This window comes from Streptomyces sp. SudanB25_2051, assembly GCF_964272635.1.
Classification (GTDB): Bacteria; Actinomycetota; Actinomycetes; order Streptomycetales; family Streptomycetaceae; genus Streptomyces.
This window is the reverse complement of sequence record NZ_OZ186787.1, coordinates 736819-793415: the sequence shown is the minus strand read 5'-3', so window position 1 is coordinate 793415 and position 56597 is coordinate 736819. Positions and strand designations below refer to the sequence as shown.

Here is a 56597-nt window from a genome sequence, read left to right as displayed (position 1 = left end):
AGGAATATTGAGAAGGGCTGTCCCTAGTACGAGAGGACCGGGACGGACGAACCTCTGGTGTGCCAGTTGTTCTGCCAAGGGCATGGCTGGTTGGCTACGTTCGGGAGGGATAACCGCTGAAAGCATCTAAGCGGGAAGCCTGCTTCGAGATGAGTATTCCCACCTCCTTGAGAGGGTAAGGCTCCCAGTAGACGACTGGGTTGATAGGCCGGATATGGAAGCCCAGTGATGGGTGGAGTTGACCGGTACTAATAGGCCGAGGGCTTGTCCTCAGTTGCTCGCGTCCACTGTGTTAGTTCTGAAGTAACGAACTCCCATTTGGCTGGTTGAGTTCATATCTTCATAGTGTTTCGGTGGTCATAGCGTTAGGGAAACGCCCGGTTACATTCCGAACCCGGAAGCTAAGCCTTTCAGCGCCGATGGTACTGCAGGGGGGACCCTGTGGGAGAGTAGGACGCCGCCGAACAATTTTTGACGGGGAGCCCCGTGTCTGATGGCACGGGGCTTTCCGCATTTCCGAAGCCATATTCCGCCGAGGCCGGCCCCGGCGGCGCCCACCCCGTGCGAGGGCCGGCGGCCGCTGACGGTAAGGTCAGGGGGCAGTATTGGCACGTTCCCACAGGAGGCCCCCGGGTGGAGGTACAGGAGACTCGCGTTCAGACGGACCGGGTCCTCACCATCCCCAACATCCTGAGCATGGCCAGGCTCATCGGTGTACCGCTCTTCCTGTGGCTCATTCTCCGCCCCGTGTTCGGCGGGCCGAACAGCGACGGCTGGGCCTTCCTGGTCCTGGCCCTCAGCGGCGTCAGCGACTACCTCGACGGCAAGCTCGCGCGACGCTGGAACCAGATCAGCAGCCTCGGGCGACTTCTCGACCCCGCGGCCGACCGCCTCTACATCCTGTCCACGCTCATCGGCCTGACCTGGCGGGAGATCCTGCCGCTCTGGCTCACCGCAGCTCTCCTCGCACGCGAGGCCATGCTGCTGGTGATGGTGGGAATCCTCCGCCGCCACGGCTATCCGCCGCCCCAGGTCAACTTCCTCGGCAAGGCGGCCACCTTCAACCTGATGTACGCCTTCCCGTTGCTGCTGCTCAGCGACGGTGACACGTGGCTTGCGTCACTCGCTGAAGTTTTCGGGTGGGCCTTCGCCGGATGGGGTACAAGTCTGTACTGGTGGGCAGGGATTCTCTACGTGGTCCAGGTCCGCCGACTCGTCAAGGCGGAAACCGCAGCCGAATGACCCTGTCTTTTCTTGCCGCAGCGTAAAACCGCTCCGGTGTGTTGTCAGAAGGCCACAGCAAAGACGGGTGAACTCGGCCAGATCGTCGTCGCTGCAAGGAGGACGCTTCCGACATGAAGGCCGTCGTGATGGCCGGAGGCGAAGGCACCAGACTTCGCCCCATGACCTCGAGCATGCCCAAGCCGCTCCTGCCGGTCGCCAACCGACCGATCATGGAGCATGTGCTGCGCCTGCTCAAAAGGCATGGACTCACCGAGACCGTCGTAACCGTGCAGTTCCTCGCGTCGCTCGTCAAGAACTACTTCGGGGACGGCGAAGAGCTCGGAATGGAGCTCACCTACGCCCATGAGGAGAAGCCACTCGGCACCGCCGGCAGCGTCAAGAACGCCGAAGAGGCACTGAAGGACGACGCGTTCCTCGTCATCTCCGGGGACGCCCTCACCGACTTCGACCTGACCGACCTCATCGCCTTCCACAAAGAGAAGGGCGCCCTGGTCACCGTCTGCCTCACGCGCGTACCGAACCCCCTCGAATTCGGCATCACCATCGTCAACGAGGAGGGCCGCGTCGAACGGTTCCTGGAGAAGCCCACCTGGGGCCAGGTCTTCTCCGACACCGTCAACACGGGCATCTACGTCATGGAGCCCGAGGTCTTCGACTACGTCCAGGCCGACACGTCGGTGGACTGGTCGGGCGACGTCTTCCCGCAGCTGATGAAGGAAGGCAAGCCGATCTACGGCTACGTCGCCGAGGGCTACTGGGAGGACGTCGGCACCCACGAGAGCTACGTCAAGGCCCAGGCCGACGTCCTCGAAGGCAAGGTCGACGTCGAACTCGACGGCTTCGAGATCTCCCCCGGCGTCTGGGTCGCCGAAGGCGCCGAGGTCCACCCCGACGCCGTCCTGCGCGGACCCGTCTACATCGGCGACTACGCCAAGGTCGAAGCCGACGTCGAGATCCGCGAGCACACCGTCATCGGATCGAACGTGGTCGTCAAGAGCGGCGCCTTCCTCCACAAGGCCGTCGTCCACGACAACGTCTACATCGGCCCCCACAGCAACCTGCGGGGCTGCGTCATCGGCAAGAACACCGACATCATGCGGGCCGCCCGCATCGAGGACGGCGCCGTCATCGGCGACGAATGCCTCGTCGGTGAGGAATCGATCGTCCAGGGCAACGTCCGCGTCTACCCCTTCAAGACGATCGAGGCCGGCGCGTTCGTCAACACCTCCGTCATCTGGGAGTCCCGCGGCCAGGCCCACCTCTTCGGGGCGCGCGGCGTCTCCGGCATCCTCAACGTCGAGATCACCCCCGAGCTCGCCGTCCGGCTCGCCGGCGCCTACGCCACCACCCTGAAGAAGGGCGCCACCGTCACCACCGCCCGCGACCACTCCCGAGGCGCACGCGCCCTCAAGCGGGCCGTGATCTCCGCCCTGCAGGCCAGCGCCATCGACGTACGGGACCTGGAGAACGTCCCCCTGCCCGTGGCGCGCCAGCAGACCGCCCGCGGCAGCGCCGGCGGCATCATGATCCGCACCACGCCCGGCGTGCCGGACTCCGTCGACATCATGTTCTTCGACGAGCGCGGCGCCGACCTCTCCCAGGGCGGGCAGCGGAAGCTCGACCGCGTCTACGCGCGTCAGGAATACCGCAGGGCGTTCCCCGGCGAGATCGGCGACCTCAGCTTCCCGTCGAGCGTCTTCGACCAGTACACCGGCGCCCTGCTGCGCAGCGTCGACACCAGCGGTGTCGCGGAAGCCGGACTGAAGGTCGTCGTCGACGCGTCCAACGGCAGCGCCGGCCTCGTCCTGCCGAGCCTCCTCGGCCGGCTCGGCGTCGACTCGCTGACGATCAACCCCGGTCTCGACGAGTCGAGGCCCACCGAGTCCGCCGACTCCCGCCGTGCCGGGCTCGTCCGGCTCGGCGAGATCGTCGCGTCCGCCCGGGCCGCGTTCGGCGTGCGCTTCGACACCGTCGGCGAACGGCTGTCGCTCGTGGACGAACGCGGACGCATCATCGAGGACGACCGGGCACTGCTCGTCATGCTGGACCTGGTCGCCGCCGAGCGCCGCAGCGGCCGCGTCGCCCTGCCGGTCACGACGACCCGGATCGCCGAACAGGTCGCCGCGTACCACGGCACGCAGGTCGACTGGACGACCACGTCGCCGGACGACCTGACCCGTGTCGGGCGCGAGGAATCCACCATCTTCGGTGGAGACGGCCTCGGCGGGTTTATCGTTCCCGAGTTCAGCAGCGTCTTCGACGGCACCGCCGCGTTCGTGCGGCTCATCGGGCTCGTCGCGCGGACCCAGCTCACGCTCAGCCAGATCGACGCGCGCATCCCGCGCGCCCATGTGCTGCGGCGCGACCTGGCCACGCCGTGGGCCGTCAAGGGACTCGTCATGCGGCGGGTCGTCGAGGCGGCCGGCGACCGGCACGTCGACACCACCGACGGAGTGCGGGTCGTGGAAGCGGACGGGCGGTGGGTGCTCGTCCTGCCCGACCCGGCCGAGGCCGTCACCCACCTGTGGGCCGAAGGCCCCGACGACGAGTCCGCGCAGGCGTTGCTCGACGAGTGGGCGGCCGTCGTGGACAGCGCCGGGCGCTGACCGCCAGGGAGTGATCGCACACCGATGTGCCGGACCGATCGTCAGACCGGGTCCGGCACATCGGTGGGGCCATTCGGCGGTAGCCGCTCCGACATGCGACGATGTGCGGCATGTCGCAGCAGCCCCCCGTTCGGAGCACCGGCTCCCCGCCTCCGCGTCCCGACGCGTCGATGTCGCTGCTGACCAACGTCATGGACCACGCGCTCGACGACGGGTACGCGGAGGCGACCGCCCGCCGCGCCGCCGAGGGCGGCGGACTGCCCCGTACGCTCCGGGCCAAGCTCGGGCTCGCCGCGGGACTCGTCCTCGCCGCGGCGGTCGTCACGCTGGGCGCCGCGCAGGCGCAGATATCGGCGCCGGTCGTGGCGAAGGAGCGCGAAGAGCTCATCGACCGCATCCAGGCGGAGACGACGGCCGTCGAAGGCCTCGAAGAGGACATCGAGAAGCTGCGCCGTGAAGTGGGGGAGCGGCAGCGCGCCGCCCTCCAGGAGCACGGCAGCGAGCGCGGCGAGCTAGTGGCGCTGCTGTCCGGCGCGACCGAGGTGACCGGTCCCGGCGTGAAGCTCGTCATCGACGACGCGAAGGACGCGGAGGAGGGCGGTGGCGGCCCGCGCGAGGGCAGCGGCTTCTCCGACACCGGCCGGGTACGCGACCGCGACATGCAGCGGGTCGTCAACGGCCTGTGGCAGTCCGGGGCGGAGGCCATCGCGATCAACGGGCAGCGGCTGACCGCCCTGTCCGCGATCAGGGCGGCCGGTGACGCCATACTGGTCGACAACAGGCCGCTCGTACCGCCGTACACGGTGCTCGCGGTGGGGGACGGCAAACGGCTCGGCAGCCGGTTCCAGGACAGCGCGGACGGCCGCTACCTGCGCGCGCTGGAGGGGAACTTCGGCATCCGCAGCGGGATCTCCCCGCAGGACCGGGTCACTCTGCCGGCGGCACCGAGCCTGATCGTACGCACAGCACAGCCGAGGACCTCCGGAGCCGGCACCGGCGAAGGACAGGGCACGGCCGACACAGGGAAGGGCACATCGTGATCGCCGTACTGGGCCTCGTCGCGGGAGTGGTGGTCGGACTGTTGATCCGGCCCGAGGTGCCGGCGGTGGTCGAGCCCTATCTGCCGATCGCCGTCGTCGCCGCGCTCGACGCGGTCTTCGGGGGGCTGCGGGCCATGCTCGACGGGATCTTCGTCGACAAGGTCTTCGTCGTGTCGTTCCTGTCGAACGTCGTCGTGGCCGCCCTGATCGTGTTCCTCGGCGACAAGCTCGGCGTGGGCGCTCAGCTGTCCACGGGCGTCGTGGTCGTCCTCGGCATCCGGATCTTCTCCAACGCCGCCGCCATCCGGCGGCATGTGTTCCGGGCGTGAGGCCGATGAGCAACGAAGAGCACACCCCCAGCACCCCCGGCACCCCCGGCACCCCGGACGCCGCGAAGGCCCCCGGCACGCCGGGCGCCCCGCGTGAGCCGCAGCGGCCCCGGGGCGCGACGGCGGCCGCGCAGCCGGCCGAGATGACCGGTCGCCAGCGGCTGGTCGCCGGGCTGTGGCCGCCGCGCGTCACACGGGCGCAACTCGTCGTCGCGCTGCTGCTGTTCGGCCTCGGGCTCGGCCTGGCCATCCAGGTCCGCTCCACCGGCGACGACGGCACGCTGCGCGGCGCCCGCCAGGAGGACCTGGTGCGCATCCTGGCCGAGCTGGACGACCGCAGTCAGCGCCTGGAGGACGAGAAGACGCGGCTCGACGCCCAGCGCAGGGAGCTGGAGAACAGCTCCAACCAGGCCGAAGAGGCGCGCAAGCAGACTCAGGAGAGGGAACGTCAGCTGGGCGTCCTCGCCGGTACGGTGGCCGCCGAGGGCCCCGGCATCACCTTCACCATCGAGGACCCGCTGACGGCGGTGGAGCCCGACAAGCTCCTCGACACGATCCAGGAGCTGCGGGCCGCCGGTGCCGAGGCCATCCAGGTCAACGATGTGCGGGTGGTCGCCGACTCCTACTTCTCCGGGGAGGCCGGGGCCGTCGAGGTGGACGGGCGGAAGATCAGCGCGCCGTACCGCTTCCAGGTGATCGGCAAGCCGCAGGATCTGGAGCCCGCGCTCAACATTCCGGGCGGGATCGTGCAGACGCTGGAGAAGGAGCAGGCCACGGCCACGGTGACCCGCTCGGAGAAGATCGTTGTTGACGCCTTGCGACCGGCGGAGCGGCCTGACTACGCTCGGTCGTCACCGCAGTGAGGTCCGGGCCCATGGGACCGCGCCGCGGACATGCCCGACGGACCGGGCCTGACAGGGGAGGCGAGACAGTGGGGGCAGCTCCCGTGACGGCGGGACCGGCGGCCGGTCGGCGGATCGGCAACGCCGGCCGGGAGGTTGCGGGGGGTCGCCGTTTCAAGAGCGTGGTGTGTGGTGGAAACTGTCCGGAGGATACGGACGTTGTGAGAGTGTCCGGGTCGGCAGGAGTGTTCATTCAGGGTTCGTCCTGCCCCACGGGCGGGTCTGTTTCGTTCAAGGGGAATCGCCCGTGAAGTTGTTTGCGAAGTTGTTCGGCAAGAGCGCACGCGAGGACGGCGGCAACGCCAGGCACCGCGCGCCGCAGCACGGTCAGAGCCAGGAGGGGCAGGGCGCGGAGCGTCCCCTCTTCCGCGACGAGGTCGCTGGTCCGGGTGGTGACATTACGGGCGGCCAGGGCGCGTCTTCTGTTGACCCTGCCGGTCCCGCCCGCATAGGTTCCGATCCGTACGCGACCAGCGTCCACGCGGCCGGGCCGCGGCAGGAGGATGGGTCCATGCCGGTGTGTACGCGGTGCGGACACCGCAATGCCGAGGCGAGTCGGTTCTGCTCCAACTGCGGCGCGCCGCTGCGTGGGGGCGCCCCCGCGGAGCGCGCGTCGGAGACGACGTCGACGATCTCCATCTCGGGGCTCGAGGCGTACGACAGCGAGACCACCGGCCAGACGGCGCTGCCGTCGCTGTCGCCCGAGGCGCAGGCCGCGGTGGACGCCCTGCCGCTGGGCTCGGCGCTGCTGGTGGTGCGGCGCGGGCCGAACTCCGGCAGCCGCTTCCTGCTCGACAGCGACCTGACGACCGCCGGCCGTCATCCGCAGAGCGACATCTTCCTGGACGACGTGACGGTGTCGCGTCGCCATGTGGAGTTCCGCCGGGCGGCCGACGGCAGCTTCACCGTCGCGGACGTCGGCAGCCTCAACGGCACGTACGTCAACCGTGAGCCGATCGACGCCGTCCAGCTCACCAACGGTGACGAGGTGCAGATCGGCAAGTACCGACTGGTCTTCTACACGGGCCAGCGGGGCGTCTGACCTCCCCGGACCGCCGTCCGGGGTCACCCGTCGCCCCGGACGCGTCCGGGGCACCCGAGGGAAGGTCCATGCTGCGAACACCGACAGGCGGTGCCGGTCACGGCACCGCCGACGCGGGTGACCGGCTGGTGAGCATCGGCACGGTCCTCAACCAGCTGCGGGAGGAGTTTCCCGAGGTCACCATCTCCAAGATCCGGTTTCTGGAGGCGGAGGGGCTGGTCGAGCCGCGGCGGACGGCGTCCGGGTACCGCAAGTTCAGCCCGGACGACGTGGAGCGGCTGGCGCTCATCCTGCGGATGCAGCGGGACCACTACCTGCCGCTGAAGGTCATCCGGGAGCATCTCGACGCCCTGGCGCGCGGTGAGCAGATCCAGCTGCCCGCCCAGGGCGGACGCGTGGACGCGTCGGACGGCGGGAGCCCGTGGGAGCCGGACGAGGACCGGGTCACCGCCGCCCGGGTGGGGCGCGCCGAGCTGCTCGCCGCCGCCGAGGCGAGCGAGGAGCAGCTCGCCGAGTGGGAGGCGTACGGGCTGGTCACGCCCGGCGCGGACGGCGGCTACGACGCGGAGGCGGTGACGGTCGCCAAGCTCGTCGCCGAGCTGGGGCGCTTCGGGCTGGAGCCCCGGCACCTGCGGGCCGTGAAGGCCGCCGCCGAGCGGGAGGCGGGCCTGGTGGAGCAGGTCGTCGCGCCGCTGCGCCGGCACCGCAATCCGCAGACCCGGGCCCATGCCGAGGCCACCGCCAAGGAGCTGGCCGCGCTGTCCGTGCGGCTGCACGCGGCCCTGGTGCGGTCGGCCCTCGGAGTGCGCTTCCCCTGACCTCGGGGGAACCCGACTATCCAAACCGGTGCGGCACGTCCTAGGGTTGCTGTGTGAACGAGCTCGATGTTGTCGGTGTCCGGGTGGAAATGCCGTCCAACCAGCCGATCGTTCTCCTGCGTGAAGTGGGAGGCGACCGCTACCTCCCGATCTGGATCGGTCCGGGAGAGGCGACGGCGATCGCCTTCGCCCAGCAGGGCATGACGCCCGCGAGGCCCCTCACCCACGACCTTTTCAAGGACGTGCTCGAGGCCGTGGGCCAGGAGCTGACCGAGGTGCGCATCACGGATCTGCGCGAAGGGGTCTTCTACGCGGAGCTGGTCTTCGCCAGCGGTGTCGAGGTGAGCGCACGGCCCTCCGACGCCATAGCGCTGGCCCTGCGCACCGGAACGCCGATCTTCGGCAGCGACGGTGTCCTCGACGACGCGGGGATCGCGATTCCGGACGAGCAGGAGGACGAGGTGGAGAAGTTCCGCGAGTTCCTCGACCAGATCTCTCCCGAGGACTTCGGCACCGGCAATCAGTGACCCGGGTCGCGCCGCTCCCGGCGCGGGGCGCTTGGGGGCGCGCGGAGGTGGTGACCACCCGGCGCCCGAGGGCGCTCGGTGCGCCTTTCCGCGCATTCGAGGAGCTGTTCCCGGTATTCGGACACGTCAAACCACTCTCAGGGTGATTATCACTCGGCGTGGCGAGTGTGGCGATCGTTGACGCACCCCTGGGGACTGCCTACCGTCGATGGGGCAGGTCAAGGACGGAGGGTCGGCGTGATGAGCAGCGGCGACGGTACGGCAGGGGGTCTCCCCGGACGGAGTCCGGTCGGGAGCGGGCCGTATCCGCTTCACGGAGGTGCGGCCGAGCCGGCGACCGACGTCATCGGATACCGGGGGCCCACCGCGTGCGCGGCCGCCGGCATCACCTACCGGCAGCTCGACTACTGGGCCCGCACGGGGCTGGTCGAGCCGAGTGTCCGGCCCGCGTACGGGTCGGGTACGCAGCGCCTCTACAGCTTTCGCGACGTCGTCGTCCTGAAGATCGTCAAGCGGTTCCTGGACACGGGGGTCGCGCTGCAGAACATCCGGGCGGCCGTGCAGCACCTGCGGGACCGCGAGGTGCGCGATCTGGAGCGGATGACGCTGATGAGCGACGGCGCGACGGTGTACGAGTGCTCGTCCCCGGACGAGGTCGTGGACCTGCTCCAGGGCGGGCAGGGCATCTTCGGGATCGCGGTCGGTGTGGTGTGGCGGGACGTCGAGGCCGCGCTGTCGCAGCTGCACGGCGAGCGGGTCGACACGGGCGAGACCCTGGTGGGGCACAACCCGGCCGACGAGCTGGCGCGGCGCCGGCGCGACAAGGCGGTCTGAGCGGCGTGTCCGCGGGCGGGCGCGGCGCGGGGTCCGCCGCCGGACGTGTGTCGTACGTCTGTGCGGGCGGTTGTCAGTGGGGTAGGGCAGCATCGGTGGTGTGAGAGCCGCGCCGACCATCCTCCATCTGGACATGGACGCGTTCTTCGCCGCCGTGGAGCAGGCGGCGAAGCCCAGCCTGCGCGGAAAGCCCGTGATCGTGGGCGGCCTCGGGCCGCGCGGCGTCGTCGCCACCGCGTCGTACGAGGCGCGGAGGTTCGGGGTGCGGTCGGCGATGCCGATGGCGCAGGCCCGGCGGCTCGCGCCGAACGCCGCCTATCTGGTGCCGCGCTTCACCGTGTACCGGTCGGTGAGCGGGCAGGTCATGGAGCTGCTGGGGCGGCTCTCGCCGCTGGTGGAGCCGCTCAGCCTCGACGAGGCGTTCGTGGACCTGGAGGCCGGGGGCGCGGCGTACGACGGGGAGACGGCGCGGGCGGTGGGGCAGCGGCTGCGGCAGGACATCCGCGCGGTGACGGGGCTGACGGGCTCGGTGGGGCTGGCGGGCTCCAAGATGCTGGCGAAGATCGCCTCGGAGCAGGCCAAGCCGGACGGGCTGGTGCTCATCGAGCCGGGCACGGAGCGGGCGCTGCTCGCGCCGATGGGGGTGCGCACCCTGCCCGGGGTGGGGCCGGCCACCGAGGACCATCTGCGGCGGGCCGGGATGACGACCGTCGCGGATCTGGCGGAGGCCGGTGAGGACGAGCTCGTACGGTTGCTGGGCAAGGCGCACGGGGCGTCGCTGTACGCGATGGCGCTGGGGCGCGACGACCGGCCGGTGGTGGCCGAGCGGGACGCCAAGTCGGTCTCCGTGGAGGACACCTTCGACGTGGACCTGCACGACCGGGTGCGGGTGCGCTGGGAGGTGGAGCGGCTCGCCGAGCGGTGCGTGGGGCGGCTGCGGGCCGCGGGCCGTTCGGGGCGCACGGTGGTGCTGAAGGTGCGGCGGTACGACTTTTCGACGCTGACGCGCTCGGAGACGCTGCGCGGGCCGACCGACGACCCGGTGGTCGTGCGGGAGGCCGCGGCGCGGTTGCTGGACGCCGTGGACACGACCGGCGGGGTGCGGCTGCTCGGGGTGGGGGTCAGCGGGCTGGCCGACTTCACTCAGGAGGACCTGTTCGCCCAGGCGTCGGCGGGCGGCGCGGCCGAGCCGGGAGAGGGCTCCCACGCCGCGGACTCCCCGACGTCCGCGCCCGCGTCGGCCGGCGCGGTCGGGGCCGTCGGGGCGCAGGGGCCGCCGGCGGGGGCCGGGGGCGGGGCCCCCGAGCCGGGCGGGGAGGGTGCGCCGGGGGAGCGGCGATGGGCGGCGGGGGCCGATGTGCGGCACGCCGTGTACGGGGCCGGGTGGGTGCAGGGCAGCGGGCTCGGGCGGGTCACCGTACGGTTCGAGGAGCCCTGGTCGGCAGTGCCCGGCCGGGTGCGGACGTTCCGGACGGACGACCCCGACCTGGAGCCGTCCGATCCGCTGCCGCTGGTGCCCGGGGCCGGTCAGCCCTCTCCGTCGGCCATGGCCTGCGGGCCCCTGTCCGGCGAGGGCGCGGAGCCCGGGGCCAGGCCGTAGTGCCGGTAGAGCCGCAGTTCCTGCTCGGGCGAGAGGTGGCGGCCCACGCCGAGGTGCGGGGCGTCCTTGATGAGCGCCTTGGGGTACGGGACGTGCAGGCCGTCCGCGGCGACCCGGCTCGGCTCCAGCGGGACGAACGCGTCCCGTCCGAACAGGCCCGTCCGCACCGCCGCCCATTCGGGGACGCCCGTCGCGTCGTCCAGGTACACCTCGTCCACCGTGCCGATCCTGTGGCCGTCGCGGTCGAACGCCTTGCGCCCGATCAGGCCGCGCGGGTCGATGTCGGTCTGCACAGTTCCTCCAGCCGGTCGCCACTGGTCCACAACTGGTCGTCAACCACTACGAAAGGGCACATCGGTGACGTCGGCCACTCGAGGGAACCGACCGGAACCTCGCTGGTAGGCTGGCATTGGCTGCTGACCCCGTGCGGGAGAGTCCTCCGGAGAAGTCGTCCGGAGGCGCCGAAGGAGCAAATCCTCCCCGGAATCTCTCAGGCCCCTGTACCGCACGGACGAGGTCACTCTGGAAAGCAGGGCGGGCGTCGGACGGCACCCGCCCTCACCGACGGTGAAAGCCGTGCCATCCCTTCCGGATGCGCGGCGAAACTCTCAGGTTGAGATGACAGAGGGGGAGGCCGTCCGGGCACCCGCGCCGAGGTGCCCCTCGCAGGTCGCTACGACCAGGAGGCCCCCGTACATGACCGCCAACCGCATTCCGCTCTCCCAGCTCGAGCGGGGCACCCCCTTCGAGCAGCGCCACATCGGACCCGACGCCGAGGCGCGCGCCAAGATGCTCGCGCAGGTCGGCTACGGCTCGCTCGACGAGCTCACGGCGGCCGCGGTGCCGGACGTGATCAAGAGCGCCGAGGCGCTGGCCCTGCCCGAGGCCCGCAGTGAGGCCGAGGTCCTCGCCGAGCTGCGCGAGCTCGCCGGCCGCAACCAGGTCCTCGCCCCGATGATCGGTCTGGGCTACTACGGCACGTTCACGCCGCCGGTCATCCTCCGCAACGTCATGGAGAACCCGGCCTGGTACACGGCGTACACCCCGTACCAGCCGGAGATCTCGCAGGGCCGTCTGGAGGCGCTGCTCAACTTCCAGACCGTCGTCGCCGACCTGACGGGTCTGCCCACCTCCGGCGCGTCCCTCCTCGACGAGGGCACCGCCGCCGCCGAGGCCATGTCCCTCGCCCGGCGCGTCGGCAAGGTCAAGAACGGTGTCTTCCTGGTCGACGCCGACGCCCTGCCGCAGACGATCGCCGTCATCGAGACCCGCGCCGAGCCGACCGGCGTCGAGGTCGTCGTCGCCGACCTGAGCGACGGCATCCCCGCCGAGGTCGCCGAGCGCGGCGTGTTCGGCGTCCTCCTCCAGTACCCGGGCGCGTCCGGTGCCGTCCGCGACATCAAGCCGCTGATCGACGCCGCGCACGAGCTGGGCGCCATCGTCACCGTCGCCGCCGACCTGCTCGCGCTGACCCTGCTCACCTCGCCCGGCGAGCTCGGCGCCGACATCGCCGTCGGCACCACCCAGCGCTTCGGCGTCCCCATGGGCTTCGGCGGCCCGCACGCCGGCTACATGGCCGTCCGCGACACCTTCGCCCGCAGCCTGCCCGGCCGCCTCGTCGGCGTCTCCGTCGACGCCGACGGCAACAAGGCGTACCGCCTGGCCCTCCAGACCCGCGAGCAGCACATCCGCCGCGAGAAGGCCACCAGCAACATCTGCACCGCGCAGGTGCTCCTGGCCGTCATGGCCGGCATGTACGCCGTCTACCACGGGCCCGAGGGCCTGAAGGAGATCGCCCGCCGCACCCACCGGTACGCGGCGATCCTCGCGGCCGGCCTGCGCGCCGGCGGCGTCGAGGTCGTCCACGGCGACTTCTTCGACACGGTCACCGCGCGCGTGCCCGGCAAGGCCGCCGACGTCGTCGCCGCGGCCCGCGACAACGGCGTCAACATCCACCTCGTCGACGCCGACCACGTCTCCGTCGCCTGTGACGAGACCACCGGCCGCGCCCAGCTGACCGCCGTCTGGACCGCCTTCGGCGTGAGCGGCGACATCGAGGCGCTGGACGCCGAGACGGCCGACGCGCTGCCCGAGGCGCTGCTGCGCACCGACGCGTACCTGACCCACCCGGTCTTCCACGCGCACCGCTCCGAGACCTCGATGCTGCGCTACCTGCGCAAGCTCGCCGACCGCGACTACGCGCTGGACCGCGGCATGATCCCGCTCGGCTCCTGCACGATGAAGCTGAACGCGACGACCGAGATGGAGCCGGTCACCTGGCCCGAGTTCGGCCAGATGCACCCCTTCGCCCCGGCGGAGCAGGCCGAGGGCTACCTCACGCTCATCCACGAGCTGGAGGACCGCCTCGCCGAGGTCACCGGCTACGACAAGGTTGCCCTGCAGCCCAACGCCGGCTCCCAGGGCGAGCTCGCCGGCCTCCTCGCCGTCCGCGCCTACCACCGCGCCAACGGCGACACGCAGCGCACCGTTTGCCTCATCCCGTCCTCGGCGCACGGCACGAACGCCGCGTCCGCCGTCATGGCCGGGATGAAGGTCGTCGTCGTCAAGACCGCCGACGACGGCGAGGTCGACGTCGCGGACCTGCGCGCCAAGATCGAGCAGTACCGCGACGAGCTCGCCGTACTGATGATCACCTACCCGTCGACGCACGGCGTCTTCGAGGAGCACGTCGCCGACATCTGCGCCCAGGTCCACGAGGCCGGCGGCCAGGTGTACGTCGACGGCGCCAACCTCAACGCGCTCGTCGGCCTGGCCAAGCCCGGCAAGTTCGGCGGCGACGTCTCGCACCTGAACCTGCACAAGACGTTCTGCATCCCGCACGGCGGCGGCGGCCCCGGCGTCGGCCCGGTCGCGGTGCGCTCGCACCTCGCCCCGTACCTGCCGAACCACCCGCTCCAGCCGGCCGCGGGCCCCGAGACCGGCGTCGGGCCGATCTCGGCGGCGCCGTGGGGCTCGGCCGGCATCCTGCCGATCTCCTGGGCGTACGTCCGTCTCATGGGCGGCGAGGGCCTCAAGCGGGCCACGCAGGTCGCCGTCCTCGCGGCGAACTACATCGCCAAGCGCCTGGAGCCGCACTACCCGGTCCTGTACACCGGTCCGGGCGGGCTCGTCGCGCACGAGTGCATCATCGACCTGCGCCCGCTGTCGAAGGAGACCGGCGTCAGCGTCGACGACATCGCCAAGCGCCTGATCGACTACGGCTTCCACGCGCCGACCATGTCGTTCCCGGTCGCCGGCACGCTGATGATCGAGCCCACCGAGTCCGAGGACCTCACCGAGCTCGACCGGTTCTGCGACACGATGATCGCGATCCGCGGCGAGATCGAGAAGGTCGCCACGGGCGCCTGGCCGGCCGACGACAACCCGCTGCGCAACGCCCCCCACACGGCGGCCGCGCTCGGCGGCGAGTGGAACCACGCCTACAGCCGTGACGAGGCGGTCTTCCCGGCCGGTGTCTCGGCCGCGGACAAGTACTGGCCGCCGGTGCGCCGGATCGACGGCGCGTTCGGCGACCGGAACCTGGTCTGCTCCTGCCCGCCGCTGGACGAGTACGACGCCTGAGCCGCGCCGCTGACGCGGTAAGCACCGGGGCCGGTACGGAGGTTCAACGCCTCCGTACCGGCCCCGGTGCCGTTCCGCGCGGTGCGCCCGCTACGCGGCCCTCGCCACATGCGACGTGGTCAGCGGGCGGTGCGGCGCGATGATCTGGCCGTCCGGCAGCAGTTCGCCCGTGTCCTCGAACAGCAGGACGCCGTTGCACAGAAGGCTCCAGCCCTGCTCCGGGTGGTGCGCCACCACACGGGCGGCCTCCCGGTCGGCGGAGTCTGCGGTCGGGCAGGGTGGCTGGTGCTGGCACATGGTGGGGTTCTTTCGCTGCGATGTGGACTCTGCTCTGCGGCTCGACGCGGTGTTCATGGCCGCCCCCCGTCTTTCAAGTCGGTCCGTTCCAGTGTTGCCCTACGGGCGGGTTTCCGCAGGGATTTCACGGCAGCACTTCCTGTTGGTGAAGGACGTATCACCCGCGCGGATGGTTCAGCACAACCCCCCTGTCCCTTCGGGTGGTTCGCGCTGGTCACGGTGGACTAGCCCGTACGGGCCAGGAGGCGCGCGCGGCGGTGCCCCGCGCCCCCCGGAGGGGCCGCGGGGCACCGTTGTGCGCCGGACCGGGTGTCCTCAGGCCGTCGAGCCGAGCAGCGGCGGCGGTACGCGCCGTACGGCGAGCCTGGGCAGCAGGTCCGCCACGCGGTGCGGGCGGTGGGCGGCGATCCCGGGCGGCGCGGGGGCCAGCGGGATCAGCACGTCCGCCGGGTCGGGGGCGCCCTCGGCGGGGTCGGCGTCCGGGTCGCCGTGCAGCCACAGCGTCAGCATGTACAGATCCGGCACCGACAGCAGGCGCGGCTGCCACGGGGAGCCGGACGCGTCGGCCTGGCGCAGCGCCCGTTCGGTGGAGGTGAGGTAGGGGCCTTCGAAGAAGTGCGAGAAGGTCCAGCCGCCCGCCGTGCGCAGGGTGTCGGCGGCCGCCAGGGTCGCCTCCCCGCCGCGGATCAGGAACCGCCATCCCGCGAGCCGGGTCGCGGGGGTGCTCGCGGGTGCCTCCGCCGGCGCGATGGCGCCCAGGACGTGGACGGGCAGCGGGAGTTGGGCGCTCAGCGGTCCCGGGAATGACCGCAGGGCGGGGGTTCCGGCCGCGCGGAGGGCGGGAGAGCCCAGGGCCGCGAGGACGCTGTGCAGGGCAGGCGTGGGTGCCTGGGAGACGTGGAGCGGCATGGTGGGTCGCCTCTCACTCAAGAGACAGGAGGGTGGAGCGTGCGTGGGTGCGGACGGCGCTGTCAGCGACGGGGCCGGCGGGGCGCGGGGCGCCATGCCGGGCGCCGGGCTCTCAGCCTCGTGGGCGGAGTTTATACGACCGGTGTTCACGTTGTGTTTCCGCTAGCCGTTTCCGGAGAAGCGGTCAAGGCGGCAACACGCCGGGGATCCGCGGCATTTTCCGCTGAATTATTCGTGTCCGAAATTCGCTGCCTGGGCAATCGCCCCGGATGCGGTCGGCCGGATCTGGCCGGCCTTTTCCACCACGCCGTCCCGGGTGATCTGCTAGCCGGGCCATGCCCTTGGAATGTGCCGGGCGACCGTCCCGGTCAGCCTAGTGGCGAAGGCCTCTCCGCGGGGGCGTTACGGATCGGCGGGGCTGGGCATCATCGTTGCTGACCGAGCGGCGACGCCGCGAGCCGCCCACTCGAGGAGGGATGCTTCGATGGGGGAGAAGGTCGTGGCAGTCAGGTTCGACCTGGCCGATCGGCAGAGGTACCGCAGAAAACTCCGAAGCTGTCTGGAGGCGCTGGAACGGCTGCTCGCCGAGAAGCGGTTCGACCGGCCCCGCAATCTCATGGGGCTGGAGATCGAGCTGAATCTCGCGGGCGCCGACGGGCTGCCGCGGATGATGAACGCACAGGTGCTGGAGCGCATCGCGAGCCGGGATTTCCAGACCGAACTCGGCATGTTCAACCTGGAAGTGAACATCGCGCCGCATCCGCTCGCCGGGCATGTTTTCTCACAGCTCGCCGAGGAACTGCGCACCGGACTCGGATACGCCCACCGCAAGGCGGAGGAGGTGGGCGCCGGAATCCTGATGATCGGCATACTCCCCACGCTCACCCGGCACGACGTGGACCTCGTCAACATCTCGGACGTCGACCGCTACATGCTCCTCAACGACCAGATCGTCGCCGCCCGGGGCGAGGACTTCACGCTGGAGATCGACGGGGTGGAGCGGCTCGGCTGCACGGCCGCGTCCATCACCCCCGAGGCCGCCTGCACCTCCGTACAGCTCCACCTCCAGGTCACCCCGGCGCGCTTCGCCGACGTGTGGAACGCGGCGCAGGCGGTGGCCGCCGTGCAGATCGCGACCGGCGCCAACTCCCCGTTCCTCTTCGGCCGCGAGCTGTGGCGCGAGACCAGGCCGCCGCTGTTCCAGCAGGCCACCGACACCCGGCCGCCCGAGCTCCAGGCCCAGGGGGTGCGGCCGCGCACCTGGTTCGGCGAGCGGTGGGTGGACTCGGCGTACGAGCTGTTCGAGGAGAACTTCCGCTACTTCCCCGCGCTGCTCCCGCTGTGCGGAGACGAGGAGCCCCTGCGCGTCCTCGACGAGGGCGGCGTGCCCTCCCTGCAGGAGATGGTCCTGCACAACGGCACGGTGTACCGCTGGAACCGGCCCGTGTACGGCGTGATGGACGGCGTCCCGCACCTGCGCGTGGAGAACCGCGTCCTGCCGGCCGGTCCCACCGTCGAGGACGTCATCGCCAATGCCGCCTTCTACTACGGGCTGGTGCGCGCCCTCGCCGACGACCCGCGGCCCGTGTGGAAGCGGATGCCGTTCCAGGACGCGTCCGACAACTTCGACGCGGCCTGCCGGTACGGGATCGACGCCGAACTGCGCTGGCCGCGCGCCGGGCGCGGGGGTGTGACGGCCGTGCCCGCCGTGAAGCTCGTACGGGACGAACTGCTGCCGCTGGCCGCGTCCGGGCTGGACGCCTGGGGCATCGAGCCGGCCGACCGCGACCGCTGCCTCGGCATCATCGAGGAGCGCTGCCGGCGCCGGGTGAACGGTGCGACGTGGCAGGTCGAAACGTTTCACCGGGCCCAGGAGGCGGGCCTCGACCGGGAGGCCGCGCTCGCCGCGACCGCGCGCCGCTACCGGGAGCTGGCCCTCACCGGCGAGCCGGTCCACACCTGGCCCGTCCGCTCCCCGGGGCCGTATCCGCAGCGCGGCCGCTGACGGCGCTCCCGGCGTCCGCGCGGCCGCCGCCGCGTCCTTCGAGGGGCCCCGTTCGCGTGTCCCGCACGGCCGTCGGGCAAGCTGGAGCGCGCCAGGTCCAGGACGGGAGGCGCGTGTGCGGACAGATGCGGAAGCGGCGGCCGGTGCGGTGGGCGCGCCGCGGGGGACACTGCGGTCCGAGACCCTCATCGTGCTCGCGCTGTCGCTGGGCGCGAGCGCCGTCTCCTCGCTGATCAGCTTCGTCGGCTCGCTCACCCGGCCGGGCGGGCTCAAGGAGCAGGCGGCCACCCTCAACGGCTCGTTCGCGCCGGGGCGGCCCTGGCTGGACCTCGCCTGGCAGCTGTTCTCCATCGCCACGGCGCTCGTCCCGGTCGTGCTGGTCGCGCATCTGCTGCTGCGGGAGGGCGGCCCGCTGCGGGCCGGCGGCGGGCCGGACGAGGGCGGTGGGCCGCGGGAGGACGCGGCGGTGCGGGCCGGCGGCGGGCTGCGGATGATCGGCTTCGACCGCACCCGGCCCTGGTCGGACCTGGGGCGCGGCGCGCTCGTCGCGGCGGGGATCGGCAGCGCGGGCCTGGCGTTCTACCTGCTGTCGCGGGCGCTCGGGATGAACCTCACGGTGGTGCCCGAGTCGCTGCCGGGGGAGTGGTGGAAGTTCCCGGTGCTGATCCTGTCGGCGCTCCAGAACTCCGTGGTGGAGGAGGTCATCGTCGTCGGCTACCTGCTGCGCCGGCTGGGGCAGCTGGGCTGGTCCCCGACGGCGGCGCTGGTCGCCAGTTCGGTGCTGCGCGGGTCGTACCACCTGTACCAGGGCATCGGCGGGTTCATCGGCAACATGGTGATGGGCGTCGTCTTCGTCCTGCTCTACCGGCGGTGGGGGCGGGTCGGGCCGCTGGTCGTGGCGCACGCGCTGCTCGACATCGTGGCGTTCGTCGGGTACGCGCTGCTGGCCGGGCGGGTGGGGTGGTTGCCCACGGCGTGACGCGCGGTGGGCGGCGCCGTGGGCGGTGCGGTGGCCGGTCCGGAGGGTGCGGGGCGGTGGTGCGTGACGGGCGGTGTGGTGGCCGGGCCGGGCGCTACGGTGGCGGAGGCGGGCGCTACGGTGGCGGGGGCGGGCGGTGTGGTCAGAGGCGCAGGTCGCCCTCGATGACGGTGACCGCCTGACCGGTCAGCAGGGTTCGCTCGCCGCGCAGCGCGGTGCGGACGACTCCCGTGCGGGCGCCTCCCTGCAGGCCCGTCAGCTCGGCGCGGCCGGTGCGGGCCGACCAGAACGGGGCCAGGGCCGTGTGCGCGCTGCCCGTGACCGGGTCCTCGTCGATGCCGACGCGCGGGAAGAAGCAGCGCGACACGAAGTCGTGGCCGCGGGACGGGTCCTCGGCCGCCGCGGTCGCGATGACGCCCCGCTCGGACAGCTCGGCCAGCGCCGGCAGGTCGGGCTTCAGGGTGCGGACGGTCCGCTCGTCCCGCAGCTCGACCAGCAGGTCCCCGATGTGGGCCGCCGTGTCGTGGACGGAGACGACCTGCGCGCCGAGGGCCTCGGCGAGGCCGGCCGGCGGCTCGACGGGGGTGAGCGTCGAGGTGGGGAAGTCCATCGTGACCGTGCCGTCCCCGGCGGTGGTCGTGGTGAGGACGCCGCAGCGGGCGGAGAAGCGCACGGTGCCCGCGGCCCGGCCCGTCGTGTGCAGCACATGCGCGGTGGCCAGCGTGGCGTGCCCGCACATGTCGACCTCGGTGACGGGCGTGAACCACCGCAGCGCCCAGTCGGCGTCACCGCCGGGCGGCAGCGGATGCGCGAAGGCGGTCTCGGAGAGGTTGACCTCCGCGGCGACCTTCTGGAGCCAGTGGTCGTCGGGGAAGGCGTCGAGGAGCAGGACGCCCGCCGGGTTCCCGGAGAAGGGGCGGTCGGTGAAGGCGTCGACGATACGAATCCGCATGCGCCGACCGTACGCGGCCCCGCGAGAGGCGGGCCAAGGCCAATCCGCGGCAGCTGGACCGGTCGCGCCCCGTCCCCGTGCGTTGCCCGGCGACCCCCGTTGCGCGCGAGGGGCGGGGCGTACGAGGGGGAGGGCGGACCGCGGGCTCAGGGCGACGGCGCGGCGGGGGACCACATGCCGAACCACTGCTCGGCGCCGTAGGCCTCGAACCGCTCCACCTCGGTGAACCCCAGCCTCGCCGCGAGGCGCATCGAGCGGAGGTTGGCCGTCTGGGTGGCCAGGACCACCGGTTCGCCGGGAAGCGCGGCGGCGAACCAGTCGAGCGCCGCCGCGCACGCCTCGGCCGCGTACCCGTACCCCCACGCCTCCGGCAGGAACAGGTAGCCGAGTTCGGCCCTCCCCGCGGCGCGGGGGAGGTGTCCCGTGTCCCTGGCGAGGGTGATCCGGCCGATCATCGCCCCGTCGCGCGCGACGGTGAAGACGCCGGGGCGCCGGCTGGGGGTTTCGGGAATCGCGCGCTCCAGCTCCTCGCGCGGCTGGGGGCCGCCCAGGTAGGCGCCCACCTCCGGCGAGGCCAGCAGGTCGATGAGCGCCGCGCGGTCCCGGGCCTCGGGCGCGCGGAGCACGAGCCTTACGGTCCTGATGGGCGCGGGCGGCCAGGCGGCGGTTCCGAGCTCGGTCATGCCGGCCAGCCAACCAGCGGGCCCGGGAGCGATCAAGGCCTCGGGCGGCCGGCCGGGCCGACCGGGAGCACCGGGGGCCCCGCCGCGCTCACCGGGCGGCCCAGTAGGCGGCCCGCACCTCTCCGTCCGCGAAGTCACGGCGCGGCAGACGAAGGCCCAGGGACTCCTCCAAGGCGTGGAAGTACAGCTGGAACGTGCCGGTCAGTGCGGGGTGGTCCAGTTCGGCACGGCGCAGTGCCCGGTTGAGGAAGTCCAGCTCCCCGCCCCGGAGATAGGGGGCGCGGCCCCGCTCGTACCAGATCAGCTCCAGCACGCCCCAGCCGTCGTCGACGCGGCGGCCGTCCCGTACGTAGTCCAGGGTGTAGATGGCCTTCGCGGATGTGGCCGTCAGCCAGACGCTCTCCGTGATGCCCAGCGCGGCGTACGCCTCCTTGTCGGCGAAGGCCCCAGGAGGCGTGTCGTGGTGCAGCAGATACGTCCACCCGCCCGCCTGGCCGAAGCAGCAGCTCTCCCACTGGCGGTCCCAGTGGACCCGGCCGCCGTCCTCGGCCTGCAGGTCCTTCAGGCGCGTACCGGCTGCGACCTGCGCGGGGTCGGCCCCGTACAGCAACGCCAGCCGTTCGGCGTCGACGGGCTGCCCGGGTGCCGCCCGGAAGAAGGAGAGCGTGGTGTACGGGCTCTGCTCACGCCAGGGCCCGGCTATCCAGGCGAGCCCCTCCAGCGGGTCGCGCCCGCACGCCTCGGCCGGGCCCGTGTCGTCGAGACCGCCACCGCGGAACCGCCGGCCCCAGGCGGGATCGATCCGGTCGAGTGCGGCTGCCGTCTCCTCGGGGCCGCCGCCGGGCCGGGCCAACGCGGACTCGGCGATCAGGTACAGCACCTGATCGAGGTCCCGGACCGCGAAGACCTCCCGGTAGGGGCCGTGATGGCCGCGCACCGTGCCGTCCTCGTCGAGCAGGAGGAGCAGGCTGTCCTCCTCCGCCTCCCCCGCGCGCTCCGCACACGCCTCCAGTTCGTCTTCCGAGAGGGCCACGGGAGGCAGCCCGATCCCGTGGAGCGGGGCGTGTCCGGCGGCCGTCCGCTGCCAGGCCTCCGCGAGTGTCCGCTTGGTGATCTTCATGGCGTCAGCGTAGGTGGGGCCACCGACAACGGACCGGCCTTCGCGCCTGCTGCCGGCCGCTCGGCGCCGGAGTTCCCGGTGCCGTCACCGGCGGTCGCCCCGCGGCCGTCGTGCCCCCGCGGGTGTCGGGGACGGAAGGATCTCGGTCGGCGGCATTGTCGTCCGATGGTTGGCGATATATCGTTGACGTGTCGCGAAGGATCGTTGACGAAGGGGTGAAGTGATGCGTTCACAAGGTCACGAGCACGGGCAAGGGCACGGCCACTGCGCGCCCGGGCGCCATGAGCACGGTGAGTACGAGGGGCGGCGCTCGGCCTTCGGGCCGTTCGGGCCGGGGTTCGGCGGCGGTCCGGGATTCGGGCCCTTCGGAGGGCCGTTCGGCGGTGGCCGCGGGCGCGGCGGCGGCCGCGGCAGGGCACGGCGCGGGGATGTGCGCGCGTCGATCCTGGCGCTGCTCAAGGAGCGCCCCATGCACGGCTACGAGATGATCCGGGAGATCGCCGAGCGCAGCGGCGGCGCCTGGAAGCCGAGCCCCGGCTCCGTCTACCCGACCCTCCAGCTCCTGGAGGACGAGGGCCTGATCGAGAGCCGCACCGAAGGCGGCAAGAAGCTGTTCGCGCTCACCGACAGCGGGCGCGAGGAGGCCGAGTCCGCGCCCGAGGCCCCCTGGGAGGAGGCCGGCAAGGGCATCGACTGGGAGTCGGTGAACGAGATCCGGCAGGCCGGGTTCGGACTGCTGGAGGCGTTCGGCCAGGTGTGGAAGACCGGCTCCGCCGAGCAGCGGCAGAAGGCGCTGGGCGTCATCAACGACGCCCGGAAGAAGCTCTACCTCATCCTCGCCGACGAGGACTGAGCGCCCGTCCGCCCGACGGGTGCGCGCGCCCCCGGCTCCTCACAGCCGGGGGCGCCAGATCTCCGCCGAGTCGAACAGGTCCGACGCCCTCGGCAGCCGGTCCTCGTCATGCCGGTGGAAGGCCGCCCAGAACAGGTCGCCCGGCCGCGCGTCCCCCGGCGCGTACACGAGGTAGACGTAATGCCGGCCGTCCACGGCGAGCAGCGCGACCATCCAGAACACATCCGGGGAGACGAGGGCGACGGGGCCCTGGTTGCCCGACCGGCGCGAATCAAGGGGGCGCGCGCCCCCGGGCGGTACTTTTCCGATCTCCTCCCTGAGAAGGAGGCGCGCGGGTTCGGCGCCCACCCTGTGTGGGACGCGGCATGCTTCCTCGCGGGGATGCCCGGCGGCGCCACGGCCTGATGAGGTGGGGTGGTGCAAAGCTCCACCTCCCCCACCCGGCCGGTCGGCGACGACGCCGGCGCGCCGGCCGGCCGCCAGGCGACCGGAACACCCGCCACCGGCCGCGCCGGCACGGAGGACCGCGTCGGCGCCGAGCTGGCCGCCGTCGTCGCGGCCGCCCGGCGCAGGGCGGTGCGGGACGGCGACCGGCAGGCCGACACCGCCCACCTCCTCCACGCGCTCGTCGAGTCCGCCCCGGCCGTACGGGACGCCCTGGGCGCTCCGCGCGCCGCCCGTGTCCTCACCTACCTCGTCCAGCGCAGCATCGGCTACGGACTGCGCTGGCACGGCACGGTCGAAGGCTCCCCGCCGCCCGTGCCGGACCCGGCGCGCGCCGGGTGGTCGCCCGCCGCCGCTGCCGCCCTGGACCTGGCCACCGCCCGGGCGCGGGCGCGCGGCGACCAGCGGGCTCACCCGCTCGACCTGCTCGCCGGGCTCGCCGCCGACCCCGACTGCCGGGCCGTGCAGGTACTGCTCCGGGCGGGGGTCGACACCGGCCGCCTGACCGCCCGGATCGAGCACCCGTCTCAACAGGTGTCACCGCCTTTACGCTCCTGACGCCCGCCTGCCATCATGTGCCGATGCACGCGTCTCAGGTGAGAAGCGCCGGCCTGGGACTGGCCCTGGCCTCGGCGTTCGCATTCGGTGGATCAGGTGTCGCGGCCAAGCCGCTCATCGAGGCGGGCCTCGACCCGCTGCACGTGGTGTGGCTGCGGGTGACCGGCGCCGCGCTCGTCATGCTGCCCGTGGCCTGGCGCCACCGGGACCTGCTGCGCCGCAAACCGGCGCTCCTCGCGGGCTTCGGCCTCCTCGCCGTCGCCGGGGTGCAGGCCTTCTACTTCGCGGCCCTCTCCCGCATACCCGTCGGCGTCGCGCTGCTCATCGAGTACCTCGCGCCCGCCCTCGTCCTCGGCTGGGTCCGGTTCGTGCAGCGCCGCCCCGTCACACGGGCCGCCGCCCTCGGGGTGGTGCTCGCCGTGACCGGCCTCGCCTGCGTCGTCGAGGTGTGGTCCGGGCTCCGCTTCGACCTGCTCGGCCTGGTCCTCGCGCTCGGCGCCGCCTGCTGCCAGGTCGGCTACTTCGTCCTGTCCGACCAGGGCGCCGGCGAGGAGCGGCCCGTCAACCCGCTCGGCGTCATCGCGTATGGCCTCCTCGTCGGCGCCGCCCTGCTCACCGTCGTCGCCCGGCCCTGGGGCATGGACTGGGGCGTCCTCGCCGGGACCGCCGACCTGGGCGGCACGCCCGCGCCCGCCCTGCTGCTGCTCGGCTGGATCGTGCTGGTCGCGACCGTCTTCGCGTACGTCACCGGGGTCGTCTCCGTGCGCCGTCTCTCCCCGCAGGTCGCCGGGGTCGTCGCCTGCCTGGAGGCGGTCATCGCGACCGTCCTCGCCTGGGTGCTGCTGGGCGAGCACCTGACGGCACCCCAGCTCGCGGGCGGCGCGCTCGTCCTCGTGGGCGCCTTCATCGCCCAGTCGACCACGCCCAAGACCGGCACCGGGCCGGTCGCGGGCTCGGACCCGCTGCCGGACGGCGAGCGGTCGCCCGCCGACCGGGCACCCGCCTCCTGACGCCGCGCGCCTTCCTCCCGGAGGGTGCGCGTGCTTCGGCCTCCGCCGCGGGTGCCTTCGCCTCGGAGGTGCCCGCGCCTCGGCCTCCGCCCGGGCCCCGTCGCTGCGGAAGGCGCCCGCGCCTCGGCGGGCGCCTTCCTCAGAGGGCGGCGAGGTAGGAGGGGAGGGCGACGGACGGGGCCAGGTCCGGGTCCGGGACCGGCGTGCCGTAGCGGGTGGTCAGGGGGATCACGCCCGCCCAGTGGGGGAGGGCCAGGTCTTCGGGCTCCTCGTTGACGCCGCCGGTGCGGACCTTCGCCGACACCTCGGCCAGGTCGAGGCGGAGGACGGCCGTCGCGGCGAGCTCCTTGGCGTCGGCGGGCCGGGAGTCGGCGGAGCGGCCCGGTACGACGTGGTCGACCAGGGCGTCCAGCGCGGCCAGCTTCTCCTCCCGGTCCGTGACCTGGTGGGCCGTGCCGTGCACCACGACCGAGCGGTAGTTGACCGAGTGGTGGAAGGCCGAGCGCGCCAGGACCAGGCCGTCGACATGGGTCACCGTCAGGCACACCGCGAGCCCCGGATCGGCGCCGGCGCGGCCGTCCGCCATGCGCAGGGGCCGCGAGCCCGTGGAGCCGTGGACGTACAGCCGCTCGCCGACCCGCCCGTACAGCGTCGGCAGCACGACCGGGCGGCCGTCGCGGACGAACCCCAGGTGGCAGACGTACGCCTCGTCCAGTATCGAGTGGACCAGCTCCCGGTCGTACGACGCCCTCGGGCGGCCGCGCGTGGGGACGGTCAGCTCGCTCGGCTCGTACGCGCCGCGGGACGCCGGCTCACCGGCGGCGGACGAGGCGGTCTTCGGCATGGCGGCCTCCGGCATTGCGCCCTCCATTGCACTAGTGCATAATCTTGTTTGTGCTAGGAGAGTATCGGATCAGTGGGCGCCGCGCATCGGATATCGCGGCCAGCGTGGAGCGCGGCGTGGGCTCGGGCGACCTCCAGCCGGGCCAACTACTGCCGCCCATGCGGGAATTGGCGGCCGAGCTGGGGGTGAACCCCAACACGGTGGCCGCCGCGTACCGGACCCTGCGCGAGCGGGGGGTCATCGAGACCGCCGGGCGGCGGGGCAGCCGGGTGCGGCCCCGGCCGGTCACCACCCCGCGCGACGCCGTACGGATCGAGGCCCCGCCGGGCGTGCGGGACGTGGGCGAGGGCAATCCCGACCCGGCCCTGCTGCCGCCGCTCGGCCCGGCCCTGGCCGCCGCCGCGGACCACGACGGCGGACGGTCCGTGATGTACGGCGAGCCGCCGCTGGACCGGGACTTCGCCCGCCTCGCGCGCGCCGCCCTCGACGAGGACGGAGTGCCGGCCGGGCCCATGGGGGTGGCGAGCGGGGCGCTGGACGCCATCGAGCGCGTCCTCGCCGCGCACCTGCGGCCCGGTGACGCCGTGGCGGTGGAGGACCCCGGCTGGGGCAGCGTGTTCGACCTGGTGCCGGCGCTGGGGCTGCGGGCCGTGCCGGTCGGCGTGGACGACGAGGGCCCGCTGCCCGGCGACGTGGAGCGGGCGCTTCGGGACGGGGCGCGCGCGATGATTGTCACCGCCCGGGCGCAGAACCCGACGGGCGCCGCGGTGAGCGCCGCTCGGGCCGCGCGGCTGCGGGAGGTGCTGGGCCGGCACCGGGACGTGCTGCTGGTGGAGGACGACCACGGGCACGGCTTCGTGGACGTGCCGCTCCACCCGCTGTCCGGGGCCACCGACCGGTGGGCCTTCGTCCGGTCGGTCGCCAAGGCGTACGGCCCCGACCTGCGGGTGGCGCCGTTCACCGGCGACGCGGTCACCGTGGACCGGGTGCTCGGGCGGCTGCGGCTCGGGCCCGGCTGGGTCAGCCGCGTCCTGCAGCGCGCGGTGGTCCACCTGTGGGAGACCGGCGCCGTCGACCGCGCGGCCGTCGGGCGCGCGTACGGGGAGCGGCGCGACGCGCTGGTGCGGGCGCTGGCAGCCCGGGGCGTCCAGGCGCACGGGCGCAGCGGCATGAACGTGTGGGTGCCGGTGGCCGACGAGACCGGCGCCGTCGCGCGGATGCTGCAGGCGGGATGGGCGGTGGCGCCGGGGGCGCGCTTCCGGCTCTCCTCGCCGCCCGGCATCCGGCTGACCGTGTCCGGACTGACGGCCGCCGACATCGAACCCGTCGCCGAGGCCGTCGCGGCGGCGACGGGGCCCGTGCCGGCGCGCTCCTCCCGCTGAGGCCTCCGCCGGCGCGGGCGCGCCGGCGGGACGAGGACCCCGCGGCCGCTCGCGCCGTACGGCGTTCCCGGTCGCCCGGCGCGGGAGCGTGCCCCCGGTCGCCCGGCGCGGCGCGGGTGTTCCCGGGCGCCCGGCGCGGGGCGGCGTTCCCGGTCGCCCGGCGCGGGAGGACCGTCCGGGTCGCCCGGCGCGGGGTGGCGTTCCCGGTTACTTGGCGCGGGGCGGTGCTCCCGTGCGGCTCTGGGTGAGCGCCGCGCCCGCCAGCACGATCAGGGCGCCGACCGGGGTGTTCCAGGTGAGCCGCTCGTCCAGCAGCGTCACGCCCGCCGCCGTGGCGATGACCGGGATGAAGTACGTGACCATCTGCCCCGTGGTCGGCCCGACCTCCGAGACGATGCCGTACTGGACGAGCATCGCGAAGCCCGTGCCGAGCGCGCCCAGCGCGACCACCGCCAGCAGCGGGACGAGCGGGAACTCCTCCGGCCAGCTGGTGAACAGCGGCGTCACCACCGCCAGCTGGCCGGTCGCCAGCAGCAACTGCGCGCCGGTCAGCGACAGGTGGGACTCCTCCCGGCCCGCGAGCGTGCGCCGCACATAGATCCAGCCGACCGGATAGCTCAGCGACGCCAGCAGCGCCATGGCCGTGCCCGTCATGTCGACGCCCGAGAAGCCCTGCCAGGCGCCGAGCACCGTGAGGACGCCCAGGAAGCCCAGGCCGAGGCCCGCGACGCGCCGCCGCGTGGGCCGGTCCTCCGAGAGGGCGACCAGCGACAGGGCCATGCCCCACAGCGGTGACGTGGCGTTGCAGATGCCGGCCAGCGTCGAGGGGATCGTCAGCTCGGCGAAGGCGAACAGCGAGAACGGCAGCGCGTTCAGGAAGAAGGCCGCCACCGTCAGATGGGCCCAGGTGCGGGCGCCGCGCGGCAGTCCCGTGCGGCGGACCGCCATGGCCGCGGCCAGCACCAGCGTGCCGAACAGCAGCCGCCCGAACGTCACCTGGAACGGCGCGTACGCGGACGTGCCCACCTTGATCAGCAGAAAGCTGAAGCCCCAGACCACGGCGAGCACGGCGAAGCGGATCCGCCAGTCGACGCGCGGGCCCCGGGCCGGCGCGGGCACGGCCGGAGGCGCGGCTGCGGGGACGGGCGCCAGCGCGGAGGGCGCGGACGCGGGGGAGGGGGTGGGTGCCGAGGTGGTTCGGGGCGGGATCGCTGTGCTCATGGCGACCAGCCTCACCCACCGAACTTCTTAGAACAAGCGAGAGTTTCTTCCCACTTCCCCTTAGTGTTGCTTACATGTTGAACCTGGAGCGCCTGCGCACCCTCGACGCCCTCGCCCGCCACGGCTCGGTCAGCGGGGCGGCGGACGGCCTGCACGTCACCACGTCGGCCGTCTCCCAGCAGCTGGCCAAACTGGAACGCGAGGTCGGCCAGCAGCTCGTGGCGAAGAACGGGCGGGGTGTCCGGCTCACCGACGCCGGGCAGCTGCTCGCCGGGCACGCCGCCCGCATCCTGTCGCAGGTGGCGCTCGCCCAGGCCGACATCGAGGCCCAGCGCGGCCGGGTGGTGGGCGAGGTGCGGCTGGCCGGTTTCCCGACCGCCGCACGGGGCCTGTTCCCCCGCGCCATCACCGCCCTGCGGGCGAGCCACCCCGAGCTGCGGGTCCGCAGCAGCGAACTGGAACCGGAGCCCGGCATCCGGCACGTCCTGCGCGGGGACGTGGACCTCGCCGTGGTGCTGGACTGGAGCAACAAGCGCCTCCCCGTCCCCGGTGGGCTCGCGCAGGCCGCGCTGCTGGACGACGCCGCCGACGTGGCCATGCCCGCCGACCACCCGCTCGCCGGGCGCGCCGAGGTCGACCTGGAGGACTTCGCCGACGACGACTGGGTCTCCTGGCCCGAGGGGGAGTTCTGCCACGACTGGCTCGTCTTCACCCTGCGCTCCAAGGGCATCGAGCCGCGCATCGCCCACCTCGCGGGCGAGCACCACACGCAGCTGGCGCTCATCCAGGCGGGCCTCGGCGTGTGCGTCGCGCCCCGCCTCGGCCGCGGACCCGTGCCCGACGGTGTCGCGCTCGTACCGGTCCGGCAGCAGATGCGGCGGCACATCTACGCCGTGTGGCGGGCGGACGCGGACCGGCGGCCCTCCATCCGCGCCGCCGTCGACGCCCTGCGGGAGGCCGGCGCCGCCGTCGAGGGCTGACGGCCCCGGCCGCGCGCCCGGCTCAGGCCAGCTTGATCGTGTCGCCCTCCACCGTGATCGACGCGGGCGCCAGCGGGGCCGTCGCCGGACCCGCCTTCACACTGCCGTCGGCGGCGTCGAAGGTGCTGCCGTGGCAGGGGCAGTTGATGACCCCGTCGGCGACGTCCTTCACCGCGCACCCCTGATGGGTGCACATCGCCGAGAACGCCTTGAACTGCCCCGCGGCAGGCTGGGTGACCACGACGCCCTGATCGGCGAAGACCTTGCCGCCGCCCTCCGGGATCTCCGACTTCCGCGCCAGGACCCGCCCGCCCGCCGCACCGCCCGAGCCCGCCGCACCGCCCGAGCCGCTGGCGCCGCCCGTGCCCGCCGAGCCGCTGGCGCCGCCCGTGCCCGCCGTGCCGTTGGCGCCGCCCGTACCGTAGCCGCCGCCCGCGCCCTGGCCGGCGCCCCCGGCCGCGGGCGGTGCCGCGCCGTCCGGACCGCCGCACGCCGTGAGCACGGCGGCCAGACCCGCGCCTCCCGCCGCGGCGACGACCGTCCGGCGCGCCACCGCACCGCTCGTCCCCTGTGCTGCTCCGGTCCCCTTGGCCATGCGCGGTTCCTTTCCGGGTGTCCCGCACGGTCCGCCCGGCCGCCGTGTGCGCGGCGGACGGACGGACCGTGTGCCTGTCCCCACGGGGTACGCGGCCGGGCCCCGCCCCGTTCAGCCCCGGAGGGAGCTCGTCAGGAACTCCAGCTCCAGCCGCAGCTGATGGGCCACCACGTCCTCCCGCGTCACCATGTGCGTCGCCCCCGGCAGCGGAAGCACCGTATGGGGCCTGCCCGCCGCGAGCAGCGCCGCGGACAGCCGCAGGGTGTGGGCCACCACCACGTTGTCGTCCGCCAGCCCGTGGACCAGCATCAGCGGCCGGGCCAGCCGGTGCGCCACCGGCACGAGGGACGACCGCTCGTAGTTCCCCGGCTCCACCTCCGGATGGCCGAGGAACCGCTCCTCCCAGTGCGTGTCGTACAGCCGCCGGTCCGTCGGCGCGGCGCCCGCGACCGCCGCGTGGAACACGTCCGGCCGGTGCAGCACCGCCCCGGCCGCCAGATAGCCGCCGTACGACCAGCCCCGGATCGCCACCCGCCCGAGGTCCAGGGCCGGGTACCGCTCCGCCGCCGCGTGCAGCGCGTCCACCTGGTCCTGGAGCGCGGGCCCCAGCCGGTCGCCGCGCACCGCGACCTCCCAGTCCCGGCCGCGCCCCGGCGTGCCCCGCCCGTCGGCGATCAGCACCGCGAACCCGTGCTCGGCGAACCACTGGGCGACGGCGCTCCACCACCCGTACGCCCGGGTCGCCAGCCGCAGGCCCGGCCCGCCGTACGGGCTGAGCAGCACCGGCAGGCGCTCGCCGGACGCCGGCTCGTACCAGGACGGCAGGTGCAGATGGGCCCGCAGCCCCCGCTCGCCCAGGGTCAGCAGGGCGGCGCGGGGACGTACCGGAGGGGCGTCGGCCAGGACCGCGATGCGGCCCACCGGCTTCCCGCCGCGCAGCACGGACACGGAAGTGCCGTGCCAGGTGCGGCTCTGCAGGACGACGGTGTCCCCGCCGACCGCCGCGGTGTGCACGCCCGGTTCCCCGCCGACCCGGCGGAACACCCCCGCGCCGCCGGGCTCGCCGGGGCCTTCGGTACCGCTGCCGCCCGTTCCGGGACCGGGACCGGCGGCGGGGGCCTCGGGGTCGTACAGCCACACCTGGCTCTCCGACGGGTCCTCGCTCGCCGTGAAGTACACGCGTTCGCCCACCGCGCCGAGCACCTCCACGACCTGGAGCCCGGCCGGTGAGACGGCGTCGCCGACGCGGATCGCGCGCGTCCCGTCCTCCCCGGTGTGCGCCACGACCGGCGTGCCGGACGCGGTGCGCAGCGGCGTGCCCGGCGTCAGCGCCACCCACGCCGGGTCGTGCGCCAGGCCCAGCGGCCGCACGGCGCCCGTCGCCGGGTCCGCCGCGAACAGTCCGGTCGTGCGCTGGTCGCGGGTCTGCACCTCGACGAACGGGCCGTGCGCGTCCCACCCGGCAGCCGTCACATACTCGAAGCGCCGGTCCGTCCACGCGCCGTCCGGATGCCGTCCGGCGTCCGCCTCCGCCGGGAGCCGCACCGGCGTACGGCGCCCGTCGAGGCCCACCACATGGACGGTCACCACGGCGTTGGCGGTGCCCGCCGCCGGGTAGCGCACCACGCGCGGCGGCCGGGCCGGGTCGGCGGGGTCGGCCAGGTGCCAGCGGGCCACCGGGGACTGGTCCACGCGGGCCACCAGCACCGCGTCCCCGTCCGGCGCCCACCAGTACCCGCGGTGCCGGCCCATGGACTCGGCCGCCGCGTGCTCCGCCAGGCCGTAGACGACGTCCGGCCCCTCCGGCACGGCCAGCGCCCGGTCGTCCGCGCCGTCCACCCCGACGACGCGCAGCGCGCCGCCCGTCACATACGCGACGAGGGAGCCGTCCGGTGAGGGGCGCGGGTCCACGGCGGGCCCCGCGGTCGGTACGCGCCAGGGCGCCCCGCCGTCCGTCCGCACCGCCCACAGCGCCCCGCCCAGCGTGAACACCGCCAGGCGCGCGTCCCGGTCCGTCGCGTACGCCGTGATCCCGGACGACATCACGCGCTCCCGCTCCCGCCGGACCCGCTCCTCCTCCGGCAGGTCGCCGTCGTCCGCGCCGCCGAGCGCGGCGGGGTCGGCGAGCAGCCGCTCACCGCCGTCCTCGAACAGCCACAGCAGACCCACCGGGTCCGTGCCCGACCGGGTCCGTACGAACAGGATCCGGGCGCCGTCCGGCGACACCGTGAACCGGCCCGGCACGCCCAGCGAGAACCTCCGGGTGCGCGCCAGGGCACGCGGCACGTCGGGCACCGCCGCCGGCCGGGTACCGGTCCCGGCGGCGACGGGGGCAGGTGTGGCGACGGAAGCAGCAGCTGGAGCGGGGGGAACGGGAGGCTGCGAGGGGGGAGTTGAGGGAGTCATGAGGAGAGCATCGCAAGATCGGCCGACTCGCGGACACGGTGCCCTCGCCGCCAGGGCGGGCCCGACGGGCGCGGGCCCGACGGGCGCGGGCCCGACGGGCGCGGGCCCGCCGTGCGCGGGCCCGCCCCGGTGAGCGTTACGGCCAGGCGTTCAGCTCGGGCAGCGCCGCCGACGGGTCGCCGTCCACGACGGGCGACGCCGGGTGCGGCCGACCGGAGATCCACGCGGCCAGCGACCGCAGCGAACCGCGGACCACGACCGGGCCGGAGCCCGCGGCGGCCGCGGACCACTCCTCACCGGTGTCGTCCGCCTTCAGCACGACGCCCTCCGGCAGCCGGACCGCGAGGAACGAGACCACGTGCGAGGAGAGCGCGGCGCTCCACTCCTCGGCGCCGTAGCCGACGGTCAGGTCGACGGTGTGCAGCTCCGTCTCGCGCCACCAGGCCAACTGCGTCGCGAACAGCGGCGAGTCGCGGTATGCGCAGGGCAGCTCCCAGCCGTCGGGGCCGAGTGCGTCCCACGCCTCCTCCAGGGCGGTCAGGCCCTCGGAGAGCTGTTCGCGCAGCCACTCGACCGGCTCGCCGTGCAGCTCCTCGATGCGCCGGTCGCGGGTCGGCCGGCCGCCGTCGTACACCTCGACGGTCCTGCCCTCGACCGCGTAACGGGCCTGGCGGGCGAAGGCCCTGGACAGGTCCGCGAGGTGGATCAGGACGTGGCCGCGCGTCCAGCCCGGCAGGTGGATCGCCTCGCGGGCGCCCTCCTCCGTGAGCTCCGCGGCGGCTGCGCGCAACCGGTCGTGCGCGGCGCGGATCTCCTTCAGCCGCTCGGGCACGTCGACACCGCCGTACTCGCGGGCCGTGTAGTCGATGGAGGTGCTCATCAGTCGTTCCTTTCGCGTTCCTGCGCCGTTGCCCCGGCCCCGGACTCCCGCGGCGTGAACGGGTGCGTCCAGCACAGGGTGTCCCGGATGACGTGGTGGGCGTCGTTCGGCCGGGGCGGGCCGATCCGGTGGTACGTCAACTCCTCGCCGGGCGACCCGGGAAGGCGATGCGGGAGTCGACCCTGCCATCCGCGCGGACCGTGCCGTAACCGGGGGTCGGGTCCGGGCGGCCGGGCGAAGTCCTCTGCTCCGCAAGGGGGGTTGGCAACCCGCTTGCGGACGGCGACCGCGGGGCGCGGCCGGGCCCGTCCCCCTGGCCTGGCCGCGCTGTGCGATGCCGTCCGCCATGCCCGACTGGCACGGACGCAGCCTGGTGAGCGCGGCTGCCGGGCTGTCCAGGCCGGCTCCGACGCCGTGATCGCACCGGCCGCAGCGAGGCCGTCTCACCGACGTGTGTCGAGCTCCCCGTCCGCCCGTCGCCGGCCGGGCCACATGTCGCCGTACGCGGCGTCCATGAACTGGACCTGCGGCCCGCGGAGCGCCGACGCGTCGGCCATCTCGCCTCGGGCCGCCTCAGCGAGACGGAGCGCATAACGATAGGTGGCGCCCCGCAAGGGCTCGCTTCTGGCCGCCAGGTCGATCTCGGCCTGAGCGAGCCACAGGTCGTCGACGAGCCGGCCGATCTCGGAATCGGCCGCGGCGCCGGCGGCGTCCGAGCGTGTGAGCGCCGCCTTCTCCAAATGCAGCGCAATACGCACGAAGTTCAGCACCGCGGCCTTGAGCTCCGCCCGGTGAGCGGCCGATTCCTGGACTTCGACCTGTCGGGTGCTCGCGCGTGAGACGAGGTACTGACCGAACAGCGACCCGCACGCGCCGAGCGCGACCCCTACGAGAGACAACAGCGCCGGCCCCAAGGTTCCCCAAGATCCCATGGCCGCAGTCTCTCAACATCGATGCCCCGTGGGGAGGTCGGACGCCCGTCCACCGCCCACGCGGCCGGGGCGCCGACACGAGCCACACGCGCCGGGAGACGTGCGGGAGCCGGCCCGCCACTGCACCGCACGAGGAACCTTGGGCGTCCACTGCCCGCCGACCTCCATGAATCCGGGCCGGGAGCGCCGAGGGACCGTCGTCCTGGATGCGCCGTGTCCAGGCCCGGCAGAACCGTTGAGGGGGATCCCCCGGATCGTCGGGCGGGGCCGGCGCCCAACCGGCCCTCGCGGCAGGGGAGTCGTCTTGCGCGGCCGCGGCGCGGCGGCCGGGGCCGTATCGGTGGGATGACCGATGTGCCGGTGCACGCCACCGGGCCATAGTCCTCGGGAGATCGCTCCCGGGCCCCGCGCCCGGATTCCGAAAGGACCTTCTGTGGACACGCATGCCGATCTGGTGTTCCTCGGCGGCCGGGTCGTCACGGTCGACGCCGACTTCTCCGTCGCCTCCGCCCTGGCCGTGACCGGCGGCACCATCACCGCCGTCGGCGCGCGGGCGGACGTCACACCGCTCATCGGGCCCCGCACCCGCGTCATCGACCTGCGCGGCGCCACGCTGCTGCCCGGGATCAACGACTCGCATCTGCACGGCTGCGCCTTCGGCATGGCCTCCCCGCCGCTCTCCCTGGAGGTGGGGCATCCCGCAGCCTCCTCCCTCGCGGACATCGCCGGCGCGGTGCGGGAGGCCGCCGGACGGACCCCCGCCGGACAGTGGATCACCGGTCACGGCTGGGACACCGGCTACCTCGCCGAGTGCGCGGCCGATCCGTCGCGGCAGCCGTCACGGCACGACCTCGACCCCGTGAGCCCGGACCACCCCGTCGTCCTGTACTCCTTCTCCGGGCACGCCACCTGGGTCAACTCCAGGGCGCTGGGGCTCCTCGGCATCGACCGGCACACCGTCGCGCCGCCCGGCGGGGCCGTCGTCGTGGACGAGTCCGGCGAGCCGACCGGGCTTCTCCACGAAGGCGCCCAGGCCCTCGTCCAGAACGCGCTGCCGCCGCTCAGCCGGCGGGAGCGCGCCGGCGCCGTCAGGTCGACCCTCGCCACGCTCGCCCGGCTGGGCGTGACCAGCTACACCGAACCGGGCCTCGGCCCCGGCGGCGACGGCATCATGCGGGGCGCGCTCGGCAGCGAGACCCTCGACGTCTACCGGGAGCTGCTGGCCGCGGGCGAACTCACCGCCCGCGTGGGCGTCCTGCTGCTGCCCACCGGCATGGCCGGCACCGCCGAGGAGTTCGCCCGCGCCCTCGACGCCCTCGACGCCGACGAGGCCCTCGCCGGGACCCGCGCCGCCGACCCGCGGCGCCTCGCCGTCCACGGCGTCAAGATCTTCGCCGACGGCATCGTGCCCAACAAGACGGCCTGGATGCACGAGCCGTACGTCGGCGGCGGCTGCGGCGGCCTGTGCGTCGGCGGCGAGACGGACGCCGAGCGCGTCGCGGAGATCCGCGCCATGATCCGGCACGCCCACGCCGCGGGGCACCAGCTGGGCGTCCACGTCACCGGCGACCGGGCCGCCGACACCGTCGTGGACGCCTTCGCCGCGGCGATGGCCGGGCTGCCGAGGGCCGACGCCCGCCACTACGTCATCCACGGCGACTTCCTCACCGCCCACAGCATGAAGGTCCTGGCCGCACACGGCTTCGGCGCCAACATGAACCCCACCATCAAGTGGACCGTCGCGGACATGGAGGAGGAGTTCGTCGGCGCCGACCGGGCCGCGTACGCGTGGCCGTACCGGGACGCCATCGACGCCGGGGTACGCGTCGCCAGCGGGTCCGACGCCCCCGTCACGTACCCGGACTGGCGCCAGGGCCTGGCCACGATGGTGCTGCGGGAATCCAAGGCGGCCGGCCGGGTCAGCGGGCCCGAACAGCGCATCGGCCTGGCCGAGGCGATCCGCACGTACACAGCCGACGCCGCCTGGCAGGACTTCGCCGACGACTGGAAGGGTTCCCTGGAGCCGGGCAAGGCCGCCGACCTGTGCGTGCTCGACGGGGACCTGCTCGCCGCCGACCCGCACGACATCCCCGGCATGCCGGTCGTCCTCACCGTCATGGACGGGCGGGTCGTGCACGACGCCCTGCGCGATTGACGTCCTCCGGATACATGATCATCCTGGACGGGTGACAGCGGAGCGCGGCACGGCGGACATCCTGGAGGCGGCCGTCCATGTCCGCGCCGCCGCCAGGAGCGCCACGGCCGGCGCGGCAGGCGCCGACACGGTCCTGGCGGCGCTGTCGGAGGTGGTGGAGTACGACCACGCCTCCCTCGCCCGGTGGGACGCGCGGCGCGGCCGCCACACCACCCTGGCCGGCAGCTACCCGGGCGAGGCCACCGCGTACATCGAGACCCGCCTCCACCGGGACCCGGTGTTCGCGGTGCTCCGGGGCCCGGCGCGCGGGGGGCTGTGGCTCGGGGACGTGCCCCGCGACCTCCTGGCCGCGTCGCCCGGCTTCCGCGACGTGCTGCGGCCCCTCGGCATCCGGGACGGCGTCGCCCAGTGCCTGTTCGCCCCCGACGGACGGTACGTCGGCATGCTCAACGTCAGCACCCGCCGCCCGCGGCGCGCACCCGACCCGGCGCGCGCGGTGGTCACGCTGCTCACCGAGGCCCTCGCCGCGGCCGTCGACCCGCGCGGGGGCCTGCCGCCCGGGCGGCACGCCCCCGCCGAGGAGGGGCGGCGCCCCGGCGGCCTCTCCCCGCGGGAGCTCCAGGTGCTCGCCGAACTGGTCGCGGGCCGCACCAACCGGGAGATCGCCGCCCGGCTGTACATCACCCCGCGCACCGTCGGCACCCACATCGAGCACATCCTCGCGAAGCTCGACGTCCCCAACCGCGCCGCCGCGGCCGCCCGGGCCGCGGCCTGGGGCATCGCCCCCGCCCCCTGACCCGGCGGGCCCGCCCGGAGAGCCCTCCCCGGCCGCACCCGTCCCTGACCCTGTCCCGTCGATCATCCGGCGCGGCGCCCCGGTGCTACCTTGCCCCGATCCCTGGAGAGAGGCGGGCGGGCCCGTGGACACCGACCTGCGGCGTGCGGCCGTCGCGGCGCTGCGCGAACTCGCGCGAAGCGACGACTTCCGCGACCGGGCGGACGCCGGTCAGAGCCTGGCGGGCTTCGCCGGGATGCGGGAGGCCGTGGAGCCGCTGCTGGGACTCGTGCCCGACCCTGACGACACCTTCGTCACCAGGCGGACCGCGGAGGGCCTGCTGCGGCGCCTGGACAAGGCGGGACTGGCGATCGTCGCGTCCGCACTGGCCGTCGCCGACGACAACCATGCCGATTGGATCCGCACCGCGGTCGTCGACGTCTTCAGCGCCTGCCCGGACGACCTGGACGAGGCGCTCCGGCTCTGCGCGGAACTGTCGGACGACGCCGACGACCATGTCGCCCGGGGAGCCCGCCGACTGCACTGCGGGCTCGCGGAGATCGAGGGACCTTCGCGTTCCTGACCGACCGCGGAGGAACAGTCCGGTCTGGTCGGGCCGGCCCGGCTGGGCGGGCTTGCCGGGCCGGCCGGCTTTCGCGGCGGGGGGGGGGCGTCGCGGGTGCCGGAGGATCCTCTGTCAGAGGGGTGTGCCAGAGTCTGCGCATGCTCGAGATCGTGGTGAAGACGGAGAACTGGGAGCGGCACGTCCGCGTGTCCGCCGGGGAGCTGGCAGGGCTGGTCCGGCGGATCGGAGGCGACGGTGACCGGTTCCTGGTGGTCCAGCGGATACCCGACCTGCCGGACGTCTTCGCTCAGGTGTGGCACCAGGACGGCGGCGACTACACGCTGGAGTACCGCGACGGCGCCGTCGACCGGCACTTCCAGACGACGGTCGACGGACCCGAGGCCGTAATCGCGGCGATGACCGGCTGGGCGCGCCAGGAGGCCGGATGGGACGGCGGACCGACGTGGTCCCTGCTGGACATGGGCCCCGTCCCGGAGGTGCCGCCGCTCGACCTGGAGGACGAGGAGCGCGAGGAGCTGGAGAAGCGCGTCCGCGAGGTGCTCGTCGGCGGCTACGCCTCGCGGGCCGAACTGGCCGAGCTCGCCGAGGAGTACCTCGTCAGCGGTGACCGCCGGCCCGTCTCGCCGGAGCAGGCACAGGCGCTGGCCGACCGGTTGTGGCTGGAGCGGGTCGCGGAGCAGGCGCTGTGGCAGGGCGAGACGGACCCGGAGCGGCTGACCCGTGCGTTCGCCGCCCTGCAGGAGGCCGGTATCACGGCCCGCGAGAACTTCACCTGCTGCCGCAGCTGCGGCCAGTCCGAGATCGGTGCTGAAGCGGCGCCCGACGCCCGCGGCTTCGTCTACTTCCACACCCAGTGCACGGACTCCGCCGCGGCCGGCCACGGACTGACCCTCCTCTACGGCGGCTTCGACGGCTCGCCGGAGACCACCGCGGCCGTCGGCCACGAGGTGGTGGCCGCACTCGAAGCCGTCGGCCTCGGCGCCGAGTGGGACCGCGACCCCGCCCGGGCCATCACCGTCACCCCGCTGGACTGGCGCCGCCGCCTGGTCGGCTAGGGCGGACGGGCCCACCCGGGGCCGTCCCCGCCCCCACCCGAGGCTGTGCTGGGCGCCACTCGAGGAGTACGGGGCCGTCCCCGGCCCAGTGGCGGTTGCCGGTGAGCAGGGTGCCCCCGGGCCCGTACCGCCGGGCACCGCGACCCGCGGGACGTCACCCGCGCAGGTGGACGAGGCCCGGCCGTCACCGGCGCCGGCGGCCGCCGGGGGCGCCCAGCATCGCGTCGAGGGACCGGCCGACCGACGCGGCGAAGGGATACGCCCGGTAGTCCCCCTGCACCGTGACCCGGTGCTGTCCGCCGTCCGTCCACTCGACGACGAACTCGCCGCCCTCCGACTCGACGACGTCCACACCCGCGGGAATCCGGGCTCGCAGTCCGGCCGCCGACAGCCCGTCCGTGTGGAGCCGCATGCCGCAGACCACGACGAAGAGGCGCGCGGCGTCCTCCACACGCGTCGCCGTCCCGAGCACCCGCGTCCGCCCCCGGTCCGTCACCCGCACCGCGTAGCCGCCGTCCGCGGGGACCAGGTCGTGCCACGTCTCGAAGTCCCCCAGGTGCAACAGCTGGTCGCCCTGGCGGGACGTCATCAGCTCCTTCCGGTGGCCCATGGCCACGGCGAGAGCGCGCAGCCGCTCCTCCAGCCGGGGAAGCGACTCCAGGGTGAACAGCTCCTCCGCCGGGGCGCCCGCCGACGCCCGGCCGCCGCGCGGACGGAACTGCCCGGGCGGTGTCCGCCGCCCCGAACGGAACACCTCGATCGCCTCGTGCGGCGGCGCGCCCGAAGCCGCGAACAGCACCGACTCGTCCGACGCCACATAGATCCGGCCGCCGCCGCGCACCGCGTGCGACACCACCACGGCGCCGTCTTCGGGCAGCAGTTCCACGGCCAGCGGCGCGTCCCGCGGGACCAACCGCCGCCAGTACTCCACCCCCACATCGATCAGCCGCCGCTGATCGGGAGTCGCCTCATCGGTCTGCTTCCACGTCACGTGCCCGGCCTCTCTTCCTTCCACCGGCACCCCGGCCCGACTCGTGTCTCACCGGTCGGAGAAGACGACGGCGCCCCGCGGGTCCCGCACTTCGACGACGCCGCGTTCCGCGTCGACGACGCCGGTGTACCCGACGGGCAGCCCCAGCACCGCGGCGGCCTCGGGCCGGAACATGAACAGTTTGACGCAGCGGGCGATGCCGCGAGCCGTTCGACCAGGTTCTCGTCGAACGGCTCGCCGCCGGCGAACCACCGCGTGGCGGCGCCGATGCCGACGCGACGGCACTCGAGCACGCGAGCGGTCCCGAGGATGCCGACGGTCATGTAGACCCCAGGAAGGCGCTGCGCCACGGCTCGTTGAGCGGGCCTTCGCCGGACGGCTGGACGCGCGGCCAGGCGACGGAGAAGCGGTACGTGTCCACGCCGAGGCCCGCGAGCAGGGCGACGTCCTCCCGGTGGCGGTGGTAGTGGTCGCAGGCCCTGTCGCCGGTGGCGCCGTCCAGGACGGCGCCCGCGCGCCGCGCGAAGGTGTCCCGGATCGACGGCCCGCGCCCGCCCTCCCGCGTCGCGCCCTCGGTCTGGTACGCGGAGGTGGCGGCGCCGCATGCGAAGCCGGGCGGAAAAGCCGCGGGGTCCACCATGGAGGGGATGCCCTTCGCTCGGGAGCCGTGGCAATCGGCTGCGGGAAAACAGAGCCGAGCATGCGGCGATTCAGCGCCCCCGTCCAGGCCGAGAGGCCGGATCGGCCCTGGTTTTACTAAACGAGGACTGAACTGAACCCGTTAACTGGACAACGTTGTCATCCGGCGCCCAGAGTGTGCAGCGCATTCCCCGTCCGCGCTCAGGAAAGGCGTCAGCATCATGGTGTACGGAGCACTCGACATCGGGGGTACGAAGATCGCCGGCGCCCTCGTGGACGGCGAGGGACGCGTGCTCGCCAGATCCCGGCGGGCCACCCCCGCCCAGGGCTCCGCGGCCGAGCTCATGGCGCGGGTGACCGCCGTCCTGGACGACCTGTCCGCCCGCCCCGAGTGGACCGCCCTGTCCTGCCTGGGCATCGGCAGCGCCGGGCCCGTCGACACCGCCGCCGGCACGGTCAGCCCGGTCAACATCCCCGCCTGGCGGTCGTTTCCGCTCGTGGACCGGGTGCGCGAACACCCTCGCCTGCCGGCCGCGATCCGGCCCGTCCTGGTGGGTGACGCCGTGGCGATGACCGCCGCCGAGCGGTGGACGGGGGCGGCCAGGGCCGTGGACAACGCGCTCTGCATGGTGGTCTCCACCGGCGTGGGCGGCGGTCTCGTCCTCAACGGCGCCCTGCACACCGGCAGGTCGGGCAACGCCGGCCACATCGGCCACATCACCGTGGACCAGCACGGCCCCCTCTGCCCCTGCGGCGCCCGCGGCTGCGTCGAGCGGTTCGCCAGCGGCACCGCCATCGCCGCCCACGCCCTGGAGTCCGGCTGGACCCCGCCGCCCGGCGTACCGCCGACGGCCGCCGCGGTCGCGGACGCCGCCCGCACGGGTGACCCCAGGGCGCGAGCCGCCTTCGAGCGCGCCGGCCGGGCCTTGGCGGCGGGCATCGCGGCGACGGCGGCTCTGGTCGAACTCGACCTGGTGGTTATCGGCGGCGGCGTCGCGCAGGCCGGCGAGGTCCTCTTCGGCCCGATCCGCCGCCACCTCGCCGACTACGCCTCCCTGGACTTCACCCGCGACGTCCCGGTGGTGCCGGCCCACCACGCGCTCGACGCCGGGCTGATCGGGGCGGCGGCAGCCGCCGCCGGCGCGACGACCGCCGGCCCGACGCGGGCGGAAGGGCTCACGCGGCCGGACGGGCTCACACGGGCGGAAGGGCTCACGCGGCCGGGCGGGCTCACGGGGTCGGGCGGCTTCACGGGGCCGGGCGGCACCGCCGTCGGCGAAGCCGCCACCCGCTCGTGACCACCGGCCGGAGCCCGCGAGGCACCGGCATGGATGCCGCGCCCGGCACACCGGACGGGCGCGACACACCGGACGCGCTCGGCACACCCGGCGCGCTGGGCGCACCGGACGCGCACGACGCACCCGGCGCGCACCCCGCGCGCGACCACACAGCGTTCATGACCCGGACATGAAGGGAACCCGTGGACCTCCTCGCCAACACCGTGCAGCCCTACGCCTGGGGCTCGCGCACCGCCATCCCGGACCTGCTGGGGACGCCGCCCACCGGCGAGCCGCAGGCCGAGCTGTGGATGGGCGCCCATCCCGCCGCCCCCTCCCGCGTCGACCGCGCCGGCGGGCCGCTGCCGCTGGACCGGGTGATCGGCGCGGACCCCCTGACGGAACTCGGCGCCCCCGCCCTGCGCCGCTTCGGCCCCCGGCTGCCGTTCCTGCTGAAGCTGCTGGCCGCCGACGCCCCGCTGTCCGTGCAGGTCCACCCCGACGCGGCCCGGGCCGAAGCGGGCTTCGCGCGGGAGAACGCCCTCGGTGTGCCCCTCGACGCCCCGCACCGCACGTACCGCGACCCCCACCACAAGCCCGAGATGATCGTCGCCCTCACCCGGTTCGACGGGCTGTGCGGCTTCCGGGACCCCGCGGGGTGCGCCGACCTCCTGGACGCCCTGGCCGTACCCGGCCTGCGCCCGTACGCCCGGACGCTGCGCACGCGGCCGGAGGGCGCCGCCCTCACCGAGGTGTTCACCGGCTTCCTCGACCCGCCCGCCGGACTGACCGGCGCCGTCACGGAGGCCGTCACGGCGGCGGGCGAGGGGCGCGTCGCGCACACCGGCCCGTACCGCGACGACCTCGCCGCCTACGCGAAGGTCGCCCGCGCCCACCCGGGCGACCCCGGTCTGCTGGCCGCCCTGATGCTGCGCCGCGTCGAACTGGCGCCCGGCGAAGCGCTGTTCCTCGGCTCCGGCGTCCCGCACGCGTACCTCTCCGGCCTCGGCGTGGAGATCATGGCGAGCTCCGACAACGTCCTGCGCTGCGGCCTCACCTCCAAACACGTCGACCGTGACGAGCTGCTGCGCGTGGTCCGCTTCACCGCCCGGCCCGGCCATCTGCTCACCCCCGCGGCGGGGGAGGCGGGGGAGGAGGTCTACCCGGCCCCCGTCGGCGACTTCCGGCTCTCGCGGTACCGGCTCCGCCGCGCGGACCGGCCGCGCCCGCTCCCCTCGGGCGCCCCGCAGATCCTCCTCTGCGTCGAGGGCCGGGCGGAGGCGGCGTCGGCCGCGGCCGGCGCCGCACTGCGGATCGGTCCGGGGCACTCCCTCTACGTCCCCGCGTCGGAGGCGGTCTCGCTCACGGGAGAGGGGGTCGTCTTCCGCGCCACGGTGGGACCGGAGGCCGCCGACCGGGCGCGGGGCCTTTGAGACGCCCCGGTGCGGCAGGGCCGGTGCGGGTCCGGGACTCCCGTACGGCCCCTGCCGCACCCCGCCGCCCGCCCACGGGGCGTGGACGTGAACCGCCTGCCGCGCGCCCCTGTGGTGTGAGAGGGTCGGGTGCCGCGTGAGGCACCAGCGTTCCGGGGCGTTCCCGGGACGGTCGACCAACAGGCGAAGGGCACCGCGAGACATGGCTGAGGTCCTCCTCTACCACCACGTGCAGGGCTTGACCGACGGCGTCCGCGCGTTCGCCGACGACCTCCGCCGGGACGGCCACACCGTGCACACCCCGGACCTGTTCGACGGCCGCACCTTCGGCAGCCTGGACGAGGGCATGGGGTTCGTGCGGGAAGCCGGGTTCGACGCGCTCAGGGAGCGCGGGGTGGCGGCGGCCGAGGGCCTCGGCCCCGAACTGGTCTACGCCGGCCTCTCCTTCGGCGTGACGGCCGCCCAGAAGCTCGCGCAGACCCGGCCCGGCGCGCGTGGAGCCCTGCTCCTGCACGCCTGCATCCCCGTCACCGAGTACGGGACGCCGTGGCCCGGCGGCGTGCCGGTGCAGATCCACGGCAAGGAGGGCGACGAGTACTTCGCCGAAGACCTGCCCGCGGCACGCGACCTGGCCGCGACCGCCTCGGCGGCGGAGCTGTTCCTCTACCCGGGCGATCAGCACCTGTTCACCGACGCCTCGCTCGGGGACTTCGACGCGGATGCGTACCGGCTGCTGCTGGAGCGCGTGCGGACGTTCCTCGCCTCGGTCTGATCCCGGCCGCGCCCTGTGCCCGGTGGGTCGGTCTGATCCCGGCCGCGCCCCGTGCCCGGTGGGTCGGTCTGATCCCCGCCGCGCACCGGCGCCCGGTGCGGTGCGGCAACCACCCGCGCCCCGCCGCACGTAACCGCCCGCACGCCTCGCGGCAGGGCGCGCCCTCGTCCCGCCGAACGGCGGGCGGGCACCCTGCCCGGAAGCGGCGACCGAGTGGACCCGCCCCGCCCCGCCCCGTGCCGTCCGAGCGCGGCCCTCAACGCGCCCCGCGCCGACAGAACTTAACCGGTTAGCCCCCGGCTATTGTTTTCCGGCCTCGCACCCCTCTAGCCTCATTCCCAGCCGCCGGGCGTCACGCGAATCCGCCACGCCTCCGCCGCGCGGGGACACCACCCCACCGGTTCGGCGCACTTCCTCCCGCTGTCCGGTCGGAGCCGCCGAAAGGCACCGGGCGGCGGGAATCCACCGGCCCGCCTCCCGCGTCCGGCGACACGTCGCCCCGCAGGGCCGGAAGCACCGCACCCTCCATGTCAGGCAGGCCGGCATGCCGCCGCACCGTCCCGCGGCACGCGCGCGCCACCGAGTTGGGAGCACCACAGATGAACCGGACACTGGCCACCGCGGCGGGCGCGCTGCTCGCCGTCGCCGCCACGATGATCACCGCACCCGTCCCGGCCCGTGCGGCCGACACGCCCGCCACCGGCTTCCACGTCGCCGACGGACGCCTCCTCGACGCGGGCGGCCAGGACTTCGTCTTCCGCGGCGTCAACCACGCCCACACCTGGTTCCCCGACCGGACCTCCCGGGCCCTCGCCGACCTCAAGGCGCTCGGCGCCAACTCGGCGCGGATCGTGCTCAGCACGGGCGACCGGTGGACGAAGAACGACGCCGCCGACGTCGCGGACGTCGTCGCCCAGTGCAAGGCCAACAGGCTGGTCTGCGTCCTGGAGGCGCACGACACCACCGGCTACGGCGAGCAGAGCGGCGCCGCGTCCCTCGCCCGGGCGGTCGACTACTGGACCGAGGTCGCCGGCGCGGTCAAGGGCCAGGAGAAGTACGTCGTCGTCAACCTCGGCAACGAGCCGCACGGCAACACCGGCTACACCGCCTGGACCGACGACACCAGGAACGCCATCACCCGGCTGCGCGCCGCGGGCTTCCGCCACACCCTCATGGCGGACGCCCCCAACTGGGGCCAGGACTGGTCGAACACGATGCGGGACGACGCGGCCGCCGTCTTCGCCGCCGACCCGCAGCGCAACACCGTCTTCTCGGTCCACATGTACGGCGTCTACGACACCGCGGCCGAGGTCCGCTCCTATCTGACCAGCTTCACCACGCGCCGACTGCCCATCGTCGTCGGCGAGTTCGGCCACGACCACTCCGACGGCAACCCGGACGAGGACGCCATCATGGCCACCGCCCGAGAGCTGGGCGTCGGCTACCTCGGCTGGTCGTGGAGCGGCAACGGCGGAGGAGTGGAGTACCTCGACCTGGCAGCGGACTTCGACGCGACCCGGCTCACCGCGTGGGGCCGGCGCCTCTTCCACGGCCCCGACGGCATCCGGCAGACCTCCCGCGAGGCGAGCGTCTACGGCGGCACCGGAGGCGGCGACTCCCGGCCGCCGACCGCCCCCGGCGCGCCCGCCGCGTCCGACGTGACCGCCACAGGCGCCCGGCTGACCTGGCCCGCCGCCACCGACGACACCGGTGTCGCCGGCTACGACGTCGTCAGGGTCAACGGACCGGCGGAGACCCCCGTCACCACGGTCACCGGCACGAGCGCCGCGCTCACCGGTCTGACCCCCGCCACGACCTACACCTTCGCCGTGTACGCACGCGACGCCGCCGGCAACCGCTCCCCGCGCTCGGCGGGCGTGACCGTCACCACCGCGGCGGGACCGTCCGCCGGCACCTGCGCCGTCGCCTACCGGCTGCAGGACTGGGGGACCGGCTTCAACGCCGACGTGACCGTCCACAACACCGGCACCCGCCCCATCCAGGGCTGGCGCCTCGACTTCGCCTTCCCCGGCGGCCAGACGGTGACCTCCGCCTGGAACGCCAAGGTCGTCCAGGAGGGCAGCCAGGTGCGCGCCACGCACGAGCCGTGGACGGAGACCATCCCGGCCGGCGGCAGCGTGAGCTTCGGCCTGAGCGCCTCGTCCACCGGCGGCAACGGCGTCCCCGCCGCCTTCATCCTCAACGGCGCCACCTGCGCCAAGCGCTGACCCCGGCCGTCCTCCCGCGAGGGCCGCCCGCCGCCTCCCCCCGGTGCCGACCCGCCGGGGGGAGGCCACCGCCGTACCGGACCACCATCCGGCCGGCCGCTCCCGGGAGGGCGCGGCCCGGCCGCGCACCACGAGGAGCCTCCCGTGCCGTACACCGACCTTCCCCCGGACCACCCGGCCGCCCGGCCCGCCGCGTTTCCCGAGGAGCCCGCCGACTTCGACGCCTTCTGGACCGAGACCCTGCGGACGGCCCGCGCGGCCGGCGGCCTGCCCGAGATCCGCCCGGTGACCGACTCGCCACTGACCACCCTCGACACCTACGACGTCAGGTTCGCCGGCTGGGCCGGCCAGCCCGTCGCCGCGTGGCTCGTCGTGCCCTCGGAGGCCGAGGAGCCGCTGCCGACGGTGATCACCTACATCGGGTACGGCGGGGGTCGGGGCCAGGCCCTCGACCACCTCCTGTACGCCTCCGCCGGATACGCCCACCTCGTCGTCGACAGCCGCGGGCAGGGCCACGACACCCCCGACCCGCACCCGGACGGCGCACCGCACTGGGTGCACGGCTACATGACCAGGGGCGTCGAGTCCCCCTCCGCGCACTACTACCGGCGGCTCATCACCGACTGCGTACGGGCGGTCGACGCCGCCCGCGCCCTCCGCCACGTCGACCCGGACCGGATCGTCGTGCAGGGCGCGAGCCAGGGCGGCGGCCTCGCCCTGGCCGTCGCCGGACTGGTCGGCGACGGCATCGCGGGAGCCCTGCCCGACGTGCCGTTCCTCTGCCACATCCGGCGCGGCGCCGAGACGGCGACCGAGGGACCGTACACGGAACTCGTCGATCACCTCCGCCACCGGGCCCCGTACGCGGCGGAGCAGGTCTTCGCCACGCTGGGCCACTTCGACGGAGTGCACTTCGCCCGCCGGGCCACGGCGCCCGCGCTGTTCAGCGCCGGCCTGATGGACCCCGTCTGCCCGCCCTCCACCGTCCTCGCCGCCTTCCGCGCCTACGCGGGCGAGAAGGACCTCAGGGAATGGCCCTTCGGCGACCACGCCGGTGGCGGGGGAGCGACCGCCGTCGAACACCTGCGATGGCTCGGCGCGCGGGGACTCGCGCCCGGCCGGCAGCCGTAGGCGGCCCGGTCGGCGAAGCGGCGCGAGGCCGAGACCCGGCACGGGGACGGCTGGCCGTGACCGCGCACAGGGGCCGGGAGGCCGTGACCCGGCACAGGGGCCGGGAGGCCGCGACCGGCACAGGGGTGCGGCCTCCCGTCACACGCCGGGCCGCGCGCGGGGCGGACCCGTGGAGCCGCGCGGCGTCAGGGACGGCGTCGGCACCTGGAGCGCCCCGCTCCTGGTCCCCTCGATGACCTCGAAGAGCGCCCGGGCGACCTCCGCGCCGAAGCGGTGCACATCGTGGCTCAGGGCCGACAGCGGCGGATGCGTCAGCCGGCACAGCTGCGAGTCGTCCCAGGCCAGCAGCGACACGTCGTCCGGCACCACGAGACCCATCTCCGCCGCCACGGCGGCCCCCGCGACGGCCATGATGTCGTTGTCGTACACGATCGCCGTCGGGCGGTCGCGGGCCAGCAGCAGCCCGCGGGTCGCCCGGGCTCCCTCCTCACCGGCGAAGCGCGTCGACACCTGGCGCCGCCCGTCGAGACCGAGCTCCGCCATGGTCGCCTCGAACGCCCGCGCCCGGATCGCGCTGTGCCCGAGCCCCGCCGGGCCGCCGACGCGGGCGATACGCCGGTGGCCGAGCGCCGCCAGGTAGCGCACCGCGTCGGCCGCCGCCGTGGCGTCGTCGGTCCACACCGAGGGGAAGCCGCCCGTCAGCGAGGGGTGGCCGACGGCGACCGCGGGCAGCCCCAGCGCCCGCAGCGGCCCCACACGCGGGTCGTCCTGGTGGAAGTCGACCAGGATGGCACCGCCGATCGTCTTGCTCCTCCACCACTCCTCGTACAGGCCGATCTCCTCGTCCAGGTCCCGCACCAGGCGCAGCAGCAGCGCGCACCCGCGCTCCGTCAGCACGCTCTCGATGCCGGATATGAACTCCATGTAGAAGGGTTCGAGACCCAGCAGCCGCGCCGGGCGGCAGATGGCCAGGCCGACGATGCCGGCCCGCCGGCCGGACAGGCTCCGCGCGGTCTGGTGCGGGGCCCAGCCCAGTTCGCGGGCGACCTCGAAGATCCGCTCCCGCGTCGCCCGCGACACCCCCGGCCGGTCGTTGAACGCCATCGACACGGCGCCCTTGGACACACCGGCCCGCGAGGCGACGTCGTTGATGGTCACACGGGGAGTGCGTGCGCTCACGCCGGGGCCACGCTGAACAGGGCCGCCCGTACCCGCTCGACGCCGTCGTCGGAGAGGTCCCCGCAGCCGCTCACCCGGATCCTGGCCTCCTCGCCCGGAAGGAGCGTGAGCAGTCCCCGGTCCGCCCGCGCGGCGGGGGCGATCCGGTCGGGCTGCAGGAGCAGGTCCCGCACCAGGGTCCGTGCCGTGACCACCACGTCGACGGCCGCCTCCTGCCCGGCGACGGGCTCCAACCGGACGTCGTACCGGGCCGGCGGGTAGGCGAAGTCCCGGTCGCGGACGGGGAAGTGCAGCGCGCGCAGCCCGTCCGCGTCCGCGACGAGGAACTCGTCGGCCGACCCGGCGGCGGGCACCAGATCCGCCGGGAGGTCCGGCCGTGCGACCGTGCGCGGCGCGGCCTCGACGTCCAGTACGGCCCTGGCCAGGACGGTGCCGTCCGCGTCGACCCGCCGCAGGGTGACCTCCGCGCGCCAGGGGGCGCCCGACTGGTTGTCGACGGCGAGCACCGGCCCGTCGTCGCCGGGCAGCAGCGTCAGCAACCGGTCCGCGTACACCCGGCGCAGCTCGTGGTAGAGCGGCTTGAGCCGGCCGTCGCCGTCGATGGCGGCCCAGGAGCTCACCGGCCAGCAGTCGTTGAGCTGCCACACCACGGTCCCGGCGCACACCGGCCAGTGGGCCCGCCAGTGCTCGATGCCCGCCGCGACCGCCCTCGCCTGCACCACCTGGGCCAGGTAGTGCCAGCGGTCGAAGTCGTCCTCGGGCAGCGGGAAGTGGCGTGCGATGCCCCGGTTCAGCTTGCCGTTGCCGTCCTCGGCCTTCTGGTGGTGGAGCATGCCGGGGGAGTCCGGGGCGAGCCGCTCGCCGGGCAGCGCGCGCCGCAGCGTCGCGAGGGCGGGCGGCGCCTGCCAGCCGAACTCGGCGACGAAGCGCGGGACGCTCGCGCGGTACTCGGCGTAGTCCTGGCGGTTCCACACCTCCCACGAGTGGTGGGTGCCGTGCCGGGGGTCGTTGGGGTGGTGGTCCCAGGACCCCGACCAGGGGCTGCCCGCCATGTACGGGCGGGTCGGGTCGAGTTCGGCGACGATCCGGGGCAGCACGCCCAGGTAGTACCCCTCGCCCCAGGAGTCGCCCGCGAGCGGCTCCTCCCAGTCCCAGTCGCGAAAGCCCCAGAGGTTCTCGTTGTTGCCGTTCCACACGACGAGGCTCGGGTGCGGCATGAGCCGGACGACGTTGTCCCGTGCCTCCGCCTCCACCTCCCCGCGCAGCGGCTGCTCCTCCGGGTAGGCGGCGCAGGCGAACAGGAAGTCCTGCCACACCATGAGCCCGAGCTCGTCGCACGCGTCGTAGAAGGCGTCGTCCTCGTAGATGCCGCCGCCCCACACGCGCACCAGGTCGACATGGGCCTCGGCGGCCTGACGCAGCCGCGTCCGGTACCGCTCGGGGGTGATCCGGGAGGGCAGGACGTCGTCGGGGATCCAGTTGACGCCGCGCGCGAAGATCCGCACGCCGTTGACGACGAAGGTGCAGCCGCTGCCGTGCGCGTCGGGGGACCGGTCGAGCTCGACGGTGCGGAAGCCGATCCGGCGCCGCCAGACGTCGAGCGGCCCCTCCGCCTCGTCGAGCAGCGTCACCTCCAGCTCGTACAGCGGCTGGTCCCCGTACCCGCGCGGCCACCACAGGCGCGCTTCGGGCACCTCGACGCGCAGCACGGCCTCCTCGCCGGTGAAGGAGACCAGGCCCTCGCTCAGCGTCCCCTCCCCGCGGACGGCGGCCCGGACGGTCAGCGGCCGGCCGGCGCCGTGGTCGGTGCGCTCGGTCCGAAGCCGCAGTTCGACGCGGCCGGTCGTACCGTCCACCGTGACGAGCGGCCGGACCTCGGCGAGCCGGGCGGTCGACCAGTGCTCCAGGCGCACCGGCCGCCACATGCCCGCCGTCACCACGGTGGGCCCCCAGTCCCAGCCGAAGCCGCACGCCATCTTGCGGATGTACTGGAAGGGCTCGGGGTAGACGTTCGGCCGTTCCCCGGTGAGGGCGCGGACGCGGTCGGCCTCCTCGTACGCCGAGTCGAAGCGCACCTCGAGCCGGCCGGTGCGGCCCGTGACGTCGAAGCGGTACGCGCGGTGCATGTTGCGTGTCGTCCCGAGGACCTCGCCGTCGAGGGTGATCTCCGCGGCGGTGTCCAGGCCGTCGAAGACCAGGTCGGTGCGCTCGTGCCGGCTGTCGTGGGCCAACTCGGCGACGTAGGACCACCCTTGCCGGCCGACCCAGGCGATCTCGGTCTCGTTCCGGCCGATGAAGGGGTCGGGGATGACCCGCGCGGCGAGCAGATCGGTGTGGACGCAGCCGGGGACGCGGGCCGGGAGCGACGCGCCCTCATGGCGCAGGCTCCAGCCCTCGGTCAGCTGGGTGACGTCCTTCATGTGTGCGGCTCCAATCGCCTGACTGCGGCGGGGGATGCGTATACGACGGCGACAACCTAGCCGCACGTACAGCGGCTGTCCATGAACCGGTAAAGCAGCGCTGCGTGACCAATCGGCCGTCAACTCCCCCTGCGCGCGCCAGAAGAGACCGTCGAAGCGCCCCCACGGTAACGATTGGGCATCGCAGCGGAAACTTGAGCTTTACCGGTTCACACCGTCCTGCCATAGTGCCGACATCCCACATCGACCTGAGCCGTAACCCTGAAGGAGTTGGGCACATGGGGAAGACGAAGACGCTCACGGGCGTGCTTCTCACCGCCGCGATGCTGGCCGCGGCGGGATGCAGTGGCGGGGGCGCGGCGTCGGGCGAGACCGCGGCGGCGCCCGCCGGCCCGGGCGCGGCCTCCGGCGAGATCAAGGTCCTCACCCACCGGACGGACCTGGTCCAGAACGGCACGATGAAGCGCTACGCGGCGGAGTTCAACAAGGTCTACCCCAAGGTGAAGGTGGAGTTCGAGGGGATCACGGACTACGAGGGGGAGGTGAAGATCCGTATGAACACCAAGGCGTACGGGGACGTGCTGATGATCCCCGCCGCGGTGGCCAAGAGCGACTACCCCAAGTTCTTCGCGCCCCTCGGGCCCACCGCCGAGCTGGCCGCGAAGTACCGCTTCAGCGACAAGACCGAAGTGGACGGCAAGGTCTACGGCATCGCCCAGTTCGGCACGGCCAACGGCTTCGTCTACAACAAGGCGGTCTGGAGGAAGGCCGGGATCACCGCCTGGCCGAAGACCCCTCAGGAGTTCCTCGCGGCCCTGAAGGCGATCGGCGAGAAGACCGGTGCCGTCCCGTACTACACCAACTTCAAGGACGGCTGGCCGCTGGTCCAGTGGACCTCCAACGTGGGGTCGGTGACCTGCGACGCGAAGGCCACCGACAAGCTCGCGGGCCCGGTGTCGCCCTGGAAGCCCGGCGGCGAACTCCACACCATCGACACGCTGGTCCACGACATCGTGAAGCAGGGGCTCGCCGAGAAGGACCCGACCACCACCAACTGGGAGCGCTCCAAGGCGATGCTCGCCGGAGGCGAGATCGCCACGATGATGCTCGGCTCCTGGTCGATCACGCAGATGCAGGGCGCGGCGAAGGCGGCCGGGGGCTCCCCGGCGGACATCGGCTTCATGCCCTTCCCCGCCCAGAGGGACGGCGGGTTCTGCGCCACCCTGGTCTCCGACTACCAGCAGGCCGTCAGCGCCCACTCCGGGAACAAGACGGCCGCCCGCGCGTGGATCGACTGGTTCACCGGCGAGTCCGGCTACTCCGAGCGCGAGGGCGCGGTCCCCGCGATGAAGTCGGCTCCCATGCCGGCCACGCTCAAGGAGTTCGTTGACAACGATGTCAGGTTCGTGGAGCGCTCCGAGGCCCGCACGGCCGACGTCAACGACATCGACAACGCCGCCGAGATCGGCCTGAACAAGCCCGACTACCGGCAGAAGCTCATCGACACGGCACGCGGGGCACAGGACGGCAGCCTCCAGGACTTCTTCGCCGACCTGAACAAGAGGTGGGACGAGGCGGCGAAGACCGCCGGCTCCTGACACCGGCGGAGCGGGGCCCCGGCCGCCGTACGGCGCCTGCCGGGGCCCGCGCTCCCGCAGCCGCGGACACGAAAGGCCGACATGACCGACACACCTCTGCCCTCCTCCGGGACCGCCCCCGCCGCCCCACCCTCCGCCGCCGGGTCGGGGAAGCCGCCGGGCGGGACGGGCGCGACAAGCGGGACGGACGCGCAGCACCGGACGGGCGCGCAGCACCGGACGGGCGCGCAGCACCGGACGGGCGCGCAGCACCGGACCACCGGAGAGCACCGGACGACCGGAGAGCGACGCACGACCGGGACCGGCGCGCGGGCGCGTTCCTGGCGTGACTCCCCGCTGCGCCGCGCCACCCCGTGGTTCTTCCTGGCGGCGCCGCTGGCCCTGCTGATCACGTTCACCTATGTGCCCGTCGTCAGCATGATCACCTACAGCTTCACCGACTGGGACGGGGTGAGCCCCGACCGCGCCTTCACGGGGGTGGACAACTACGTCCAGATCTTCACCCGCCCGGAACTCTTCCGGGTCTTCTTCGTCAGCGGCTACTACCTCGCCGCGTCCGTCCTCCAGATCGGCGTCGCCCTCTACTTCGCCACGGTCCTGAGCTTCAACCTCAGGTTCCGCAACTTCTTCAAGGGCGTCCTGTTCTTCCCGTACCTGATCAACGGGGTCGCGATCGGCTTCGTCTTCCTCTACTTCTTCCAGGACGGCGGAACGCTCGACTCCCTGCTGGCCTGGTTCGGCGTCACCACCGAACACGCCTGGCTCGGCGACCCCACGTCCGCCAACACCTCCCTGGCGGGTGTGTCGGTCTGGCGCTTCACCGGCCTGAACTTCGTGCTGTTCCTCGGCGCCATCCAGTCCGTTCCCGGTGAGCTGTACGAGGCGGCCCAGCTGGACGGGGCCGGCAAGTGGCAGCAGTTCCGCCACATCATCGCCCCGAGCATCAAGCCCGTGCTCAGCCTCAGCGTCATCCTGGCGATCTCCGGCTCCCTGTCCGTGTTCGAGATCCCCTACATCATGACCGGCGGCGCGACCGGCACGTCGACCTTCGTCATCCAGACGGTCAAGCTCGCCTTCCAGTTCAACAAGACCGGCCTGGCGTCGGCCGCGGCCGTGGTGCTGCTCGCGATCATCCTGCTGATCACCTGGGTCCAGCGCAGGCTGGTGCCCGACGACAAGGTGGACCTCGTATGACCCCCGTGACCCCCGCCGTGACGGCGCGCCGCCGACTGCCGCTCGGGACGGCGCTGACCTATCTGTCCCTGATCGCCGCGACGCTGGTCGTGCTGCTGCCGCTGGTCGTCGTCTTCCTCACGTCGCTCAAGACCTCGGACGAGGTCGCGCGGGGAGGAGCGCTCTCCCTGCCGGGCGACTGGCTCAACTTCGCCAACTACGCGACGGCGTTCACCGACGGCCACATGCTCGCGGCCTTCGGCAACACCGCCTTCATCCTGGTCTTCTCGGTCGGCGGCACCGTGATCATCGGCTCGATGACGGCCTACGCGGTCGACCGCTTCGACTTCCGGGCGAAGAAGCCGGTCATGGCGCTCTTCCTCGTCGCCACGCTGGTACCGGGCGTCACCACCCAGGTCGCCACCTTCCAGGTCGTCAACGGCTTCGGCCTGGTGGACACCCACTGGGCGCCGATCCTGCTCTACATGGGCACGGACATCGTCTCGGTGTACGTCTTCCTGCAGTTCATCCGCTCGATCCCGCACTCCCTGGACGAGGCCGCCCGGCTCGACGGGGCCAACGCGTTCACGATCTACCGGAAGATCATTTTCCCGCTGCTCAAGCCGGCGATCGCCACCGTCGTCATCATCAAGGGGATCACCACCTACAACGACTTCTACATCCCTTTCCTCTATCTGCACTCGGAGGAGCTCGGGACCATCTCGACCTCGCTGTTCCGCTTCAAGGGGCCCTTCGGCGCGCACTGGGAGGCCATCTCGGCGGGCGCGATCCTGGTCATCCTGCCGACTCTCGTCGTGTTCCTGCTGCTCCAGCGGTGGATCTACAACGGCTTCGCGCAGGGAGCCACGAAGTAGCCCCGCGCGACACCGCCCGCGGGGCGTCCCGGACCGGGGGGAACGGCAGGCCCGAGGCGGTCCGGGCCGGGGGAGCGGATCGGTGCGAGGCGCGGGTCCGGGCCGGGGGAGCGGCTCAGGCCGCGGGGGCGGAGGTGCTGCCGCGCGGTACGAACCGGGCGCACTCCTCCTCCACGTTCCCCGCCTCCCCGTCCGCGACGAGGGCCAGCAGCGTGCGGGCCGCGCTGGCCCCGTACGCCGGGATGTCCCGGGCGAGGGCGGACAGCGCGGGCCTGACGACCTGGGTGAGCTGCGACTCGTCCCAGGCCACCACGGACAGGTCCCGGGGGATCGAGAGCCCGATCTCCTGGGCCACGGAGAGCGCTGCCACCGCCATGATGTCGTTGTCGAAGACCATCGCGGTGGGGCGCTCGGCCGCGATGAGCAACCGGCGGGCGGCGCGGGCCCCTTCGTCCCCGGTGTAGTCGGTGTGGACGATCTCGGGCGCGGGCAGCCCCGCCTCCGCGCAGACCTCCCGGAAGGCCGCGTCCCGGACGGCGGTGTGCGCGAAACTCTCCGGCCCGGCCACGCGGGCGATGCGCCGGTGGCCGATCGCCACCAGGTACCGCACCGCCTCCTGGACGCTCTTCGCGTCGTCCGACCACACCGCCGGCAGCGAACCCGCGGTGTGCGGCGGCCCGATGACCACGGCGGGCAGCCCGAGGGCCTCCACCGCCGGCACGCGCGGATCGTCGGTGTGCAGGTCGACCAGGAACACCCCGTCCACCCGCCGCTCCCCCCACCAGCGCCGGTAGATCTCCGTCTCGCGCTCCTCGCTGTCGACCATCTGCAGCATCAGCGCGTACGCGCGGTCCGAGAGGACGCTCTCGATCCCGCTGATGAACTCCATGAAGAACGGCTCGGTGCCGAGGGCGGAAGCGGGCCGGCGCACGACGAGGCCGACCGCCTGGGCGCGGGCGCCGCTGAGCGCCCGCGCGGCGCTGTTGGGACGCCAGCCGAGCTCCTCGGCGATCGCCTTGATCGAGGCGCGGGTCGAAGCGGAGACCCCCGGCTGGTCGTTGAGGGCATAGGAAACGGCGACCTTGGACACCCCGGCGCGGAGCGCGATGTCCGCAATCGTCGGCCGCTTCACGCGTACTCCCACTCTGCACAGTCCTCCCGTCACGGCACCCTACCGGCAACGGCACCGGGGCGGGCCGGCCTCGTCCGCTCCCCGGGGCCGCCGCCGCGCCCGGCTCACCGGGGGAGGGCACGGGGTGGCCGCAGGGTGCCGTGACACGTGCGCCCGGTGAGGCCGCAGGCGCCGGGCAGGGCACCGGAGCACCGAGGAGGAACCATGATCGACTTGCTGGTACCGGACAAGTCCGCCGGACCCGAGCCGCCACGAGGCCGGTGACCTCGTTCGGCGGACTGCCCGCGGTCCCCCGGGGACCGGGTTCACTTGGCCGCTGATCAACCACGCGATCACCCTTCGAGGAGGTACATTGCGACTGGCCAGACCCACCACGTCGTGCGTCGTCCTTGCTCTTCTCGGCGGGGTGAGGGCCGGCAGGAGGGGTACGCCGGGAAGCGCAGACTCCCGCAACACATCTGCATGTCAGGGGCGCCGACCGTCAGGGGCTCGACATCGCGGAGCTACGCGACCGGATCACCGCAGTCCGCGCGTTGGCGTACCGGTTGCACCTTGACAGGAACCGCAGTCCGGGATGGACCCGTGAGAAGCCAACAGCCGGCCCAAGTGGCTCGACCTGAAACGGTTCGATGTAACGAATGGCCTGACCGAGGTCATGCCATGGCTCGCTGAGACCGAGGCCGATGTGCAGGCGCTCGTCGAGGCCCATGCTCGGGGGCCCGTTTCCCGGCCCCCGAGTACAGCACTGGCCCGTCCACGGCAGATGCATCGACTCGCTCGGCGTGGACGAGAACGGTGATGGACCGCCGGGAGGGGTTCGCGCCCTCAGATCAGTCATGATCGGAGATGTGCCGATCTCATGTGCCCGGCGACGCCTGCGCTATCCGATGAGCCGGGCATGTGGACGGGTACGGGTACGTACCCTTACCTTTCGGGAGGAAGGGAGTCACCGTGGCCGATGCAAACATCCGTATTCCGGAGGAAGCGCGCGACCGTCTGGCTGAGATCGCTGCAGGGGAAGGGCTCTCGCTGCGCGCCTATCTTGCCCGTTTGGCGAACACGCTGCTGACGCCAGCCGAGCGTGCTGAGCGTGCTGAGCAGGCGCGCGCTGAGCTGCGGGCCTGGAACGGATACGCTCCCAACGCCACAGAGGCGCAAAAGCTGGACGGTGAGCTCGACCGGCGTATCACACGGGCGATTGCGCCGTGACCACGATGCACATCGTGCTCGACGACACGGCCATGGAGGCGGTCGGCCGGGGCAACATCCTGGTCTCCCGACTGATCCACCGCGCCCATATTGAACCGGACTGGTTCCTCTATGCGCCGGCGTGCGCCTTGGTGGAGGCAGACCGGATGCGACCCGGCACCGCCAAGCGCGTTGCTGCCCTGCCTGGCATCGCTGTCCTCGACCTTGATCTCGAGGCAGCCCTCGCCCTCGCACGGCACTCCACTTGGGCTGCGGCGCACAGCCAGTACGCGGCTGTGCCGACGGCCGATCGGCCCGACGGGGCAGTCATCGCAACGACCGACCCGACCCGGTGGGCTGGCCGACCACTGAAAGTACTGGACTTGACGCCGTAACCCGCCACAAAGCTCAGGCG

50 protein-coding genes, 2 rRNA genes, 1 pseudogene and 1 riboswitch (1 of these 54 running past the window's edge) are annotated in these 56597 nt (G+C 73.6%); of the genes and pseudogenes, 34 read left to right on the top strand and 19 right to left on the bottom strand.

Features of this window, described 5'->3' with window-relative positions; all coding sequences use genetic code 11:
• The 12 genes from ACSUPT_RS03490 to ACSUPT_RS03435 form a co-directional block, all read left to right on the top strand.
• Window positions 1-272, top strand: a 23S ribosomal RNA gene (locus ACSUPT_RS03490); it begins 2851 nt to the left of the window's first position.
• Window positions 273-349: 77 nt separating this feature from the next.
• Window positions 350-466, top strand: a 5S ribosomal RNA gene (gene rrf / locus ACSUPT_RS03485).
• 167 nt (window positions 467-633) lie between these two features.
• Entirely contained in the window at window positions 634-1242 is a 609-nt protein-coding gene (locus ACSUPT_RS03480; RefSeq protein ID WP_351967305.1) for a CDP-alcohol phosphatidyltransferase family protein, read from the top strand.
• A gap of 113 nt (window positions 1243-1355) precedes the next feature.
• Window positions 1356-3851 (top strand): mannose-1-phosphate guanyltransferase, encoded by a 2496-nt coding sequence (locus tag ACSUPT_RS03475; RefSeq protein WP_351967304.1) that lies wholly within the window; start codon window positions 1356-1358, stop codon window positions 3849-3851.
• Window positions 3852-3961: 110 nt separating this feature from the next.
• A complete protein-coding gene (locus tag ACSUPT_RS03470; RefSeq protein WP_361661310.1) occupies window positions 3962-4891 on the top strand; it encodes a DUF881 domain-containing protein in 930 nt (309 codons plus the stop codon).
• Window positions 4888-5220 (top strand): small basic family protein, encoded by a 333-nt coding sequence (locus ACSUPT_RS03465; RefSeq protein ID WP_168437949.1) that lies wholly within the window; start codon window positions 4888-4890, stop codon window positions 5218-5220. Before ACSUPT_RS03470 ends, ACSUPT_RS03465 begins: the two co-directional genes overlap by 4 nt.
• A 5-nt stretch (window positions 5221-5225) precedes the next feature.
• Window positions 5226-6083: a DUF881 domain-containing protein gene (locus ACSUPT_RS03460; RefSeq protein ID WP_361661306.1), complete on the top strand. Its 858-nt coding sequence runs from the start codon at window positions 5226-5228 to the stop codon at window positions 6081-6083.
• A 166-nt stretch (window positions 6084-6249) separates the two neighbouring features.
• Window positions 6250-7164, top strand: coding sequence for an FHA domain-containing protein (locus tag ACSUPT_RS03455; protein ID WP_361661303.1), 915 nt, complete (start codon window positions 6250-6252; stop codon window positions 7162-7164).
• A 68-nt stretch (window positions 7165-7232) separates the two neighbouring features.
• Entirely contained in the window at window positions 7233-7982 is a 750-nt protein-coding gene (gene ftsR / locus ACSUPT_RS03450; RefSeq protein ID WP_399220037.1) for a transcriptional regulator FtsR, read from the top strand.
• A gap of 53 nt (window positions 7983-8035) precedes the next feature.
• The gene (locus tag ACSUPT_RS03445; RefSeq protein ID WP_023589746.1) at window positions 8036-8509 is read left to right on the top strand and encodes a bifunctional nuclease family protein; all 474 of its coding nucleotides are present in this window, start codon (window positions 8036-8038) and stop codon (window positions 8507-8509) included.
• Between the two features lie 240 nt (window positions 8510-8749).
• The gene (locus tag ACSUPT_RS03440) at window positions 8750-9343 is read left to right on the top strand and encodes a MerR family transcriptional regulator (RefSeq protein ID WP_403501408.1); all 594 of its coding nucleotides are present in this window, start codon (window positions 8750-8752) and stop codon (window positions 9341-9343) included.
• A gap of 100 nt (window positions 9344-9443) precedes the next feature.
• Window positions 9444-10943: a DNA polymerase IV gene (locus ACSUPT_RS03435; RefSeq protein ID WP_399220036.1), complete on the top strand. Its 1500-nt coding sequence runs from the start codon at window positions 9444-9446 to the stop codon at window positions 10941-10943.
• Here the strand turns inward: ACSUPT_RS03435 and ACSUPT_RS03430 are convergent.
• Window positions 10871-11236 (bottom strand): PRC-barrel domain-containing protein, encoded by a 366-nt coding sequence (locus ACSUPT_RS03430; RefSeq protein WP_351967297.1) that lies wholly within the window; start codon window positions 11234-11236, stop codon window positions 10871-10873. The two genes, ACSUPT_RS03435 and ACSUPT_RS03430, sit on opposite strands and share 73 nt — an antisense overlap.
• Window positions 11237-11360: 124 nt before the next feature.
• A riboswitch (glycine riboswitch) is annotated at window positions 11361-11459 on the top strand.
• A gap of 180 nt (window positions 11460-11639) precedes the next feature.
• Here ACSUPT_RS03430 and gcvP point away from each other — a divergent pair.
• Window positions 11640-14525, top strand: coding sequence for an aminomethyl-transferring glycine dehydrogenase (gene gcvP / locus ACSUPT_RS03425; protein WP_436943448.1), 2886 nt, complete (start codon window positions 11640-11642; stop codon window positions 14523-14525).
• Between the two features lie 90 nt (window positions 14526-14615).
• Here the strand turns inward: gcvP and ACSUPT_RS03420 are convergent, their stop codons facing one another.
• A complete protein-coding gene (locus ACSUPT_RS03420) occupies window positions 14616-14822 on the bottom strand; it encodes a DUF5999 family protein (protein ID WP_351967295.1) in 207 nt (68 codons plus the stop codon).
• Between the two features lie 315 nt (window positions 14823-15137).
• Entirely contained in the window at window positions 15138-15731 is a 594-nt protein-coding gene (locus ACSUPT_RS03415; protein WP_436946165.1) for a hypothetical protein, read from the bottom strand.
• A gap of 484 nt (window positions 15732-16215) precedes the next feature.
• Between ACSUPT_RS03415 and ACSUPT_RS03410 the strand changes: the two genes are divergently transcribed.
• The gene (locus ACSUPT_RS03410) at window positions 16216-17736 is read left to right on the top strand and encodes a glutamate-cysteine ligase family protein (protein WP_351967294.1); all 1521 of its coding nucleotides are present in this window, start codon (window positions 16216-16218) and stop codon (window positions 17734-17736) included.
• Between the two features lie 115 nt (window positions 17737-17851).
• Window positions 17852-18715 (top strand): CPBP family intramembrane glutamic endopeptidase, encoded by an 864-nt coding sequence (locus ACSUPT_RS03405; protein ID WP_436943447.1) that lies wholly within the window; start codon window positions 17852-17854, stop codon window positions 18713-18715.
• A 142-nt stretch (window positions 18716-18857) separates the two neighbouring features.
• Here ACSUPT_RS03405 and ACSUPT_RS03400 read toward each other — a convergent pair whose 3' ends face one another.
• The 3 genes from ACSUPT_RS03400 to ACSUPT_RS03390 form a co-directional block, all read right to left on the bottom strand.
• Window positions 18858-19667: a PhzF family phenazine biosynthesis protein gene (locus ACSUPT_RS03400; protein ID WP_351967292.1), complete on the bottom strand. Its 810-nt coding sequence runs from the start codon at window positions 19665-19667 to the stop codon at window positions 18858-18860.
• A gap of 146 nt (window positions 19668-19813) precedes the next feature.
• Window positions 19814-20350: a GNAT family N-acetyltransferase gene (locus ACSUPT_RS03395; protein WP_436943446.1), complete on the bottom strand. Its 537-nt coding sequence runs from the start codon at window positions 20348-20350 to the stop codon at window positions 19814-19816.
• An 88-nt stretch (window positions 20351-20438) separates the two neighbouring features.
• On the bottom strand, window positions 20439-21470 hold the full coding sequence (locus ACSUPT_RS03390; RefSeq protein WP_436943445.1) for a hypothetical protein: 1032 nt from the start codon (window positions 21468-21470) through the stop codon (window positions 20439-20441).
• 223 nt (window positions 21471-21693) lie between these two features.
• On the opposite strand from ACSUPT_RS03390, the gene ACSUPT_RS03385 reads away from it, so the two are divergent.
• On the top strand, window positions 21694-22323 hold the full coding sequence (locus ACSUPT_RS03385; protein ID WP_436943444.1) for a PadR family transcriptional regulator: 630 nt from the start codon (window positions 21694-21696) through the stop codon (window positions 22321-22323).
• 39 nt (window positions 22324-22362) lie between these two features.
• Here ACSUPT_RS03385 and ACSUPT_RS03380 read toward each other — a convergent pair whose 3' ends face one another.
• Window positions 22363-22545, bottom strand: coding sequence for a hypothetical protein (locus ACSUPT_RS03380; RefSeq protein WP_436946284.1), 183 nt, complete (start codon window positions 22543-22545; stop codon window positions 22363-22365).
• A gap of 195 nt (window positions 22546-22740) precedes the next feature.
• Between ACSUPT_RS03380 and ACSUPT_RS03375 the strand changes: the two genes are divergently transcribed.
• A complete protein-coding gene (locus tag ACSUPT_RS03375; protein WP_399220032.1) occupies window positions 22741-23325 on the top strand; it encodes a Clp protease N-terminal domain-containing protein in 585 nt (194 codons plus the stop codon).
• 23 nt (window positions 23326-23348) lie between these two features.
• Complete coding sequence (locus tag ACSUPT_RS03370) at window positions 23349-24335, top strand: EamA family transporter (protein ID WP_361661274.1); 987 nt, start codon at window positions 23349-23351, stop codon at window positions 24333-24335.
• 139 nt (window positions 24336-24474) lie between these two features.
• On the opposite strand, the gene ACSUPT_RS03365 is transcribed toward ACSUPT_RS03370, so the two are convergent.
• A complete protein-coding gene (locus ACSUPT_RS03365; RefSeq protein ID WP_365730071.1) occupies window positions 24475-25179 on the bottom strand; it encodes a pyridoxamine 5'-phosphate oxidase family protein in 705 nt (234 codons plus the stop codon).
• A 50-nt stretch (window positions 25180-25229) separates the two neighbouring features.
• Here ACSUPT_RS03365 and ACSUPT_RS03360 point away from each other — a divergent pair, with 50 nt between their 5' ends.
• Window positions 25230-26561, top strand: coding sequence for an aminotransferase class I/II-fold pyridoxal phosphate-dependent enzyme (locus ACSUPT_RS03360; protein ID WP_399220031.1), 1332 nt, complete (start codon window positions 25230-25232; stop codon window positions 26559-26561).
• 207 nt (window positions 26562-26768) lie between these two features.
• Here the strand turns inward: ACSUPT_RS03360 and ACSUPT_RS03355 are convergent, their stop codons facing one another.
• The gene (locus ACSUPT_RS03355; protein ID WP_436943443.1) at window positions 26769-27782 is read right to left on the bottom strand and encodes a DMT family transporter; all 1014 of its coding nucleotides are present in this window, start codon (window positions 27780-27782) and stop codon (window positions 26769-26771) included.
• 74 nt (window positions 27783-27856) lie between these two features.
• Here ACSUPT_RS03355 and ACSUPT_RS03350 point away from each other — a divergent pair, with 74 nt between their 5' ends.
• Window positions 27857-28762, top strand: a complete 906-nt coding sequence (locus ACSUPT_RS03350; protein WP_351967283.1) for a LysR family transcriptional regulator — start codon at window positions 27857-27859, stop codon at window positions 28760-28762.
• A gap of 22 nt (window positions 28763-28784) precedes the next feature.
• On the opposite strand, the gene ACSUPT_RS03345 is transcribed toward ACSUPT_RS03350, so the two are convergent.
• The 4 genes from ACSUPT_RS03345 to ACSUPT_RS03330 form a co-directional block, all read right to left on the bottom strand.
• Window positions 28785-29357: a Rieske (2Fe-2S) protein gene (locus ACSUPT_RS03345; protein ID WP_436943442.1), complete on the bottom strand. Its 573-nt coding sequence runs from the start codon at window positions 29355-29357 to the stop codon at window positions 28785-28787.
• 111 nt (window positions 29358-29468) lie between these two features.
• Complete coding sequence (locus tag ACSUPT_RS03340; RefSeq protein ID WP_436943441.1) at window positions 29469-31763, bottom strand: prolyl oligopeptidase family serine peptidase; 2295 nt, start codon at window positions 31761-31763, stop codon at window positions 29469-29471.
• A 136-nt stretch (window positions 31764-31899) separates the two neighbouring features.
• Window positions 31900-32643 (bottom strand): maleylpyruvate isomerase family mycothiol-dependent enzyme, encoded by a 744-nt coding sequence (locus ACSUPT_RS03335; protein ID WP_436943440.1) that lies wholly within the window; start codon window positions 32641-32643, stop codon window positions 31900-31902.
• A 443-nt stretch (window positions 32644-33086) separates the two neighbouring features.
• Complete coding sequence (locus tag ACSUPT_RS03330; protein WP_399220024.1) at window positions 33087-33575, bottom strand: hypothetical protein; 489 nt, start codon at window positions 33573-33575, stop codon at window positions 33087-33089.
• A gap of 433 nt (window positions 33576-34008) precedes the next feature.
• Here ACSUPT_RS03330 and ACSUPT_RS03325 point away from each other — a divergent pair, with 433 nt between their 5' ends.
• The 4 genes from ACSUPT_RS03325 (at window position 34009) to ACSUPT_RS03310 (ending at window position 38146) form a co-directional block, all read left to right on the top strand.
• Window positions 34009-35730, top strand: coding sequence for an amidohydrolase (locus ACSUPT_RS03325; protein WP_436943439.1), 1722 nt, complete (start codon window positions 34009-34011; stop codon window positions 35728-35730).
• Between the two features lie 31 nt (window positions 35731-35761).
• The gene (locus ACSUPT_RS03320) at window positions 35762-36526 is read left to right on the top strand and encodes a LuxR C-terminal-related transcriptional regulator (RefSeq protein WP_436943438.1); all 765 of its coding nucleotides are present in this window, start codon (window positions 35762-35764) and stop codon (window positions 36524-36526) included.
• Window positions 36527-36650: 124 nt separating this feature from the next.
• Window positions 36651-37088 (top strand): hypothetical protein, encoded by a 438-nt coding sequence (locus ACSUPT_RS03315; protein ID WP_436943437.1) that lies wholly within the window; start codon window positions 36651-36653, stop codon window positions 37086-37088.
• 140 nt (window positions 37089-37228) lie between these two features.
• Window positions 37229-38146 (top strand): DUF6891 domain-containing protein, encoded by a 918-nt coding sequence (locus tag ACSUPT_RS03310; RefSeq protein WP_399220020.1) that lies wholly within the window; start codon window positions 37229-37231, stop codon window positions 38144-38146.
• A 184-nt stretch (window positions 38147-38330) separates the two neighbouring features.
• Here the strand turns inward: ACSUPT_RS03310 and ACSUPT_RS03305 are convergent, their stop codons facing one another.
• The 3 genes and pseudogenes from ACSUPT_RS03305 to ACSUPT_RS03295 all read right to left on the bottom strand — a co-directional run.
• Entirely contained in the window at window positions 38331-39137 is an 807-nt protein-coding gene (locus ACSUPT_RS03305) for a hypothetical protein (protein ID WP_436943436.1), read from the bottom strand.
• A gap of 48 nt (window positions 39138-39185) precedes the next feature.
• A complete protein-coding gene (locus ACSUPT_RS03300) occupies window positions 39186-39311 on the bottom strand; it encodes a hypothetical protein (RefSeq protein ID WP_403500832.1) in 126 nt (41 codons plus the stop codon).
• A 181-nt stretch (window positions 39312-39492) separates the two neighbouring features.
• Window positions 39493-39777: pseudogene (locus tag ACSUPT_RS03295) on the bottom strand (family 1 glycosylhydrolase); the annotation flags it as partial.
• 220 nt (window positions 39778-39997) lie between these two features.
• Between ACSUPT_RS03295 and ACSUPT_RS03290 the strand changes: the two are divergent.
• The 5 genes from ACSUPT_RS03290 (at window position 39998) to ACSUPT_RS03270 (ending at window position 46617) form a co-directional block, all read left to right on the top strand.
• Entirely contained in the window at window positions 39998-41074 is a 1077-nt protein-coding gene (locus ACSUPT_RS03290) for an ROK family protein (RefSeq protein ID WP_436943435.1), read from the top strand.
• A 182-nt stretch (window positions 41075-41256) separates the two neighbouring features.
• Window positions 41257-42486: a mannose-6-phosphate isomerase, class I gene (gene manA, locus ACSUPT_RS03285; protein ID WP_436943434.1), complete on the top strand. Its 1230-nt coding sequence runs from the start codon at window positions 41257-41259 to the stop codon at window positions 42484-42486.
• Between the two features lie 202 nt (window positions 42487-42688).
• On the top strand, window positions 42689-43258 hold the full coding sequence (locus ACSUPT_RS03280; protein WP_436943433.1) for a dienelactone hydrolase family protein: 570 nt from the start codon (window positions 42689-42691) through the stop codon (window positions 43256-43258).
• 599 nt (window positions 43259-43857) lie between these two features.
• On the top strand, window positions 43858-45486 hold the full coding sequence (locus tag ACSUPT_RS03275; RefSeq protein WP_436943432.1) for a cellulase family glycosylhydrolase: 1629 nt from the start codon (window positions 43858-43860) through the stop codon (window positions 45484-45486).
• A 144-nt stretch (window positions 45487-45630) separates the two neighbouring features.
• A complete protein-coding gene (locus ACSUPT_RS03270; RefSeq protein WP_436943431.1) occupies window positions 45631-46617 on the top strand; it encodes an acetylxylan esterase in 987 nt (328 codons plus the stop codon).
• Window positions 46618-46755: 138 nt separating this feature from the next.
• On the opposite strand, the gene ACSUPT_RS03265 is transcribed toward ACSUPT_RS03270, so the two are convergent.
• Together ACSUPT_RS03265 and ACSUPT_RS03260 are read right to left on the bottom strand one after the other, a co-directional pair.
• Window positions 46756-47796 (bottom strand): LacI family DNA-binding transcriptional regulator, encoded by a 1041-nt coding sequence (locus ACSUPT_RS03265; protein WP_436943430.1) that lies wholly within the window; start codon window positions 47794-47796, stop codon window positions 46756-46758.
• A complete protein-coding gene (locus ACSUPT_RS03260) occupies window positions 47793-50216 on the bottom strand; it encodes a glycosyl hydrolase 2 galactose-binding domain-containing protein (protein ID WP_436943429.1) in 2424 nt (807 codons plus the stop codon). Before ACSUPT_RS03260 ends, ACSUPT_RS03265 begins: the two co-directional genes overlap by 4 nt.
• A gap of 278 nt (window positions 50217-50494) precedes the next feature.
• On the opposite strand from ACSUPT_RS03260, the gene ACSUPT_RS03255 reads away from it, so the two are divergent.
• From ACSUPT_RS03255 to ACSUPT_RS03245, 3 genes are all read left to right on the top strand, one after another.
• On the top strand, window positions 50495-51814 hold the full coding sequence (locus tag ACSUPT_RS03255) for an ABC transporter substrate-binding protein (RefSeq protein ID WP_399220011.1): 1320 nt from the start codon (window positions 50495-50497) through the stop codon (window positions 51812-51814).
• Window positions 51815-51895: 81 nt separating this feature from the next.
• On the top strand, window positions 51896-53008 hold the full coding sequence (locus ACSUPT_RS03250) for a carbohydrate ABC transporter permease (RefSeq protein ID WP_436943428.1): 1113 nt from the start codon (window positions 51896-51898) through the stop codon (window positions 53006-53008).
• On the top strand, window positions 53005-53862 hold the full coding sequence (locus ACSUPT_RS03245) for a carbohydrate ABC transporter permease (RefSeq protein WP_361661213.1): 858 nt from the start codon (window positions 53005-53007) through the stop codon (window positions 53860-53862). The genes ACSUPT_RS03250 and ACSUPT_RS03245 overlap by 4 nt, the downstream gene beginning before the upstream one ends.
• A gap of 115 nt (window positions 53863-53977) precedes the next feature.
• On the opposite strand, the gene ACSUPT_RS03240 is transcribed toward ACSUPT_RS03245, so the two are convergent.
• Window positions 53978-54994 (bottom strand): LacI family DNA-binding transcriptional regulator, encoded by a 1017-nt coding sequence (locus ACSUPT_RS03240; protein WP_351967261.1) that lies wholly within the window; start codon window positions 54992-54994, stop codon window positions 53978-53980.
• A gap of 951 nt (window positions 54995-55945) precedes the next feature.
• On the opposite strand from ACSUPT_RS03240, the gene ACSUPT_RS03235 reads away from it, so the two are divergent.
• Window positions 55946-56203 (top strand): hypothetical protein, encoded by a 258-nt coding sequence (locus tag ACSUPT_RS03235; protein ID WP_399220008.1) that lies wholly within the window; start codon window positions 55946-55948, stop codon window positions 56201-56203.
• 5 nt (window positions 56204-56208) lie between these two features.
• The gene (locus ACSUPT_RS03230) at window positions 56209-56577 is read left to right on the top strand and encodes a hypothetical protein (RefSeq protein WP_436946164.1); all 369 of its coding nucleotides are present in this window, start codon (window positions 56209-56211) and stop codon (window positions 56575-56577) included.
• The last annotated feature ends 20 nt before the right edge of the window (window positions 56578-56597 follow it).

What these genes read in the sequence shown, in the direction of transcription:
- ACSUPT_RS03400 (WP_351967292.1), bottom strand. Translation starts at nt 19,667, where the DNA reads ATGCGGATTCGTATCGTCGACGCCTTCACCGACCGCCCCTTCTCCGGG.
- ACSUPT_RS03335 (WP_436943440.1), bottom strand. Translation starts at nt 32,643, where the DNA reads ATGAGCACCTCCATCGACTACACGGCCCGCGAGTACGGCGGTGTCGAC.
- gcvP (WP_436943448.1), top strand. Translation starts at nt 11,640, where the DNA reads ATGACCGCCAACCGCATTCCGCTCTCCCAGCTCGAGCGGGGCACCCCC.
- ACSUPT_RS03310 (WP_399220020.1), top strand. Translation starts at nt 37,229, where the DNA reads ATGCTCGAGATCGTGGTGAAGACGGAGAACTGGGAGCGGCACGTCCGC.
- ACSUPT_RS03395 (WP_436943446.1), bottom strand. Translation starts at nt 20,350, where the DNA reads ATGACCGAGCTCGGAACCGCCGCCTGGCCGCCCGCGCCCATCAGGACC.
- ACSUPT_RS03390 (WP_436943445.1), bottom strand. Translation starts at nt 21,470, where the DNA reads ATGAAGATCACCAAGCGGACACTCGCGGAGGCCTGGCAGCGGACGGCC.
- ACSUPT_RS03255 (WP_399220011.1), top strand. Translation starts at nt 50,495, where the DNA reads ATGGGGAAGACGAAGACGCTCACGGGCGTGCTTCTCACCGCCGCGATG.
- ACSUPT_RS03370 (WP_361661274.1), top strand. Translation starts at nt 23,349, where the DNA reads ATGCACGCGTCTCAGGTGAGAAGCGCCGGCCTGGGACTGGCCCTGGCC.
- ACSUPT_RS03340 (WP_436943441.1), bottom strand. Translation starts at nt 31,763, where the DNA reads ATGACTCCCTCAACTCCCCCCTCGCAGCCTCCCGTTCCCCCCGCTCCA.
- ftsR (WP_399220037.1), top strand. Translation starts at nt 7,233, where the DNA reads ATGCTGCGAACACCGACAGGCGGTGCCGGTCACGGCACCGCCGACGCG.
- ACSUPT_RS03440 (WP_403501408.1), top strand. Translation starts at nt 8,750, where the DNA reads ATGAGCAGCGGCGACGGTACGGCAGGGGGTCTCCCCGGACGGAGTCCG.
- ACSUPT_RS03355 (WP_436943443.1), bottom strand. Translation starts at nt 27,782, where the DNA reads ATGAGCACAGCGATCCCGCCCCGAACCACCTCGGCACCCACCCCCTCC.
- ACSUPT_RS03230 (WP_436946164.1), top strand. Translation starts at nt 56,209, where the DNA reads ATGCACATCGTGCTCGACGACACGGCCATGGAGGCGGTCGGCCGGGGC.
- ACSUPT_RS03460 (WP_361661306.1), top strand. Translation starts at nt 5,226, where the DNA reads ATGAGCAACGAAGAGCACACCCCCAGCACCCCCGGCACCCCCGGCACC.
- ACSUPT_RS03415 (WP_436946165.1), bottom strand. Translation starts at nt 15,731, where the DNA reads ATGCCGCTCCACGTCTCCCAGGCACCCACGCCTGCCCTGCACAGCGTC.
- ACSUPT_RS03345 (WP_436943442.1), bottom strand. Translation starts at nt 29,357, where the DNA reads ATGGCCAAGGGGACCGGAGCAGCACAGGGGACGAGCGGTGCGGTGGCG.
- ACSUPT_RS03330 (WP_399220024.1), bottom strand. Translation starts at nt 33,575, where the DNA reads ATGGGATCTTGGGGAACCTTGGGGCCGGCGCTGTTGTCTCTCGTAGGG.
- ACSUPT_RS03410 (WP_351967294.1), top strand. Translation starts at nt 16,216, where the DNA reads ATGGGGGAGAAGGTCGTGGCAGTCAGGTTCGACCTGGCCGATCGGCAG.
- ACSUPT_RS03280 (WP_436943433.1), top strand. Translation starts at nt 42,689, where the DNA reads ATGGCTGAGGTCCTCCTCTACCACCACGTGCAGGGCTTGACCGACGGC.
- ACSUPT_RS03250 (WP_436943428.1), top strand. Translation starts at nt 51,896, where the DNA reads ATGACCGACACACCTCTGCCCTCCTCCGGGACCGCCCCCGCCGCCCCA.
- ACSUPT_RS03470 (WP_361661310.1), top strand. Translation starts at nt 3,962, where the DNA reads ATGTCGCAGCAGCCCCCCGTTCGGAGCACCGGCTCCCCGCCTCCGCGT.
- ACSUPT_RS03420 (WP_351967295.1), bottom strand. Translation starts at nt 14,822, where the DNA reads ATGTGCCAGCACCAGCCACCCTGCCCGACCGCAGACTCCGCCGACCGG.
- ACSUPT_RS03245 (WP_361661213.1), top strand. Translation starts at nt 53,005, where the DNA reads ATGACCCCCGTGACCCCCGCCGTGACGGCGCGCCGCCGACTGCCGCTC.
- ACSUPT_RS03385 (WP_436943444.1), top strand. Translation starts at nt 21,694, where the DNA reads ATGCGTTCACAAGGTCACGAGCACGGGCAAGGGCACGGCCACTGCGCG.
- ACSUPT_RS03260 (WP_436943429.1), bottom strand. Translation starts at nt 50,216, where the DNA reads ATGAAGGACGTCACCCAGCTGACCGAGGGCTGGAGCCTGCGCCATGAG.
- ACSUPT_RS03350 (WP_351967283.1), top strand. Translation starts at nt 27,857, where the DNA reads ATGTTGAACCTGGAGCGCCTGCGCACCCTCGACGCCCTCGCCCGCCAC.
- ACSUPT_RS03475 (WP_351967304.1), top strand. Translation starts at nt 1,356, where the DNA reads ATGAAGGCCGTCGTGATGGCCGGAGGCGAAGGCACCAGACTTCGCCCC.
- ACSUPT_RS03300 (WP_403500832.1), bottom strand. Translation starts at nt 39,311, where the DNA reads ATGTTCCGGCCCGAGGCCGCCGCGGTGCTGGGGCTGCCCGTCGGGTAC.
- ACSUPT_RS03365 (WP_365730071.1), bottom strand. Translation starts at nt 25,179, where the DNA reads ATGCCGAAGACCGCCTCGTCCGCCGCCGGTGAGCCGGCGTCCCGCGGC.
- ACSUPT_RS03275 (WP_436943432.1), top strand. Translation starts at nt 43,858, where the DNA reads ATGAACCGGACACTGGCCACCGCGGCGGGCGCGCTGCTCGCCGTCGCC.
- ACSUPT_RS03290 (WP_436943435.1), top strand. Translation starts at nt 39,998, where the DNA reads ATGGTGTACGGAGCACTCGACATCGGGGGTACGAAGATCGCCGGCGCC.